A 57,671-nucleotide genomic window follows, 5' to 3' on the forward strand; every position below is an offset into this window, starting at 1 on the left:
GCCTTCCGTTCGACATACGAACGCGAAGCAGTTTCACATACAGGGGCGCGCGGGGCCAGAGTCGATCATGGCCGCCGCACCGAGAACCCACGCTCGGACCAGCGCCATCACCCACGGTCACCGGCATCAGCGCAGCACGGCCGCGCACCGCAGTGCGCCGAAGTCGTAGCGGGACGACCTACCAGCCTGCCCCGTACCCGCCGTAGCCATGTCCGCCGTACGCACCGTCCCGGTACTGGTTGACGTCGTGAGCGCCACTGCCGTAGGTGCCCTCGTCGTGCGCAGCGTCGACGCGGGGTTCGTAGGCCCGGTTCGTCTCCTCGTAGGCCCGGTGGCCGCCGTGGCCGCCTTGGCCGTCGTAGCGGTGGCCGCCGTGGCCATGGGCGCCCGCGTCGGCGCCGGGCAACCCGCCGCCGTGCCTCCAGCGCTCACCCACGGCGCGCGGCGACATGTCGCGATCACCGCGGTGGACCCGCGCATCACGGGAGGGGGCGTTCCCGCCACCGGAGTCCTCGGCCACGTCCGAGCCGGACTGGGCGGGCTCGTCGGCGCCGTGCTCGCTGCCGTACTGCTCCCGTTGAGCTTGCCGCTTCGGGGTGTGCTGCACCGGCCCGTGCCCGTGCATCGCATCCGCGACAGTGTTCAGGATCGCCTCGAAGCCGCGCACTCCCCCGCCGTCGTCGCGTCCCTCACGGCCGCGTGCGTCGGTGTGGCGTGCCGGGAAGTCGTAGTGGCGGGTGGCGTGGTTCTCGATGCCGCGGCGAAGCTCCTCACCGAACCGCTGCACCCGCCGTTCCACTGACGACCGGTCCCGCGCCGAGGGGTCCTGCCGCACCGTCCACGCCCCCTCGACCGGCGCTCCGGCCTTCCGTGGTCCTGCATCCCGCGCCGCTGTCCAGGCATCCTGCGCCGCCGCAACCTCGGAATCTGTGACGTTCGGACCTGCGGCCGCGGGGTCCGCCCGTGCCACTACGGGGACCGGAGCCTCCAAGCCACGAGCGAGCCCGTCATCCGCCGGGACGATCGCCGTGTCGTCGGAAACCCGCACCTCGTCGGAGTGCGCACCGGCGTCGGGCGAGACGGGCCCGGCCGGGACATCGGTCGCCTTGCGGCGCTGCGGAGCGTCGCCCGGCTTCTCGTCGGTGCCCGCGCCGGGAACGTCTCCGCCCTGCTCGTCCGATCCGGTGCCGTCCGGAACCTGCGGCGCCGCTTCCGTCGCCTCGTCCCCGGCGACCAATCTCGACCCGGCGCCGTCACCGTCCAGTCCGGACACGCCTGTGACGGCGGCGAGCACCATGACGACGAACGCCACGAAGCCGGCCGCGCCGGAGCGGTTCATGCCCGGGGTCGGCGGGGCCGCAGGGCCGTGCCCCGAGGCACAGATGATCCCGGTGCGGTCGAGCAGCGCATCCTCGTGCGGCGTGGGACGCGGGGCCGTCGGCGCCATCAGCCCTCCAGGAACGTGTCGGTCGAGCAATCACCGGGTACACACATCACCGCGGCGAGACGGCTTGCGGAGTGCCCCATTAACGCGCCGACTGGCCTCGATGTCACGGCAACGTCCCGAGTTCGCAACCAGAAGGGCTCGATGTGGTGAACCCTCGCATACGGGCGGTCACCAAATGCCCCAATCGGGGGAAGTGGGGAAGTTTTCGTCGTGTTGGCGCATCAGAGTGTGCCTCATGGGGAGTCTCACCCACGACAGCCGCCGAGGGGCGGCACCGGAGAGACGGGAGTGTGCAGTGCAAAGCGACGCCGTACACCAGAGCCAGTTCGTGTATCTCAACGGCTGCAGCACGCCGGTACTCGCTCGACTGATGTACCGCGCGGACGACCCGTTCACCGTGTCGCTCGCGTTCCGCGTTGATGCGCGCGATTGGGTGGAGTGGGACTTCTCCCGTGAGCTGCTGCTCGCAGGACTGACCGAACCCGCGGGAATCGGCGACATCCGCCTGCGTCCGGACCTGGCGACCCACGAGGAGTACCTCGTGCTCGAACTCGAATCGCCCGACGGCTACGCCGGGGTCGAGCTCGAGATCGCGGACGTGCGCCGCTTCGCCGACGCGACCACGGCGATCGTGCCGCCCGGCACGGAGGCCGAGCGGCTGGACCTGGACCGGCTGATCGACGAGCTCACGACCGCACGCCCCTGAGATCCGTCGGGCGTGCGGTCAGCCGCACGCGTCCTTGGAGCTCAGCACCCGATTCAACGACGCGTTGATGCGCTCGGCCGACAGCTCGCCGCTGTTCGCGGCCTGCTCGAGCCGGTCCAGCACGGGCCCCACGTCGCCGCCCGAGGACCACAGTGCCTTGTCGGCACCCGCCTTCAGGGCGAGCAGCACGGCGTCGGGCAGCGAATGCCGGTCGGTGATCGCCTTCATCGCGCCGAGGTCGTCGGTGACGACAGGGCCGTCGAAGTTGTAGTCCTGGCGCAGCAGACGGTACGCCGCGGGCGAGATCGAGGCGGGCTGCCCGTCGGTCAGCTGTGGCACCGTGAGGTGGCCGACCATGACGCCGACGTCGCCGTACTCGCCGACCCTCTCGAACGGTTTCAGATCGTGCTTACGCAGCTCGGGCAACGGCGGCGTGGTCACGTCGCCCACGTGGGAGTCACCGCTCGCGTTGCCGTGGCCGGGGAAGTGTTTGATCACCGGTTGGATGCCGGCCTCCTGCAGGCCGTCGCCGAACGCCTTCGCGTACCGGCGAGCCGTCGCGGGGTCTGTGCTGAACGAACGGTCGCCGATCGCCTCGCTCGCCGGTTCGTCGGTGAGGTCGAGATCGGGCGCGTAGTCGACCGTCACGCCACGCTTGGCCATCTCCTTGCCGCGTTCGAGGGCCAGCTGTCGTACTTCCTGTGGTGTCATCGACGCTGCCATCTCGCGGGCACTCGGCATGTCACCGACGAGCTCGTCGAGCCGCTGGACCCGGCCGCCCTCGTCGTCGATCGCGATCGACACCGGCACGTCCGCGGCGTCCTGCACCGACTTCAGCGCACCGCCGGTGAACAGGTCCGTGGCGTTGCCGCCGATGAACAGGCCGCCGACCTGGTGATCACGCACCAACTGGGTCGTCGCCTGCGCGCCGGATTCGACGCCGACCACGACGAGCTGCGCGACCTTCTCGCGGGTCGACATGTCGGCAACCGCGGGACAGCTGGGCGCGGAATCGGGTTTCGCCGCGGACGACGATGCCGGTGCCGACGGCTTCGCAGACGGCGTCTCCGACGCCGCCGAACCGGGACTCGGTGCACTCTGGGTCGTCGGAGCCTCGGACGAACCGCATCCGGCGACGAGCAGCCCTGTCATGGCCGCGAACAACAAACGCTTCCTCATCGTGTCTCCACAGTACGGCTCGACCCGCCCACGCGCGTCGAGGTGGCGACGCGCGTGCTGGCCATCCGGATGCCCCGCCTGCACGATCGTGACGCGTGGGCGGGCCGGTGACTTCGCCTGTTCGTTCGGGCCGTGACACGGGCGATAATCCCTCGTCCCGACCGTCCGGCGCTCCGACTCAGCGCGCGGGTCGGTGAGCCTACTCCGAGGCCGGACGAGACCTGGGAGGCGGAACCCGGCCGTGTTACGAGTGTCGAATTCTCACCGCTCCGAGGGACCACTACAGCCGGCACCGCCCGCGCACCGGATCGGGAATGTCGGTAATGCCGCCTAGCCTGTTCGCTGCCGTCCATACGCTCGACCACCAGAGAACTCGGACGACAGCCGCGGGCGTGTGCGGCGGCGAGCCGTTCGGCGTCGCGCTTGCGGACGTGGCGGGACAGCACGGTCCCGTCCCGGACGACCAGCCAGGTCAGCGAGTCCGGTGACAGCCGGAACCGGACCGCGAACGCCGTGTACCGCGCGGGTTCGTCGGCGTTGCTGCGGCCTCCTGCGTGGCCTGCGGGACGTTCGACGGTCATGTCCGGTTCCCCCTGTCGGTGTCCGTGGCGATCTTCGGCGCACGTACTCCCGGGCCCGTGCGCACACCGCCGCTTCGGCTGATCCTGCTCGGCCCATCCTGTGGCCGAACGGCCGTGGCCCGGGTCGATCGCGGTGCCGTGCCGAGCTTGCCTCACATGTTCCGATTGTGCAACCCTGTTGCTCAGTTGCAAGTTCAGGGTGGTCATCCGCCCTGCCACCTGCCAAGCTGTGCTGCGCCGATCCGCCGAAGGAGGTCACATGTCAGGTCGCATGGACCTGCGTCGACTGCACGACGCGCTCGATGCGCAGCGTCGCGCGCGGGATCTGTCGTGGCGCCAGCTCGCCGAGGAAGCCGGGGTGAGCCCGTCACTGCTCAGCCGTATGGGCAACGGCCAACGCCCAGACCTCGACGGGTTCATCGCGCTCGTGCAGTGGCTCGGCACCCCCGCGGAAGAATTCATGAGCCGTCCCGACGAGGACCACGCCGACGGCTCCGCGGACGGCGGCCCGACCCCGGAACTCGAGACCCAGCTCGCCATGCTGTTGCGGGCCCGTGACGACCTGCCGGAGGCCGACAAGGAGTATCTGCTCGAGATCGTCGGCGCGACGATGCGCCGCATCAAGCACCACACCGGCACGGGCGCGGCCGGCTCCGGCGGCACGCGTTCGGAAGGGTGACGGCCGTGTCGCAGCCACTCCGACGGGGTTTCAAGGCACACGCCGGACGGCTCGCACTGTCCGTCAGGAACGAGCTGGGGCTGGCCGTGTGCGACCCGCTCGACCCGTACTCCCTTGCCGAGCTGTACGGCATTCCGGTCCTCGATCTCGGAGATCCGGCGATGCCCCGAGACGCGGTCCGGCACTTCACCGGTCCCGCGGCGGACTCGTTCTCGGGCGCGCTCGTCGCGGTCGGCAGTGTGCGCGTGATCGTGGAGAACCATGTGCACGACACCCGCCGCAGGCGCGCGACCGTCGCCCACGAGATGGCGCACGTGCTACTCGAACACGACTTCGACCTACTGGTGACCAAAGCGGGCCTGTGCGGTACGACGGCCACGTCCGTGGAACGCGAGGCCGACGAACTCGCGGGCGAACTGTTGTTGCCGCGAGACGCGGCGCGCACCGCGGCACTGCGCGGGTGGACCGACGCCGCCGTGGCACACCGGTACGGGGTGAGTAGACGGCTGGCACGCTGGCGACTGAACGCCACGGGCGCGCGCACGATCGCCTGCCGCCACCGTGCGAAACGCCCCCGGTTCGCACCCGCCCGGGCCGCCGACGGCGGCGTCGCCGAGCCGGGCAGCGTCGGAGAGCCGGGCAGCGTCAGATAGCCCGGCAGCGTCGGAGAGCCGGGCGGCGTCGAAGCTCCCCGAAATGTCGGCACCAGCTGAGAGCATCGGCGTCATGGCTACCGAACGCCCGGCCGACGGGCACGTATCCGTGGAACGACAGCGGCCGCCGACGACCGCGGACGAAGCGACGACCCTCGCGGCGTGGCTCGACTTCTACCGCGACACCCTCGCGCTCAAGTGCGAAGGACTCGACGAGCCGCAGTTGCGCACCGCCTCGGCGCCGCCGTCGGAACTCACTCTGCTCGGGCTGGTTCAGCATCTGACCGAAGTGGAGCGTGCGTGGTTCCGCCGCACGCTCGCCGGCGAGGACGTCCCGTCGGTGTATCCGTCGACGGGTGGTGAACACGATGAGGGATTCGACCTGCTGGACGATGTGTCCGCCGAGCAGGCGATGACGGCGTGGCGCGAAGAGATCGCCGTGGCCAAACGCAACTGTGCGGGCCGCGTGCTGGACTCCACGGCACCGTTCCACGGCATGGAGGTCAGTCTGCGCTGGATCTACACCCACATGATCGCCGAGTACGCCCGCCACGCCGGTCACGCCGACCTGCTCCGCGAGCGCATCGACGGCGGCACCGGCGTGTGAGCACGATCCGCGCGGCGAACGGCACGGCGCGCACGGCTCAGAGGTCCGACATGTCGAGCACGAAGCGGTAGCGGACGTCTCCACGCTCGAGGCGATCCAGCGCCTCGTTGACCTTCGCCGAAGGTAGTACCTCGACGTCCGCGGTGATGCCGTGTTCGCCGCAGAAGTCGAGAAGTTCGGCAGTGGCACGTCTGCCGCCGCTGCCCGCCGAACTGAGACTCTTGCGGCCGATCAGGAGGTCCGTGGTGTTCACGGTGGCCGGGCCGAGATAACCGACCTGAGTGAGGGTGCCGTCCAGGGCGACCAGACGCAGGTACGGCGACAGGTCGTGGGCTACGGCGACCGTGTCGATGACGACGTCGAAACGTTCGCGCGCCGCGGCCAGCTGAGCCTCGTCGGTCGAGACGATGAGTTCGCGTGCACCGAGACGCCGAACATCGTCGCGTTTGGACGCTGACCGGCTGACGACCGCCACCTCCGCACCGAGCGCGACCGCGAGCTTCACGGCCAGGTGACCGAGCCCGCCGAGCCCCACCACGGCGACCCGCCGACCCGGGCCGACCTCGAGAGCACGCAGCGGTTCCCACACCGTGATCCCGGCGCACAGCAACGGTGCGGCACCGGCGGGGTCGAGCGCGGGCGGCAATACGTAGGCGAACCGGTCCCGCACGACGTACTCGCGAGCGAAGCCCCCCAAGGTGGGTGTGCCGTCGATCCGATCGGTACCGCCATAGGTGAGCGTCGGGAAGTCGTGGCAGAAGTTCTCCTGCCCTTTCCGGCACATCGCGCAGGTCCCGCACGAGTCGACGATGTTGCCGACCGCGACGCGGTCCCCGACACGGAACCGCGTGACACCGCTGCCGACCGCCGTGACCGCACCGGTGAACTCGTGGCCGGGGACGACGGTGGCACCGTCCGTGCGGTCACGCACCGAGTGCAGGTCGGTGTGGCAGACCCCGCAGTGGTCGACCCGGACGCCGAGGTCGTCAGGCCGCAGAGAACGCCGCTCGATGAGTGCGGGTTCGAGCTCACCCGAGTTCGCCGTTCGCCATGCCGTGGTGCTGCGCACGACACACCTCCATAAACAGACTGTTCGGTTTGTTCTCACGCTAGAGCGCGCGGCACGGAATGGCAAACCGACTAGTCTGTTGTTAGGGTCGCCGCATGGCCGACACGCCCCTGACCCCACGCGGTGCCGCGACCAAGGAACGCATCATCGAGGCCGCCACGGCAGAGTTCGCCGCCTACGGAGTCGCCGGGGCACGTGTCGACCGCATCGTGACGAACGCGCGCACCAACAAGGCCCAGCTCTACGGCTACTTCGGCAGCAAGGAGGGCCTGTTCGACGCGATCTTCTTCGGCTCACTCGAACGCATCCTGAACGTCGTGCCGATCGACGCGACCGACCTCGCCGACTGGGCGGTACGACTGTACGACGAGTACCTCCGCAGGCCCGATCTCATCCGGCTGGCGACATGGGCACGGCTCGAACGGCAGCCCGCCGGACATCTCGTCGAGGACGCCGACCGCCTCGACGGCGGCAAACTCCGCGCCATCACCCACGCGCAGGCACGCGGACTCGTACGACAGGGCGATCCGTTCGACCTGATGGCCATGGTCATCGCGATGTCGATGGCCTGGTCACCGGTCAGCAACGTGTACGCGGCGACTGCCGACGAGCCACCCGAGATCCACGAGCGCAGGCGATCGCTACTGCGCGACAGCGTCCACCGCGCCGTCTCACCGGAGTGACCTCACCGCGCGGACACCGCTTCCCGGCGACGGCACTGCCCGAGTGACCGCCGTCCGGACTCGGATCGTTCCGCCCGGTCCGCCGCCTGAAGCCGGTGCATCGCTCGCCGGCACGTGACACACACCCGAGAGGGAAACGGCGACTCGACGTCACGGCACCGGCCGAACAACACGAACGCCGGGCCGGAATGCCCGACCCGGCGTTCGCCGTACGACTGCGGAAGCGGGGGGATTTGAACCCCCGGTGGGTCGCCCCACGCTCGATTTCAAGTCGAGTGCATTCGGCCGCTCTGCCACGCTTCCCCTGCGCTCAGGGTAGCGTGCCGCGATCAGCAACCGGCCCGGCGGGCGGGACGCACTGCCCCACCGCAGGCCCGCCGCCGAGCCCTACTCGTCGAGGTCCTCCAGGTGGCTCAGCACGCGGGTGAACGCGGATCCCAGTGCCGCCTGTTCGTGATCGGTGAGCAGGTCGACCATGTGCGCGCGGACGCCCGCGACGTGGGTCGGCGCGGCCGCGCGCAGCACGGCGACACCGTTGTCGGTGAGCTCGGCCGTCACGCCACGCTTGTCCTCCGGGTCCTTGCCGCGGCGGATGTACCCGGCACTTTCCATCCGGCCGATCTGGTGCGACAGCCGGCTCTTCGTCGACCCGAGGAGCGCGGCGAGCTCACTCATGCGCATGCTTCCCGTCGACGTGGCCGACAGAGCCGCCAGCACCTCGTAGTCGATCAACGAGACGTCGTGGGCCTCCACCAGTTCCCGATGCAGCCGCTGCCGCAGGCGCAACGTCGAGACCATGTACGGCCGCCACGCGGTCATCTCCGTTTCGGTGAGCCACCGCGTGTCGCCAGGGTCAGCAGCGTCAACAGCCATGCCCGGAGACTAGAACCTTCCGGCTCGTCCGGCTTGTGCACCTCCGCCGACGGGAGCACGCTGGGGGGTACGGAGGGAGCCGGCAGGGCCGAACGCCTCCGCCCACCGGGCAGCTCGCCGGCTCCGCCCCGGGAAGGGTCAGGTGGTGCCATGGCAAGAAGATCAAGGCATAGCCGGCGGCCCACGGCGCCGAACCCGGTGCGACACCGGGCACAGGGCCCGCCCGCGCCGGAGACCGCGTTCCCCGCGACCGGGGCAGCGACAGCGGCCCGGTCGCGCGGCAGCGGGGCGCATGCACCTCGGTCGCCGGTGATTCGCCCATCGCAACCTCGGTAAGAGCCTGGGCGCGGCCGCGCGCCGCGCCCAGGCCCGACCAACGGCCTGCGGGGCGAAGCAGACAGTCAGAATCCTCCGTGAGATGCAGCAGTGCCCGTCCCCCGCCGAGGCGGGGAACGGGCACTGTCTCACTGCCGTCGTCCTACTCGCTCGGGGTCAGGACGTGACCTCGTGCGCGCGGTCGCTGGCTTGCGCGGCGACCTTCTTGTTCGCCGACCGCTGCTTGGCCACCTCGGCCTTGTTCTTCTTCTCGGCCGGGGCGATGTGGTTGACGTCCTCGGTGCTCAGCGCGTACTGCGCGGTCACCTCGGCCATCGCGTCGGCGTTGACGTCCAGGGCGTCGTAGTCGACGTTGCCCAGGTTGTCGCACGGCGTGTGGTAGCAGGGGTCGAACGCCTCACCGGCGGTTCCGCCCCACTTGGCGGCCTGGTCCTCGGTCTTGATGCCCTCGGCGCCGGTGAACAGACCACCGGCCGGGATGCCGTAGGCGATGAACTCGCCGTAGTCGGAGCGGCCGTCGAAGTCACGGTCCTCGGTCTCGATGCCGCGGGAGGCGAGCGAGTCCTCGAACGCCTTCTCGATCTGCGCCGAGCCGTACGGTCCGGGGCCCGCACCCTCACCGGCGGAGTCGTCGCCGTCGAGGGTGAAGTAACCGGCGTTCGGCGAGCCGATCATGTCGAAGTTCAGGTACATCGCGACGTCGAGCTGCTGGTCCTGGCTCAGCGAGTTGACGTAGTGCGTCGAGCCGACCAGGCCGAACTCCTCGGCGCTCCACCAGGCGAACCGGACCTTGTTGTTGACGTCCGGGGAGCCGCCGAGCTGCAGCGCGGTCTCGAGCAGCGCGGCCGAACCGGTGCCGTTGTCGTTGATGCCCGCACCGTCGGTGACGCCGTCGAGGTGAGCACCGGCCATCACGACGTTGTCGTCGCGGCCGGTGGTCGTCTCGGCGATGAGGTTGTAGGTGGTCCGCTCCTCCTGCAGTTGCCGCAGCTCGAGCGTGATGTCCTGTCCGTCGGCGTCGATCAGCGTCTGGGCGTCCTCCTGGCTGATGCCGCCGGTCGGGATCTCGGCGCTGTCGGCGTCGCCCAGCGTGCCGTTGAGCGGACCGGGCTCGTTGTTGTAGACGATCGCTGCGGCGGCGCCCGCCTCGGCGGCGGCGGCCTGCTTGTCGGCGAACGAGCAGCTACCGCGCTGCACGAGGGCGATCTGGCCGGTGACGTCACCGAAATCGGACGCCTCGCAACCCGGGGTGTCGTCCGGTTCGATGGCCGCGACCGGAGCGGTCAGGCCGCCCTCCTCGGTGTTCTTGCTGTACTCCATGACGACGACGGGCACGTCCTCGCCACCGACCGTGAGCTTCTCGGCGAGCGTCTCGGTGTAGGTGAACGGGAACTGCTGGCGCGTGATGTCGTAACCGGCGTCCTCGAGACGCTGCGCCATGTACTCGGCGGACGTCTCGTGTCCCGGCGAACCGGCGACCCGGTTGCCGTCGTGAACGTCGGCGATGCGCTGCATCGCGATCAGGTGGCGCTGCATCGCACCGAGCTCGACCTTGTCCGGCAGCTCGTCGGGCAGTGACTTCGGCGCGGCCTGGGCCGCGGCGGTGCCGGTGAGCACCAGGCCCGCACACGCCGCAATGGCGGTGACGGACCGCAACTTCCCTCTACTGAATGACATCTGAGCCCCTTCTGACTTTGCGGCGTCACTTTTGTGCGAGTTCTCCGAATCGTCAAGGTCCGTTCGTAGGAAAAACACGTGGTCACAAGGGAATGACAGTCACCGGAGCCGCCCGGCGAGGTTCGGACCGGTGCCACCGGCCGTGGTTCCGTGCCACCGGGCCACGTTCTGTCGAGTGACATACAGTCGCGGTATGCGCGCGATCATGCTCCGAGAACCCGGACCTCCCGAGAACCTCGAGCTGACCGAGGTGCCCGACCCCGAACCCGCACCCGGCGAGGTGCTTGTCGACGTCGCGGCCACGGCCGTGAACCGCGCCGATGTGATGCAGCGGCAGGGGAACTACCCGCCGCCGCCCGGGGCCAGCGAGATCCTCGGCCTGGAGTGCTCGGGCACCATCTCCGCACTCGGTGAGGGCGTCACGGGCTGGCAGGTCGGCGACGAGGTGTGCGCACTGCTGGCCGGCGGCGGCTACGCCGAGAAGGTCGCCGTGCCCGCGAGCCAGTTGCTGCCCCTGCCGAACGAGGTGGAGCTGCACTCGGCCGCCGGGCTGCCCGAGGTGGGCTGCACCGTGTGGTCCAACCTCGTCATGCACGCGGGACTGTCCGAAGGGGACGTTCTACTCGTACACGGTGGAGCAGGCGGCATCGGCACCCACGCCATCCAGGTGGCGAAAGCGCTCGGCGCGACGGTCGCCGTCACCGCCGGTTCGGACGACCGCCTCGACCGGTGCAGGCAACTCGGCGCGGACATCACCATCAACTACCGCGAGCAGGATTTCGTCGAGGAGATGAAGGCGGCGACCGGGGGCGCCGACGTCGTGTTCGACAACATCGGCGCGAAGTACCTCGATCGCAACATCGACGTGCTGCGCGACAGCGGCCACCTGGTGATCATCGGAATGCAGGGGGGCGTGAAGGGTGAGCTGAACATCGGCAAGCTGCTGCGCAAACGCGGCACCGTGTCGGCGACGGCCCTGCGGTCGCGGTCGCTCGAGAGCAAGGCGGCGATCGTGGCCGACGTGCGCGCGCATCTGTGGCCGCTGCTGGATCAGGGCACGGTGCTGCCCGTCATCGACCAGGTGCTGCCGCTCGGCAGTGCCGCGCAGGCCCACCGCGCACTCGACGAGGGCGGCGTGTTCGGCAAGATCGTCCTGACCGCGAAGTGACCGCGGCGCGGTCCCCGGCTCAGGGCAGTTCGGCGAGCACGCGCGCCAGCTGGCCGATCTCGAAGCCGTTCGAGTAGTGAGCCAGGCCGATGCGCACGGCCCCGCCGACCTCGCCGATGCCCAGTGCCTCGAACAGGCCGCAGCTGCCCGGGTCCGCGAACGCGCAGAGCCCCTGGCGGGCCAGGTAGTCGGCGACGTCGGAGGCCTTGCGCCCGTCGACGTAGAACGCCAGCGCGGGGATCCGCCGCATCGGGTCGCCGAGCACGGTGACGTCCGGCAGCGAGCGCAGCTCGGCGGCGAGCCGGTCGAGCAGGCTCTCCTGGTAGGCCTTCGCCGAACCGAGCGAGGTGAGCAGCCGCTCACGGCGCGTGCCGGTGGCGGAGTCGTCGAGACCCGCGAGGTAGTCCACCGACGCGATGAGTCCGGCGAGCAGCGGATACGGGTGGGGGCCCAGTTCGAGCCGTTCCGGGCCGTTCGCCTCCGGTGACAGCGCCGCGGGCGGCAGCTGCGCCAGCAGGTCGGGGTCGCGGAACACGAGTGCCCCGATCGCCGGTCCGCCCCAGGACTGCGCGGACAGCACGACGACGTCGGCGCCGAGTATCGACATATCGAGCGGGACGAACGGCGCGGCGTACGTCGCGTCGACGACCATCAGCGCGCCCGCCTGCTGAGCTGCCGACGTGATCGGCGCCAGGTCGGGACGGGTACCGACGGCCCCGGAGGCCGCGGTCACGGCGACGGCCTTGGTGCGATCACCCATCAGGTCGGCGTACTGCCATTCCGGCAGCTCGCAGTTCTCGATGTCGATCTCACCCCAGCGGACCTTGCCGCCGACGCGGTTCATCGCGCGCAGCCACGGCGCGATGTTGGCCTCCTCGTCAAGCCGCGAGACCACGACCTCGTCGCCGATCGTCCACCGCATGGACAGCGTGTCCGCGAGGCGCGCGATCAGCACGGAGGCACTGGGCCCGAGGACAACGCCGTCGGGCTCGCCTCCCACGAGGTCCGCCACGGCACGCCGTGCCGCGGCGACGATGCTTTCCGCCCGCTGTGAGGCCGGGAACGCTCCGCCCGGACCGGAGACCGGAGCCCGCATCGCCGTCGAGACGGCCGACGCGACCTGTTCAGGGACGAGCATTCCGGTTCCACCGTCGAAGTGAATCCAGCCGTCACCCAGAGCGGGGAACAACCCACGGATCCGAGCGACGTCAAACGCCATGCGACAACGGTACGGAGGCGAGTTTTCGCCGCGCAGCCGGGGTATGGAGTCCGGATCGACCGTCACCATCGACGATGGTCGAATTGCCCGGATGCCCTTCCTCGGCCGAGCATCCCCTACTCCGACCGGCGCACCCGCCGCGCACGGACGTGTTGAGTACCCTCGATACCTGCCACACCCTCCCGGAACGAGCCAGGATGGAGCTATGACGGAGCCGAACACCCCGTACGCCACGCCCTCGGAGGACCAGCACGTCATGGTGGTCGGACCCGACGGGTCCCCTGTCGGCGCCGCGCGGATCAACCCCGAGGCCGCCGACGGTGAGGCCGAGCACACGGGCGAGTCCGTCGGTGACATGGTCGAAGAGCCCGCGAAGGTCATGCGTATCGGCACGATGATCAAGCAGCTCCTCGAAGAGGTGAAGGCCGCGCCGCTGGACGAGGCGAGCAGGCAGCGGCTGCGTGAGATCCACCAGACCTCCATGAAGGAACTCGAGGAGGCGCTCGCGCCGGACCTGCGGACAGAGCTGGAACGCCTCGTCGAGCCGTTCACCGAGGACCGCACACCGTCCGACGCCGAGCTGCGGATCGCGCAGGCCCAGCTCGTCGGCTGGCTCGAGGGGCTGTTCCACGGCATCCAGACGGCTCTGTTCGCCCAGCAGATGGCCGCCCGTGCCCAGCTCGAGCAGATGCGCCGCGGCCTGCCGCAGGGCTCCGCCGAAGGCGCCCCGACCGGCATCGGCAACCCGGGTCAGTACCTGTAGTCACCGGCGCCGGCCCGGCACCCCCTCACACAGCCCGGGGCGTCGGGCATCGGTGTCGTCAGCGCTGGAGTGCATCAGCGCGGGAGACCGCCAGTGCTGCGGCCGTCAGCCCTGCGGTCGTCAGTCTTTGAGGCTGTTCAGCCAGCGGTTGATCGTCACGGAGTAGTCGTTGCCGTACTGCTGTTCGCCGCGGGCGACGGCCGCGCGGACCTTCACCTCGACCTGCTGCTCAAACTCCGGCTTGACGAACACGAACTGCCAGCTGCCACTGCGCGCCTGGAACGGCCCGACCTGCGAATACCCCGCCACGGCGATGGGCACGTCGAGTCCGTGCACCTTGTCGGGAATGTTCTGGCCGGGCGACGGTACGACGATCACCGCGGGGTCGTGGGTGCGCACGACGGAGTCGGGCCGCGCCCCGTCGGCGATGAGCCCGTTGTTGCGGCCGCTGTAATCGACGGCGTTCCAGCCGCTGTAGTAGGGGATCACACCCGGGTCGGCGACCGCGACGGTGCGCGCGCCCGCGGGCACGTCGGCATCGGCGAGCCCCCTGCCGATGGCGGCGTGGGTACGTTCGAGGTCGATGCCGGTGTTCGCCACGGCCGGGAGTCCCGGCGACGCGACGCCCGCGACGGCCACCCAGCCGACCACGACGACGCCGACGCCCGCCTGCACGAACCGCACACCGGCCATCGCCGCCACGGCCACACCCGCCCCCAGGCACAGCACGGGGAACACCGCGAAGGCGTAGCGGTGCAGCGCATCGGCCTCCGGCGGGCCGAACAGCACGAGCGGCAACCCTGCGGCGAGCACTGTCACACAGAAGAACGCGCCGACCCGCCGCAGTTCGGGCCACGTCAGCAGCGCGACCGTGAGCAGCAGCAACGGCGCGAGAACGACGACCGTCGACCAGAGCCACTCCCCGTCGAATCCGAGCGGGCCGATCGCGTCGCTCCACGGCTTCGGCACGAGGTGGCTGTACTGCACGACCGTCCACACGATGCAGCCCACGCCGAGCACCGCGGCGGTCGTCAGCCCCGCGCGCGCCTGCCCGGAGAATCGCCGTGACCGGAACCAGACGACGAACCCGGGCAGCACCGCGATCAGCGCCTCGGGCCGCAACGTCGCGGCGAGGATCAGCAGCAGCGGTGGTTCGAGGTCGACGACGTGGCGCTCCTCGACGACCCGCATGCCCAGCACGGCCATGCGCAGCACGACGAGCGCGACCAGGCCCGTCTCGAGTCCGCCCGCGAGGTGGAAGTAGGTCGGGAGGAACAGCACGTAGGCGCAGCCGGCCACGACGGCCGCGGCGCCGTCGACCGCGCGCATCAGCAGCACGAGCGTCGCCACACCGGCCGCGACGCCGGTCACCTGCGCGACGAGCACCGGGTCGGCGCCGAACAGCGAGAAGAGCGACTGCCACAACGTCCACAGGAGGCTGGTGAACCCTTCGACCGGGTTGTGGTCCCCGACGTTGTAGACGAGACCGTGCCCTTCGGCGAGGTTCTGGGCATAGCGGGCGTCCACGAATGCCGCGTCGGTGACGTACGACCACGCCATCCAGGTGCCGAACGCGAACACCACCAGCAGGCCCGCCGCGGTCACGGCCAATCGACTCACGGCCGCAAACTACCAGCGCGCCCACCGGCCTCCGACCCCTCCCACCACACCCGCAACGGGCAGCAGGTCAGCGTCTTGACCTGGCATTTCGTACCTGTTTACACCCACATGGGCGATCTGCTGACCACAGAAGGCGACGCGCGCGTTCGCACTTTCGGCGCGGCAGTACCCTCATATCTCGTGCATGCCACAAGCACCTCGACGGCCACTGATTCCCGCGACGGCGGATCAGGCGACAGCCCAGGGACGAAGTCACCGATGAACGCCGACACGACCGACACCGCACCCGTTCCCGGCAGCCGGTCCTTCAAGCGCGCCTTCGACGACATCCGCTCGGGCCTGCGGCAGACGGAACTGTGGGGCCACCTCGGGTGGCAGGACATCAAGCAGCGATACCGCCGTTCGGTGATCGGCCCGTTCTGGCTGACGATCACCCAGGGTGTCATCGCGCTCGGCCTCGGCCTGCTGTACTCGCAGCTGTTCGGCCTGCCGATCGAGACGTTCCTGCCCTACATCGTCACCGGCTTCATCGTCTGGGGCTTCATCAGCGGCTGCATCACCGAGGGCATGCAGACCTTCATCTCCAACGAGGGTCTGATCAAGCAGATGCCCGCGCCACTGACGATCTACGCGCTGCGGACGGTGTGGCGGCAGACGTTGATGGCTGCGCACAACGTGATCGTCTACGTGATCATCGTGGCGATCTTCTTCCCCGCGCTGTCGCAGCAGTACGGCATCCAGGACGACGCGTGCACCACGGGTAACGGCCTGTGCCACCCCGGTATCGACTGGTCGATCCTGTCGGCCGCGCCCGGTTTCGCGATCCTGGCGCTGAACGCCGGCTGGGTCACGCTGATGCTCGGCGTCATCTCGACGCGCTACCGCGACATTCCGCAGCTCATCAACTCGCTGATCCAGCTGCTGTTCTACCTGACGCCGATCGTGTGGCCGATCGACCAGCTGTACGCCGGTAACGGCCGCGATGGCGTGTCCTGGGCGCTGCCCATCATCGAACTGAACCCGCTCTATCATTTCGTACAGATCGTGCGTGCACCGCTGATCGGCCAGCACATCGACGGCAAGAGCTGGCTCGTCGCCATCGGCATCACGATCGTCGGATGGGCACTCGCGCTCGTGGTGATGCGCAACTACCGTGCCCGTGTCTCGTATTGGGTGTGACACCAGATGGTCAGCATTGACGTCCGCAACGCCTACGTGGACTTCCCGATCTTCGACGCCAAGACGCGGTCGATGAAGAAGCGGGTCCTCGGCAAGGTCGGCGGCAAGATCGGTTCGGACTCGAAGGTCCCCATCATCGAAGCGCTGCAGGACGTGAACCTGCAGCTCTCCGACGGCGACCGGCTCGCCCTCGTCGGCCACAACGGCGCGGGCAAGTCCACGCTGCTGCGGCTGCTGTCGGGCATCTACGAGCCCACCCGCGGGTCGGCGAAGGTCACGGGCAAGGTCGCGCCGGTGTTCGACCTCGGCGTCGGCATGGACCCGGAGACCTCCGGTTTCGAGAACATCATCGTCCGCGGCCTGTTCCTCGGGAAGAGCCGCAAGGAGATGGAGAAGCGCATCGACGACATCGCCGAGTTCACCGAGCTCGGCGACTACCTCGCGATGCCGCTGCGCACCTACTCCACGGGTATGCGCGTGCGCCTCGCGCTGGGCGTGGTCACCTCGATCGACCCCGAGATCCTCATCCTCGACGAGGGCCTCGGCGCGGTCGACGCGTCCTTCATGAACAAGGCCCGCGACCGGCTCAAGGACCTCGTCAAGCGCTCGGGAATCCTGGTGTTCGCCAGCCACTCCGACGAGCTGCTGCTCGAGCTGTGCGACCAGGCCATGTGGATGGACGAGGGCCGGGTGCGCCAGCACGGCCGCCTACGCGAGGTCCTCACCGGCTACAAGGGCCGGGACCCGTTCCAGAACGTCAGCCGCGAGGTACTGGAACGCCTCGGCCAGGCCAACCCCGACGACCTCGCCAAGCCCTCCGACGGCACGGCGAACGGGCAGGCCACCGACACGTCCGCCGCCACGGCTCCGGCGAACGGCGGCTGACATGGGCGCCCTCCCCGAAGGCGCGGTCGCCGCCGTCGTCGTCACTCGCAACCGCCGCGAGCTGCTGGCGGAGTCGCTGAAGGTCGTCGAATCGCAGACGCGGCCCGTCGACCACCTGATCGTCGTCGACAACGGCCCCGATGAGGAGTCGGCGCGCGACGTCGTGGAGGCGTACTCGCGGCCCGTCACGTACCTGCCGTCGTATCGCAACCTCGGCGGCGCCGGCGGGTTCGCGCTGGGCATGCTGCACGCGCTGGCGCTCGGCGCCGAGTGGGTGTGGCTCGCCGACGACGACGGCAGGCCCGCCGACGAGCACGTCCTGGAGACGCTGCTCGGCGAGGCGGAGCGGCGAGAGCTCGCCGAGGTGTCGCCGATGGTCGTCAACATCGACGAGCCCGAGAAGCTGGCGTTCCCGTTGCGGCGCGGGCTGACGTGGAAACGCACGTCAGCCGAGCTCGGCGAGGACTTCCTGCCCGGTATCGCTTCGCTGATGAACGGTGCACTGTTCCGCGCTTCGACGCTCGAGGTGACCGGGGTGCCCGACCTGCGGTTGTTCTTCCGCGGTGACGAGGTGGAGCTGCACCGGCGGCTCGCGCGGTCGGGGCTGCCGTTCGGCACCTCGCTGCGTGCGGCGTACCTGCATCCGAACGGGTCGGACGAGTTCAAGCCCATGCTCGGGGGCCGGTTCCACGCCCAGGACCCCGAGAACGAGGTCAAGCGCTACTACACGTACCGCAACCGGGGGTTCCTGCTGTCGCAGCCGGGGATGCGCAAGATCGGCGCCCTGGAGATCGCCCGGTTCGGCCTGTACTTCGTGGGTGTGAAACGCGATCCGAAGGCGTTCGTCGAGTGGCTACGCCTCGTCCGCCAGGGCCGCAGGGAACACTTCTACCGCTACTGACCCGCGCACCCTCTCGCCGGGGCAATCCTCCGCGCGTAGCACCGTCGGTCACCACTCGGCGAAACCGCCGTCCTCGTGGCGCCAGATCGGGGAGCGCCACCGATGCCCGGTCTCCGCGGCCTTCGCGACGGCGGCCTCGTCGATCTCAACACCCAGGCCCGGCGCGGTCGGCCGCTGGACGTAGCCGTCGGCGAACGCGAACACCGCTGGGTCGGCCAGGTAGTCCAACAGGTCCGAACCTTGGTTGTAGTGAATACCCAGGCTCGTCTCCTGGATGAGCGCGTTCGGGCTGGCGAAGTCGACTTGCAGGCTGGCCGCGAGTGACACCGGGCCGAGCGGGCAATGCGGTGCGAGCGCGACGCCGTAGGCCTCGGCGAACGCCGCGATCCGCCGGCATTCGGAGATGCCGCCCGCGTGCGACAGGTCCGGCTGAACCACGGCGACGCCCTGCGGCAGAACGTCACGGAAGTCCCACCGCGAGAACAGCCGCTCACCCGTGGCGATGGGGATGGTCGTCGACGCGCAGATCTTTCCGATGTCCGCCGACAGCTCCGGCACCACCGGTTCCTCGACGAACATGGGCTGCAACGGTTCCAGTTCACGGCACAGTACCCGCGCCACGGCCGGCGAGATCCGGCCGTGGAAGTCGACGGCGACGTCGCGGTCCGGGCCCATGACCTCGCGCACCGCTGCGACGCGGTCGACGGCTGCCTGGATCTGCGCGGTCGTCTCCAGCGGCCGCATCCGCCCGGTGGCGTTCATCTTCACCGCGGTCAGACCGGCCTCGACCTGCCTGGCGGCCTCCTCACCGACCTCGGTGGGCTCGTCGCCGCCGATCCAGCAGTAGATCCGCATCGTGTCCCGCACCGCCCCGCCCAGCAGCTCGTGCACCGGCACACCGAGCGACTTGCCGCGGATGTCCCACAACGCCTGGTCGATGCCGGCCACCGCGCTGGACAGGATCGGTCCGCCCCGGTAGAAGCCGCCCTTCGTCAGCACCTGCCAGTGATCCTCGATGCGCGTGGGGTCGGCGCCGATCAGGTAGTCCGACATCTCGTCGACCGCTGCCGCGACGGTGTGCGCGCGGCCCTCGACGACCGGTTCTCCCCAGCCGACGATGCCGTCATCGGTCTCCACTCGGAGGAACAGCCAGCGAGGCTCGATCAGGTACGTCTTGATGCTGGTGATCTTCACGGGCGACTTCTCCTGTTCGGTACTGGGTAAGGGCGGCCGGGTCAGCCGCGGTGGCCGAGGTCCGCGGCGATGGCCGTCGCCGCGGTGGCGAGCCGGGGAACCAGCCCGCGGAGCGCGTCGACGTCGGGGGACGCCTGGATCGTGGTAACCGAGACGGCCGCGTCGACGCCGGACGACTGGGGCACGGGGATACCGATGCAGTGCACGAGAGGTTCGAACTCGCCCAGGTCGGTGGCGTAGCCGCGGTCGGCGGTCACGCGCAGCTCGGCGAGGAGCGCCTCGCGGGTGGTGATGGTCTCGTCGGTGTGCTGTTCGAACCCGCACCGGGCGATCAGCCGGTCCCGCAGCTCGGGCTCGAGGCGGGCGAGGATCGCCTTGCTCACCGACGACGTGTGCAGCGGCACGGCACGCCCGACGCGCGACCACATCCGCATCGTCGCCGGGTGTTCGATCTTGTCGACGTAGACGATCGCATCGTCGATGAGCTGCGCCAGGTGCACCGTCGCGCCGACGTCCTCGGCCAGTTCCAGCAGGTGGCCGTGCGCCGCGCCGTGCAGATCCACGTTGTCGAGCGCCTGCTGGCCGAGCTCGGCGAGCCGCAGGCCGAGGCGGTACTTCCCGTCACCGCCGCGTGCGATCAGCCCGTCGGCGAGCAGCGGCTGAATCATGCGCAACGCCGTGGACGAGTGCACACCCACGGCATCGGCGAGCGCTGACAGCGACCGCGGACCGTCGGCCAGCTGGTGCAGCACGAGCACTGCCTTGGCAACGGTTGTCGACATCTCACTCCTTGACCTTCGACGGCGCAGCGTACAGACTGATGCAGAATTTACAAAGGGTTTGCAAATATTGCAACTTACCCACGGACTCACCGAAGGTATGACGATGCGCTCGACGAACACTCCGCAGGACGGGGCCTCCGAAAGCAGTGCTGCCGGCAGCACGCCCGAAAGCGGGACTCTGCTCGGCGAGGCCCTGCGGAGCACGCGGGTCGTCGCGATCCTCCGCGGACGCTCCGGTGACCACATCGACGCGGTCGTGGACACGCTCGTCGACGCCGGCGTGCGCTGTCTGGAGATCACGATGAACACCCCCGGCGCGCTCGACGCCGTCCGCGGCGCCGCGCAGCGACACGGCACGTCCGCCACGGTGGGCGTGGGCACGGTGCGCACGCCCGAGCAAGTGGATCGTGCCGCCGAGGCAGGCGCGCGGTTCGTCGTCGCACCCGACACCGACTCCGACGTGGCGGCCCGGGTGCACGCACGCGGCCTCGGCTACTTTCCCGGTGCGTTCACCGCAAGCGAGGTCACCACCGCCGCGAAACTCGGCGCGACGGCCGTCAAGATCTTCCCCGCGAGCCTGGGCGGTCCCGGCTACATCCGCGAACTCCGTGCCCCGCTCGACGACATCGACCTGCTGCCCACCGGCGGGGTGACGCTGGATCTCGTGCGCCCGTACCTCGACGCCGGGGCGTGCGGACTCGGCATCGGCAGTCCGCTGCTGGGCGACGCCCTCGACGGCGGCGACCTGGGCGAGCTGCGCAGGCGCGCCCACGCATTCCTGGCCGAAACCGGGGCCGCCGCATGAGCGGGCTCGTCACCCTCGGCGAGGCGATGGCCGTGCTCACGTCGCCCATCGTCGGACCGCTGCGGCATGCGCCGAACCTGACCCTCGGCGTCGCCGGCGCCGAAGCGACCGTCGCGATCGGCGTGGCCCGCCTCGGAGGCCAGGCCACGTGGATCGGGCGCGTCGGCGACGACGAGTTCGGCAGGCTCATCCGGATGACCCTCGCCGGTCAGCAACTGCCCGCCGAGCACGTGCTGACCGACGAACACGCGCCGACCGCGCTCATGGTCAAGGAGCGGCGGACCGGAACGCGGACTCGCGTCTCCTACTACCGCACCGGCTCCGCAGGGTCCCGACTGCGACCGGCCGACGTCGACGAGACCGCGGTCCAGCGGGCCGGCGCACTCCACCTGACCGGCATCACGCCCGCACTGAGCGAGTCCGCCCGCGACGCCGCGTTCGCCGCGACCGAGTCGGCCCGCGCCGCCGGCGTGCCGATCTCCTTCGACCTCAACTACCGCCGCGCACTGTGGACCCCCGACGAGGCCACCGCGGCACTGCACCCGCTGGCATCGGCAGCCACCGTATTGTTCGCCACCGAGGACGAGGCGCGACTGCTCGTCGACGGTTCCGACCCGGCACAGCTCGCCCACGCCCTGGCCGCACTCGGACCGCGCGAGGTCGTCATCAAACGCGGCGGGGACGGGGCGGTGGCCCTGACCGATGGGGAGATCGTCACGGTTCCGCCGCGGCCCACCACCGTCGTCGACCCGGTGGGCGCGGGCGATTCCTTCGCCGCCGCATACCTGGCCGCCCGGCTCCGCGGCGATCCCGTACGGCAGCGACTGGACGACGCGGCCGCGGCCGGAGCACTGACCGTCGCGGTCAGAGGCGATTGGGAAGGCCTCCCCGACCGCAGTGAGCTCGCCGCCGACACCAGCGACGTCACCCGCTGACAGACCGCGCCGACCTGCGCGCCCGAGTCCGGGCAGCACAGCCGAACGGGGCCACCGAACCCGTTACCACCCACAGCGCAATCACCGAACCCCGGGCACAAGAATTCACTCAGTGTTGAGAAAAGGAAACCGATGGAAGAGATAACGCCGGCCTACGGAGTGGGCCCGCTGCTGGCGATCGCAGCCGGTGCCGTCGCACTGCTGCTGTTGCTGATCATCAAGTTCCGGGTGCACGCACTCATCGCACTCGTACTGGTCAGCGTGCTGACCGCGGTAAGCACGCGGATCCCACTCGACGAGCTCGTCGACACGTTGATGGGCGGTTTCGGTACCACCCTTGCCGAAGTCGGCCTGCTCGTCGGCCTCGGCGCGATGATCGGCCGCCTGCTGGAAGTCACGGGAGGCGCGGACGTCCTGGCCAATTCGCTGGTCAACCGGTTCGGCGCGAAACGGGCCCCGCTGGCTCTCGGCGTCGCCGCCCTGTTCTTCGGGTTCCCGATCTTCCTCGATGCCGCGTTCGTGGTGTTCGTCCCGATCATCTTCAGCGTCGCCACGCGCTTCGGCGGTTCGGTGCTGCTCTACGCGCTGCCGCCGCTCGGTGCGTTCGCCGTGATGCACGCCTTCGTCCCGCCGCATCCCGGCCCGGTCTCGGCCGCCGAGTTCCTCGATGCCGACATGGGCCTCGTGCTGCTCGTCGGCCTGGCGATCGCGGTGCCGACCTGGTACCTCGCGGGCTACGTCGGCGGCAAGATGATCGGACGCCGCGTGGACCTGGCCGTGCCGGCCCTCTCCCTCGCCGGTGCGTCAGGAACCAACTCCGGCACCGGCGACTCGGCTGATGGAGACACAGCGACCGGGGATTTGCCCTACCCCAGGTTCCGCACGGTCATCGCGATCCTCCTGCTGCCGATGGTGTTGATCTTCCTCGACACCGGCCTGAACACCCTCGGCACCGCAGGCGTCGTCGACGCCGACGCGACCTGGGTGCAGGCACTGCGGGTACTCGGCGCAACCCCGATCGCACTGCTCGTCACGGCCCTCGTCAGCCTGGTGGTGCTCGGCCGCGGCCGTTCCCGCGCCTCGGTGGAAAACATCGTCAACGGAGCGCTGGCGCCTGTCTGCGCGATCATCCTGATCACCGGCGCGGGTGGCATGTTCGGTGAGGTGCTCTACGTCAGCGGCATCGGCCAGGCGCTGGCCGAAACCCTGAAGGACCTCGGCATTCCCCTCATCCTCGCGGCGTTCCTGATCTCCACCGGACTGCGCGTGGCCCAGGGTTCAGCCACGGTCGCACTCACCACCACAGCCGGCCTCATCGCGCCGACCCTCGCCGCGACCGAAGGCGTGACACCGTTGTACCGCGCCCTGCTGGTGATCACGCTCGCCTGTGGCGCCACCGTGCTCTCGCACGTCAACGACTCCGGGTTCTGGCTCGTCGGCCGCTACCTGGGCATGGACGTCAAGACCACACTCAAGACGTGGACGGTGCTGGAGACATTGATCGGCGTCATCGGATTCGGTTTCGTGCTGGTGCTGAGCATCTTCGCTTAGCACCGCCGCGCAGCCGGACCGCGACGCGTAGCCCGGCGGTGCGACCCGCACCGCCGGGCTACGCCGCTACAAATACGGTTCGAGCTGGGTGTAGAGCTGGGAGACGATGCGGGCGTTGTCGGCAGGTGCGTACGTGGCCCATTTCTGGCCGTCCTCGGCGGCGCGTTGGGTGCCGAGATGCCTGCCGTCCTCGTTGTCGAACCACATGACGGGGTCGAGCTTGACCGGCCTGCCGCCGTCGCCGGGGACGAAGGCGGTGATGAACCCGACGCGGTCCATCGTCTTCTCGAACATGCGGGCCACGGCGCGTTCCTGTGACGCCGTCTGCGACGACCGGGGCGCCTGGACTCCGCCGAACGGATCGTATCCGTCCGCGGACCGTGGTTTGCGCGCGGCGGGCACCGGCACGGTGATCGACTGGCCGGGCGCAGGTTTCGTCAGCGGCAACAGGTCCACCAGCTCCGCGACGAAGTTCGTGGGCCGCACTTCGGTGAACGTCAGCATGTTGCCGTCCTGGCGCACCAGGACGGCGAACTGGCCGTCGGAGACCGCACGCGCATAGATCTCCTGGTCGTCGGCGAGTCGACCCGCCAACGCCACGATCAGCGGTGCGCGCATGAACGCCTCGAACGCGGTCTCGGCGTCCGGTTCGAACCTGCCGCCACGAGCCAGGCCGCGGGTTTCGAGGTCGCGGTACACGGCCTCACGCACCTGGTTGCGCTGGGTGTGCGTCGTGCCCATGTGCGGGATCTCGAACGGGAACGGCGACCTTCCGAGCTTGTACTGCTCGAGCAGGATGTCCACTGCCACCAGCGACAGTGAGAACGATCGCGCCATCTCTCCCCCGGTTCTGCTCCGCCTGCGGCCAGCACGTTAGCAGCCCGCCGCGCCGGGCGGAGCCACTCCTGAGGAAGCGGTGACCCGCGCCGATCCGCTGTGGGCGAACCGTCTTGCCGATACGGGTCGGAGGTGGCCAGGGTGGGGTATGGCCGAAACCAAGCCCGCGCTCGTGCTGCACCTCGTCAGCGGCGGCGAACCACTGGTTTTCCCGCTGCACGCCGACGTCGTCGACGAGGTGGCAAGCCAGGTGAACCTGTACCTCGATCACGGGTCGGTGCAGAGCATCCGCGACGCCGACGACCGCACCGTGCACGTCAACTTCGCCCACGTGGCCGCCGCGTACGTCGACGACCTTCAGCGTTCCGGCAAGGTGTTCGGCATGCGGTGACGGCGAGCCCGCGGTGACCCCGCGGATACCGGACGGCGCATGCCGAACACCCGCGGGGATCAGAGCTCGTAGAGGCGCTTCCAGTTCTCGCGGCTGGTCAGCTCCGGCATGGCGCGCTTGTACTGCGCCTGCACGGCCTGCCCCTCCTTGCGGAGACGGCTGACTACCTGGACGGCCCGCTTGCCGAGGTCGACCATGCGGTCCTTGTCGTAGGACCGCACGCGCACGCCCTCCTGCGAGGCGTCGGTGACGACGGCCGTCTTGAACAGCGCGACGTGCCACCAGTGGGCCTCGTCGGCCGGGATGGCGCCCATGGCGAACCGGTGCTTGCCGAGTGCACGGTTGAGGATGCGCTTGACCAGCACCGCACGCTGCATGCTCGGCCGCGGCGCGGTGTTGTTGATGACGATGTCGTTCGACGGGATGCCGGGCACGTTCGTCGGGTCGTGCCGCTTCGTCTCCGGGTACTGGGCGCGGATCTCCCGGATCTCCTTCATCGCGGCGACCCCGCCGTCGTGCAGGATCTCCGGGCCTTCGAGGAAGTCCTCGACGGCCTTGATCAACGTTGCCGTGAGGCCGTACTGCATGCCGAGCAGGTAACGCATCACCTGCGCCATCAGCACCCGCGAGAGCAGGTTGAGGTCGAACGGACTGTGCAGCGCCGCCGTGATGATGGAGTTACGCAGGTTGAAGTAGCGGTGCCACTCGTCCCAGTCCTTCCAGTGGAAGTCGGCGTGCCACACGCCCGCACCGGGCAACGTCACCGTGGGGAACCCGGCGGCGCGGGCACGGTAGCTGTACTCGGCGTCGTCCCACTGGAAGAAGAACGGCATCGGGTAGCCGATCTTCTGCACGATCTCGGACGGGATCAGGCACGACCACCAACCGTTGTAGCCCGCGTCGAGCCGGCGTTCCTGACGGGTCGCCTTGCCCGTCTTCGGGTTGACGCCGAGCAGGTCGGCGGTCTCCGGGCTGTGCGGCACCGGCACACCGGGCTGCAGGGCGTTCAGCTGCGCGTACTCAGCGCCGACGTGCAGCTGGTTGGGGTGCAGCAGATTCAGCATCTGGCCGCCGACGATCATCGGATTGGCGGCCTTGTTGGAGAACGCGGTCAGCCGGATCACGATGTCCGGCTCGAGCAGCACGTCGTCGTCCATGAACAGTACGTTGGCGTGGTCGCCGGCGGCCTGCCCCGCCACTTCGTACAGGCCGCGGGTGAAACCGCCTGCACCACCGAGGTTGGGCTGCTTGACGTACCTGAGCTTGTCGCCCAGCGCGCCGGCGACCTCGGCGAACCCGTCCCGCGAGTCGACCGTGTCGGTGCCCTGGTCTGCGACGTAGATCGCGTCGAGCGTCTCCAGCGCGGGCAGCGAGTCGGCGAGGGTGCGCAGGTTCGACAGGCAGTCGTCCGCGCGGTTCATCGTGCAGATCGTGACCGCGGTCGGACGAACCGTCTCGGGGGCGTCGACGGTCCAGCGCACCGCCGAGACGGTGAGCCGCTCCATGGCGTCCGTCTCCAGGTCGAGCCACAGCCCGCCGCCGTCGACGAACTTGTCGAGCTTCGCCTCGAGCGTCACCGTGCGCTGCACGACGTCGGTCATGGACTCGGCGGCGACGGTGCGGGAGTCGCCCGCGACGTCCGAGGCACGCACCATCAGCGTTCCGGAGCCGCTCACGACGGCCTCGACGAACACCGACCGCACCGTCGTCCAGCGCTGCCAGTACGACGCGGGGAACCGGCCGAAGTACGTGTTGCCCGTGGCCTTGGCCGACGGCTCCAGCGTCACGGTCTCGCGGTCACGCGACGCGACACCCTCGACCACATCCAGGTACAGGTCCTTGCTGACGATCGCCGACGGGCCCTCGAACAGGCCGCGCTGAGCGAGCAGGCGCCCCGACGCCGGGGTGTGGGCCGTGAACAGCGCGCCGGCCGTCGACTCGGTCGTCACTGTTGCTTCACCGGACATGAGGGGCGTCCTCCAAGTAGTACAGGGCCACCGGATTTGCAGTTCGACGTGTTCACATTGCGGAATCGACACCTCACCGGTGTCACTCCAACGCGCGAACGCCAGTAAGGTACAGGCCGTCGCGCACCGGTCCGCACCAGGCTTCGTCAGCCGCGGGATTCACGGAACACGACCCATTTCAACATCACGAAATTGATCACCGTGGCGGTGCCCTGCGCGATGACCCACGCAGCCGCGACCCGCCACCGGAAGTCGTCGGACAGCATCGCGAGCATCAGGGCGTTCGTTCCGACGTTGACGAAGAACGTCGTGGTGTAGAGCGCAGCGAACCCGCCGATCTGACCGGCCCCGCCCTTTTGGGCGGCGGTAAACGTGAAGCGGCGGTTAAGGAAATAAGCGGTCGTGGTGCCCGCGATGAAACTGATCGCCTTCGCCAAATGCACCCACGTGCCGCCCTGCAGCAACAACCAGTACAGACCGGAGTCGACCAGCGCACAGAACCCGCCGATGAGAACGAACCGGGCGATCTGCGACACCAGTCCGGGCGATGCGGACTTCGCCACCTCGCCGGCGGGAGATTCCATCGTTGTCACCGCTGCACCTTTGTTCTGCGGACCTCTGCGGACCTGCTGTTCTGCCGACCCACTGTTCTACCGGCATGCGTTCTGCCTGCCTGCGTTCCGGCCGTGAGTTCTTACGGCCGCGCACCGTTTTCGGGCGCGTGGTTATCGAGTGTAGGGATCGGACATTGTGGCACCGGAGACAGGCTATATCTCGAGATGGTTACCCTGGCTCGAGTGAGCACACCCACTCCCGAACGGCACATCGAACGGCGCACCCTGGCCGGGTGGGGCAGGACGGCCCCGACCACGGCGAACGTGCTCGCCACGCCCGACGTCGAGGTGATCGCACGCGCGGTCGCGCAGGCGGGTGAGCGCGGAGTCATCGCGCGCGGCCTCGGCAGGTCGTACGGCGACCCGGCGCAGAACGCGGGCGGCCTCGTCGTCGACATGACCTCCCTGGACCGCATCCATTCGATCGACCCCGACAGCGCGATCGTCGACGTCGACGCGGGCGTCAGCCTCGACTCGCTGATGAAGGCCGCCCTGCCGTACGGCCTGTGGGTGCCGGTCCTGCCGGGCACGCGGCAGGTGACGATCGGCGGCGCGATCGCCAACGACATCCACGGCAAGAACCACCACAGCGCGGGCAGCTTCGGCAACCACGTCGTGTCGCTGGACCTGGTGACCGCCGACGGCCGCGTGCGCAGTCTCACCCCGGACGGTCCCGAGGCGGACCTGTTCTGGGCCACCGTCGCAGGCATCGGCCTGACCGGCATCATCGTGCGTGCCCGGATCAGGATGACGCGCACGGAGACGGCGTACTTCATCGTCGACAACGACCGCACCGACGACCTCGACGGCACGCTCGAGCTGATCAGCGACGGTTCCGACGAGAACTACACGTACTCGTCGGTCTGGTTCGACACGATCTCGAAGGGCCGCAAGCTCGGCCGGGGCGCGTTCGCGCGCGGGTCGCTGGCCACGCTGGACGACCTCCCGCCGAAGCTGCGCAGCGAACCGTTGAAGTTCTCGGCGCCGCAGCTGCTGACCGTGCCGGACGTCTTCCCGAACGGCCTGATGAACAAGCTGTCGCTGAGCGCGATCGGCGAGTTCTACTACCGGTCCACGCCGAAGGGGGGCCGCGGCGCGATCCAGAACATCACGGCCTTTTACCACATGCTCGACCTGGTCGGAGAGTGGAACCGCGGCTACGGCAGCAACGGTTTCCTGCAGTACCAGTTCAGCACGCCGCTCGGCGCGAACGAGGGCCTGCGTCGGATCGTCGAGAAGGTCGCGCACTCCGGGCACTACTCGGCGTTGAACGTGTTCAAGCGCATGGGCGAGGGCAACCCGGCGCCGTTGTCGTTCCCGCACCCGGGCTGGATGGTGTGCCTGGACTTCCCGATCAAGCCGGGCCTGGCGCAGCTGTGCAACGAGCTCGACCGGATGGTCCTCGAGCTGGGCGGACGTCTGTACACGGCGAAGGACTCGCGGACCACCGCCGAGACGTTCCACCGCATGTACCCGCGTATCGACGAGTGGAAGAAGATCCGCCACTCCGTCGACCCCTACGGCATCTTCATCTCCGACATGGCCAGGAGGCTGGAACTGTGATCGACGCGGTGGGAAACCCCCAGTCGCTGCTGCTTCTCGGCGGCACCTCGGACATCGCGCTGGCGATCGCCGAGAAGTACCTGGCCCAGCGGCCGCTGCGGGTCGTGCTGGCGGCCCGGCCGTCGCCCCGCCTCGAGGAGGCCGCCCAGCGCCTGCGCGGCGCGGGCGCCGAGGTCGAGACCGTCGACTTCGACGCCGCCGACACCGATTCGCATCCTCTGGTGATCGACAAGGCGTTCTCGAGCGGCGACATCGACGTGACCGTCGTGGCGTTCGGCCTGCTCGGCGACGCCGAGGAGGCGTGGCAGGACCACGCCCAGGCCGTCGAGATGGCGACCGTCAACTACACGGCTCCTGTGTCGGTCGGCGTGGCCCTGGCCGAGCGGCTCAAACAGCAGGGCCACGGCTCGGTGATCGCGCTGTCGTCGGTCGCCGGCGAACGGGTGCGCCGGTCCAACTTCGTCTACGGCTCCACGAAGGCCGGCTTCGACGGCTTCTACCTGGGCCTCGGTGAGGCGCTCGCGCCGTACGGCGTGCGGGTGACCGTGGTGCGCCCCGGCCAGGTGCGCACGAAGATGACCGAGGGCATGGACAAGGCCCCGCTGGAGCAGACGGCGGCATCGGTGGCCGACATCGCCGTCGACGCCGCACGCCGCGGCAAGGACCTCGTGTGGGCCCCGGGCACGTTCCGCTGGGTCATGTCGGCGCTGCGGCACGTGCCGCGCCCGATCTTCCGCAAACTTCCGATCTGACGACGGATCGCAGCGCTCGGCCGGACCGCAGCGCCTGACCGATCGCAGCGCTTGCAGCAGCGGCTCCGCCACCCGACCGGGGTGGCGGAGCCGCTGCTCTTCGTGGGGTGCGGTTATGTCGGGTGGGGCTTCTGGTCGGCGGGGGCGTGTCGCCTACTGCGTGACCCAGTAGCCGTAGCTGGTGTACTCCGGGTACGGGCTGAGCAGCGGTCGGACGGGTTCGAGGGTGATCTCGGCGTCCGGCCTCGTCACGAATTCGCCGGGGATGTCGAACGAGCGGGTGCGCCAGGCATCGCGGTTCGGGCCGAGGTCCCAGACGCCGACCGCGCGCCCGTCGACGCGCACGCGCACGAACTGTTCGATGCCGTTGACCATCACCCGGCTGGTCAGCTTCGTGTCCTCGCCGGGTTTCAGGTTGCCGATGCGGAACGTTTCGCCGCCGAGGATGTACCGGCTGCTGTCGATGATGCCTTCCTGCCGCCGCAGGTCCGTGTAGGGCTGCACGCCGGGCTGTTCCATCTGCGGCGCGTAGCCGTGGGCTTCTTCGGAGTCGAGCGATCCGATGTTCACGTGGTCCCGCACGTCCCCGCGGACCGGGGCGGCGTCGCCCGTGCCCGCGAGGCTCCAGTTGGCCTTGCGCACCTTCAGCTCGTCGAACGGGACGATGCTCCAGCCGGAGCTGTCGCGCGGCACGTTCAGTTCGAACGTCATCTCCGGGTCCGGTGCGAACACTCCGGTGTCGACGAACGAGTGCATCGCCGCGCCGGGCCACTGTTCGTACACGGCGAAGTAGTCGGGCCGCTCGCCCTCGGGCATGGTGCGCAGTTTCTCGTACAGCGCGCCGGGCCCGTGGTTGCTGGCTTCGGCGAACCCGTTCGTGGTCAGGCCGATCGTGTCGACGACCTTGCGGTCGCTGTAGTACGCGACCGCGCCGACGTCCTTGACGCCGACGACGGCGTCGGGCGGCAGGTTGCCGCGCAGCCACGCGGCGACGGATACGTTCGTGTCCCGGATCGTCGCGGACTCCCAGCCGAACCGCCACGCCCACTGCGGCAGCGCCATCAGCGAGAACAGCAGCGCGACCGCAGGCAGCAGGTGCAGTGCCGCCTGCCGGAACCGGCCGCGCGCGACGAGGCGTGACACGGCGTACAGACCGATGACCGTGCCGACGATGTAGATGGGCAGGAACGGCTGAAAGTACCGCAGCTCGTGGATCAGCGCCGTCGACAGCGTCGACACCGACAGCACGATGCCCGCGAACGCCACCGCCAGCGCCACGGCCAACGAGCGCCAACGGCGGTGTTTGACCAGCAGGTACGCCAGGCCGAGCACGAAAACGATCAGCATGCCGGGGAAGGCGTAGTTCTGGCCGGTCATGCCGTTGAAGAAGCCGACGGCGCCGCGCAGGTTCTCGGTGGCGCGCTGGACGAAGTCCCCGATGTAGAACGTGGGCCGGTCCGACATCAGCGACTTCGACTGCACGCCGTTGGCCGAGAACGTGCCGGTGGCGATCCAGTAGAACAGGTACTGGCCGATCGGGGCGACCAACGGCAGCAGCGCCCACAACGCCGCTCGGGGACGTCGCGTCTCTCCTGCGCGCCTGCCACCCAGCGTCGTCCACAGCATCGCGCCGGTCAGCGCGATCGCCAGCACCATGCCCTCCGGGCGCACGAGCGCGAGCAGCACTGCCACGACCGGGGTCCAGCGGAACCGGCCTTCGGGACGTTCCAGCACGAACAGGTACGTCGTGCCGACGGCGAGCAGGGCGGTGAGGCCGACCTCCATCCCGCTGGCAGCACCCCACATCAGCGGGCCGGACGCGGCCGTGAGCACGCCTGCCCACACACCGACCGCGCGTCCCACGAGCCGCCGGCCCAGGTGGTAGGTCAAGCCCGTGGCGAACGCGGTGCAGACGATGCCCGTGGTGACGGCGTAACCGAGCAGTCCGTTGGCGCTGAAACCGAGCAGCCATCCGACGGCCAGCACGAACGAGTACAGGATGCTGCTGGCGCCCGTGCTGATCGGGTCACCCGGGTTGAATCGGAACAGCTCACCGCTGCCGAGCTGCTTGCCGTACTGCAGGTGGATGTAGACGTCGTCGAGCGGGGCGATGAAGGTGCCCTGGTTCCATGCCAGGTCGACCACGACGAACACCACGGCGACGAGCGCCGCGACGGCGCCGAGCAACCACGCGAGCGGGTCCCGCCGGGACAGCACCCGCCGGAGCCGTCCCGCCCCGTTGCCCGCCGAGGCGCGGTCGGTCGAGGCCTCGACCTCCGTGTCGTCGCTGGTCGGGCCGCCGTCACTCTGCGCGGTCATGGATGCGTCCGCCTCGTGTGTCGTCGTCATCGCTCCTACCCGTTCGGCCAGGGACAAGCTACCGGGTCTGCGCGAAAACGAAACGCCTGCGTCAACGGATGCGCACCAGTGTGAAGTGGCCGACGCCTCTGGCGTCGGAATGCACGGTCCAGGTGTCCGGGTCCCGGTCCGGTGGCGTACAGCAGGCGGTACTCCGGTGTGCGCGGTTCGCGATCACGGTCGAACCACAGACAGTTCGCTTCGAGGAGCGCCGAACCGATGGGGCCTGACCCGGACACCGCAACGACCACCGCTGTGCGCTTGCGACCAGTCATGACTTACTTCCACTGTTCGGCGTAATCAACTCGTAAGTCTGCAGCACACAGGCATTACTCCGTGGAGTGGCACGAGTCTTTACAGTGCGGGTTGTGACCGCCTCCACGACCGCGCCCGGCCGCCCCGCTCCGAACGGCAACCTTCGCCGCTTCTCCGCGACGCTGCTGGGTCTGCTGTCGGCGATCGCCTCTCTCGCGTTCGTCCTGGCGCCTGTGGACCACGCGACGACCACATACACGTGGCCGTCCGGCGCTCCCGAGGACACGACACTCCCGCTGCTGCCCTATGCGCCGCAACGGATGGACGTGACCTTCTCGTGCGCCGACGCGGTCTCACTCGGCAGCGGCGTTCTCCTGTCGACGACGGGATCCGACGGCGTCCAGCCCGCCCCGCGCGGGCTTTCCGTGCGGGTGTCGGACGGGCGGGTCACCGCCACGCTCGGCCAGACCCGATTGGCCACTGCGCCGCTGACCGATACCTGCCGATGGCAGGTTGTCTCGGGTCCGTCGGGAACCACCGTGCACGTCGACGGTCACGAACAGGGCCGGACATCGGAACGTCCCGCGGTCAACGGCCTGTTCACCGACATCACGACCACGACCGGGTTGGCGGTGGAGGTCACCCCGGACATGCGATACGCGTCGAATCCGAGCGTCCTGAAGATTGCCGCCGGGTTCATCGCGATCGGTGCGCTCGTCGGAATGCTGCTCGCTCTTCGGCGTCGTGAACCGCGTCGACCCCGGTTGCTTCCTCACGGGTGGGTCCGCCCTCGACCGCTGGACGGAGTGGTTGCGGGAACGCTCGTCGTCTGGGCCATGATCGGCGCCGCCACAGTGGACGACGGATACATCGTCTCGATGATCCTGTCGTCGGCCGACACCGGCTTCGTAGGCAACTACATGCGGTGGTTCAACGCCCCTGAAGCACCGTTCAGCTGGTTCTACGAGCTGTACCGGCCGTGGGTGGAGATCAGCACGACCACGCTGTGGCTTCGCCTTCCGTCACTTGTCGTGTGCCTTGTTTCTTGGTTGCTGATCGACCGCGTGCTGGTTCCGCGCTTCGCCAAGGGAAGAATCACGGTGGCCCGCTGGGCCGCGGGCGGAGTGTTCCTCCTGTGGACCGTGCAGTTCGGCATCGGCCTGCGCCCCGAACCATGGGTGATGCTCGGTTCGCTGGCCACGCTGGCGCTCGTCGAACGGGGCATCGCGACGCGCAGGCTGTCACTCCTCGCCTGCTCCGTCGTCACCGCGGGTGCGACGACAGCCGTCACGCCGACCGGCCTCGCCGTCTTCCTGCAGCTACTCGTTGCGTTTCCTGCTGCCTGGCCGACGGTGCGTGCACACGGATTGCGCGCGATCGCCGTACTGCTCGCGGCGGGGGCCTCGGTGCTGCTGCTGATGTTCCACGACCAATCAATCGATGCAGTCCTGCATGCCGTCGACGTACGTACCGAGATCGGCCCTAGTTACGGCATCACTGGTGAAGGACAGCGCTACGAGTGGCTGTTCGATCCACTCCAGGGCGGACTGAACCGGCGACTGCCCGTGCTCTTGCTGTGGTTTGGCATGGCCGTTCTGGCGATACTGGTCGTCCTGCGGCGGACGCCGAAAGTGGCCGCGGCACCGACGCGGCGCCTCCTGATCACGTCGGTCCTCTACTTCGCCGCACTCGCACTTACCCCCACGAAGTACACCCATCACTTCGGCGTCCTCACCGGAGTGGCGACCTTGCTCGTCGCCGTGGTCGTGCACGCGATCGCGCACAAAGCCTTGCAGCGCAACTGGCAGTTGTCATTGGCGTGCGCCGGCCTGGCGGTCGCCGTGTGGGTGGGCATCGGGGCTCCGTTGCGGTGGTGGTTCCTCGGTGCATTGAACGTCAAGTGGTCGGACGTTCCGCCCGGGGTGGCCGGCATCGACGCAGCCGACCTGGCCTTGGGCGCCGGGTTGGTACTGGCCGTCGCCGGACTCGCGGGAGCGTGGCGTTGGCTGACCCCCGCATGGTTCGTGCCTGTCGTCGCCTTCGGCGTGGTCGTGGTCGAGGTCGGCACGATGACGTATGCGATGGTGCCGCGAGCCGCTACCTATACGACCGGCGCGGCCAATGTCGCCGCGTTGGGCGGAGATCCATGCGGCATCGAAGAATGGCTTCAAGTCGAACCGGATGTCTCGGCAGGCATGCTTCCCAGCTCCGGATTCCCTACGGTGAACGGCTTCACCACGAACGGCTCATTTCCGCGACATGGGCTACTCGAGCCGTACGGCAGTACGGAGGCCCCCGTGTGGCACAGCAATGGGCGCCCCGGCGAGGTCACGACATCCTGGTATCGACTGCCCGACGGCAGTGACTCCCCCGCCGCACCACCGGTAGTCATTCCTGCACGAGGCACCGGGGCCGTATCGGCAACAGTGGAATTCGCCGACAGTGCCGGCAAACTCCTCGACTCTCAGTCCGTTCTTCTGACTCCGGAATGGACGGAAGCACGGTTCGACCCGCGCAACGCAACGATGGTCCGGTTGAGGATGGTCGACGAACGTCCCGGCGACGGATGGGTCGCGGCCGGTGCACCACGGTTGCCGAAGACCGTTCCTTCGACCGAGCTCGTGCCCGCATCCGAACCCGTCATGCTCGACTGGGTGGGAGCCTTCACGATGCCATGCCGTCGCCCACCGTCCGTCGCCGACGGCACTGTCGAGCCGGTCCGCTATCGCTTCGCATCCGGACCGGCGATCCGCGACATCGGCAGCGTGTCCTACATATCGAGCCAGGGCGGTCCTTATGCTCCGTTGATGCAACTCGCAACACAGAAACCGGTTCCCACATACCTTCGCGGCGACAAGCTCTCCGAGCCGATCAGCGTGTTCCGACTCGACTATCCCGCCCCGATGCGTGATCTCCGGATGACGCGCGTGCACCGCTAAAGCCGTTGCCGGAACCGCACCGGTTCGCGCGCCGCCTCCGCTTCCGCGCCCGACGGCCACGTGTGGGTCCCGTGTTCGATCCGTCCTCGCCACCGACTGTCACGCCCGTACGTTCGCCTGCTGCGACGCTGTCGCACAACTCCACAGGGGGACGACTGGTATGGCATGCACCGCGCGGTGTCGTGATATGGAGGGTTCCGTCGGGTTCGACCTCGAACCACCATCCGGCGGTGTGTTTGACGACATGGTGGTGTCGGCACAGTCCGATGAGGTTCGCCGCGCAGGTCGGCCCGTCACAACCGTGTGGCGTGACGTGGTCGAGGTCGACGTACGCGGCAGGGCGGTGACAACCGGGAAACCGGCATTCCTTGTCACGTACCTTCACGTAGTCGGCCACCGCCTTCGTCGGCCGGTACCGCTTACGATCGACCTCGAGGGGCGCACCGTTGAGCGGGTCGGTCACCACCCTCCTCCACGTGGACGTGGGATCCTCCGCGATCCGGCGGGCGACCGTCGCCGGTACCGGGCCGTGTCCGGCGAGATGCGCCGGATTCTCGGCAAGCCCCATCAGCGTCGGCAGGTCGACATGTACATAGATCTCCGCCCTTGCAGAGCCCGGCCGGCCACCTGAACGGCCTATGACGCACTCGGCAAGTTTGTCGGCCCGCAGCTGATCCATGGTTCGGGCGTCGCCATGGTTGCGCGCCGACCTGGCCATCCGGTCGAGAGATGCGTACGTCGCCGACGCCGCGTCTGCAGGCAGAGTGGCCGAAATCGAGGCCATCGCATCATCGCGATGCACGATCTCGACCTTCCGGCGTTCGCGCCGTTGAGCTGCCCGTAGGGCCGCGCCCTCCGGGTCGACCTTGTGCACGGCTCGATAGGCGATACGCCGAATCGAACCGGCATCACGTCCCACAAGCTTTCCGGTGATCATCTCGTCGACCCTGGCGGCCCGGTCGGCGGACAACACTTCGGTCTGATCGACCACCTTCGCCGCCTTCGGCAAGTCGATATCACCGTCGGATAATGCCTGCAGCGTTCGAGGTAGTCGCGTGGTCAATTGTTTCGCCCGCGCGAGTTCTCGACGTATGACATGTTCGGACTCCGCCAAGGCCACAGCCAACTCGGCAGCGACCGGTTCGCCGCAGGCCCCACCCGGACCATCGGCGACGAGAGCACGGAGTTCGCGGACATAATCAGCCTGCGCCTGTGCGATTCGTCTTCGTGCGCGGACAACGGCATCGAGATCCATGAGTCACCCTTCGTTCGCAGCTGCTCACGAAAGTACACATAAAATCAATGAACGGTCAAACTCACGTTCGATAACACGATCGGGTTATCGACTGATCGCGGCCGGCCCGGTTGAATCGCATGGAGAGAGGTCGGCCATCGACATGAGACCGACCGGCCCGAAGACCCGGTGGACCACCTATACAACGAACCACCGACATCCTTACGACACGAACGACCCCGGGGGGCCAGCCCGACGCGTCGGCCGCGCCGACGACACAGCCGACCCTGCAGAGGAGAAATCATGACGCTCGGCAGCGATGCCGCCCTGCGAAGATCACAACCGTCGGCCCAGGTGCCGGTCAGTGACGGGAATCCCACCACCGACCGAGGACCCGGACGACCAGCACCGGTCGCACACGACGCCGTCGACACCGGCTGCTTCCACGCCCGGGAACCGGCGCAAGCACGGACTCCCGGCAACTCGAAGGACGTAGGACCACACGATGCCGGCCGTTGTTGTCCGTCAGCGTACGGCGATCACCACATACGGCCCTACATCGCGCGTCTCGAACCGCTGTGAATCGAACAACGACGGCTCGAACGTGACCTTGCGGCCGAGGGCGGCGGTTTTTCTCGGGAAGGTGTCGTACTTGACGGTGTAGAAGTAGTTGCCTTCCTCGCCCTTCTTGAGTACGACCATGGTCGGCGCAGTGAAGGGGCCGTCGTGCATCCGCTTGTACAGCTCCTGCGGGCCGCTCGAATCGGCCCAGCTGTCGATCTCCGTCGCGCGTTCGTCGTGCCGCGACAGCGGGTTCGTGTAGTGGGGCCGATGGTCGTGGAACAACCAGAACGGGCGGAAGACGAGCATGTGGTGCTGTTCCGACAGGACCGTCTCCCGTTCCGGCGTGCCCGTACCCAGCTCGTCGACGGCGGCCAGCAGCTTGCCGCTCCAGATCCCCTCACCCTCTTCCTCCGAGGGAATGTGGTGCCGGCTCTCCGGTGTCCTGCCATTCGGGTAGTAGTCGGACAACGCGAGTTCGAACCCTTCCTGCATCGGACCGCGCAAACTGTCCTGCAGAACGCCGACGCCAAGCCCGATCGCCACGACGGCGACGACCGCGGTGATCTGAGTTCGCCATTCGCGCCACCGGCCCAGGCCCCAGTTCAGTACGTCCGTCGCTGCGAACACACCGGCGACCGCCAGCGTGACCTTCAGCGTCACGTTGAACCTGAACGCCAACAGCGTGGTGTCGAACGCCAACGCCAACATGGACAGAACGAACCACAGGTAGACGGCACCGGCCGTCACCAGCACAACGAGGGCAACCCGATGAGCACGCACTCGCACGACCGCCCATGCCAGCCCGGCCAGACACAACAGACCGATCGGCCCATTGGGTTTGAAGGGCGTCGGGAAATAGGCACTCGCCTCCGGGAGGTAGCGCGCGGCGACGTTCTCCGCCCCGAGACCACCCCCGAACAGGTAGGGCGCCCACACGACGAGCATCAGAACGGCCGACAGCACGGCGACGAGCGCGACCCTGCCGACCAGACTGCGGACGACCTCGCCGCGGGATGTCCCGGTGCGCGCGCGCAACACCCCGGCGACGACGGCCAGCAACACGACCAACATCGCGCCGAACGCCAGATGCAACGTGTACGTCATCGCGCACACGCCCAGGTAGAAGCCGGTGAGCACCAACGGCCAGCGCGGTGTCCGCGGACTGCGCAACGCGTTCCACGTCAGCACCAACACCGGCAGGAGCCAGGCCGTGGTCGGCCACGCGTACGGCTCCCCGACGCCCGGCACGTGCAAGCCCATGAGAAGCGTGGCCAGGCTCGCGAGCACGGCCATCCGCCGACGCACCACGAATCGCCACAACACGAACGTCACGGCCGCGACGACGGCGACCGTCGTGATCGAGAAAGGCTTGTAGGCCTCCCAGCCCTGCAGATCGAACAGGTTGGCGAAGCGTCCACCGAGCCAGAACCAGCCGGCCGGGTAGAACGGCGGGAGGCCCTCGTAGTTGAAGTCGGCGAGCCCCAACCCAGAGGCCATCCGCTCCATGTACCGGAGCCGGAACTCGTTGTCGCCGCTCGTCCCGCCCAAGTAGTAGCGGGTCGACAACAACGGCAGCGCGAGCGTCAACGTCGCCAGCGTCGCCAACCCGCCGGTCGCACCTGCGAACTTGACCCACCACGGCGCTGTGATGACACGCCGCACGGCGAGTCCGCCGACCAGGCAGACGATGAGCCCCGCGCCGACCAACGACAGTGCGGCGTTGGGAACGTATGTGTCCGGAACCAGGTTCGGCGCACGGCTCACGACGAACTGCAGGAACAGGCTGACCACGGTCGCCCCGGCGATGGCGATCAGCAGTTCCGCGGCGACGCGGGCAGGGCCGGGCAATGGCACGGGTGGTACGTGGCTCCAGCGTCCCCGGGATTCGTCCCGGGCGACGTGGGTGTCCGCGTTCGAGGCGGCGTGCTCTGGCTGCGTCACGGTGGCGTCATCCGTCGCGGAAGTCGGGGTGGCCCGGAATTACAGGTAGTACCAGAGGATGAGCATGACCACCCATGTGCCACCGAGGACCTGGAGCACGCGGTCATGGAGGGCGATCTCCTCGGGTTCGCCCGCATTGCCACTGTCGACGTCCACGGCATACCGCAGCACGGCGACGACGAACGGCACCAGGGAAATGACGCTCCAGATCGAGCCCGGCGCTGCCTGTTGCTGCTCGAACGCCCACAGCGAGTACGACATGATCAGGATCGCTGCCGACGTCGCCCACACGAACCGCAGATAGCTCGCCGAGTACTTCTTCAACGAGGAACGGATCTTGGCGCCGGTGCGCTCGTAGAGTTTGATCTCGGCGTAGCGCTTACCCGCCACCATGAACAACGAACCGAACGCCGTCACCAACAGGAACCACTGCGACAAGGCGATCCCGGTACCGACACCACCCGCGATCACGCGCATGAGGAAGCCCGAACCGACGATCGCGAGGTCGACGACCGGCTGGTGTTTCAGCCCGAAGCAGTATCCCAACTGCACGGCCATATAGACGGCCAACACCACGAGCAACTGCCACGAAGCGAGCAGGCTCAACGCACATCCCGCGGCGAAGAACCCGACCGACGCGACGTACGCCGCGGGAACGGGCACGATCCCCGCGGCGATGGGGCGCTTGCACTTCGTCGGGTGTGCCCGGTCTGCCTCGACGTCGATGGCGTCGTTGACCAGATACACGGCCGATGCGACGAAGGAGAACGCGACGAACGCGATCAGCGCGTCCAGCAGGACGCCACCGGTGACGATTTCACCGGCCGTGAACGGCGCGGCCAGAACGAGGACGTTCTTGACCCATTGCCGTGGCCGCGCGGTTTTCAGCAATCCGGTGACGATGTTCCCGGAAGCGCCGGCCTCCTGGCCGGTCGTCTGTTCACTCGACACGGTCGCCTCCGCCTGGCCTGCCTCGGCCTGTCGGGTCGTCTCACTCATCGTGAGCTCCGGTTGCGATTCAGCTTGCGGCGCACGAACCCGCCGACGACGCCGCCGAGCGCAGCCCCGGCAAGGACGTCGGTCGGATAATGCACGCCGAGTACGAGCCGCGACGCCAACATCGGCGGCACGATCGCGGGCACGACGTTGCGTCCGACGAGCCCCGAATAGAGAACGGCCGCGGCGGTCGTCGACGTCGCGTGCGACGACGGGAAACTAAGCCGGCTGGGCGTGCCGACGCCCACCCGCACGCTCGGGTGGGCGGGCCGCGGGCGGCGCACAACCCGCTTGACGGCGATCGATGCCGCGTGCGCACCCACGATCCCCGCTGCCGCGCCTACCCAGTCCTTGCGACGCCGCTTGTCGACCGCCGCGCCCACCAGCGCCAACGCGGACCACCCGGCACTGTGCTCACCGAAGTGGGACATGCCGCGAGCGATCTTGACGGTCGTCGGGTTGACGATGCGGTCCTGCACGGCCGCGAGGACGGCCACCTCGCCGTCCGGCGGAGTCATGGCCGTCGCGCCGGCGGTATGGGCAGTGGTGTCGCTGTTGTCGTCAGCGGTGCTGCCCGCCAACACGGGATCCTTCTCAAGCATCGATGGAACCGTCCAGTGGCGCACCATCGGCGAGATGGGGGGCGATCTTGTTGTCGAACACCGACAGTGCCGACCCGATCGCCATGTGCATGTCGAGGTACTTGTAGGTGCCGAGACGGCCCCCGAAGAGCACGTTGCGCTCGGCCGCTTCCTTCTTGGCGAGTTCGCGGTACCGCTCGAGCTTGCCCCGGTCCTCCGAGGTGTTGATCGGGTAGTACGGCTCGTCGTCGTCATTGGCGGCCCGGGAGTACTCCCGCACGATGACCGTCTTGTCCTTCGGGTGCCGGTCCTCGCGCTCGGGGTGGAAGTGCCGGAACTCGTGGATCCGGGTGTAGGGCACTTCCTCGTCGTTGTAGTTCATCACCGACGTGCCCTGGTAGTCACCCGTGGGAACGACCTCCTGCTCGAAGTCGAGCGTTCGCCAGCCGAGGCGTCCCTCGGAGTAACCGAAGTAGAGGTCGAGCGGGCCCGTGTACACGGTGGGCGTGCCTTCGGGGATCTGGTCGCGCACGTCGAAGTAGTCGACGTTCAGACGCACCTCGATGTTGGGGTGATCGGCCATCTTCTCGAGCCACGCGGTGTAGCCCTCAACGGGTAGGCCCTCGTAGGTGTCGCTGAAGTACCGGTTGTTGAAGTTGTAGCGCACCGGCAGCCGGCTGATGATGTCGGCGCTGAGCTCCTTCGGGTCCGTCTGCCACTGCTTGGCGGTGTACCCGCGGATGAACGCGTCGTAGAGGGGACGCCCGATAAGCGAGATGCCCTTCTCTTCGTGATTCTTCGCGTCCTTGGTGTCGATCTCGCTTGCCTGTTCGGCGATGAGTGCGCGCGCCTCGTCCGGCGAATGGGACTTCCCGAAGAACTGGTTGATGAGACCGAGGTTCATCGGCAACGGGTACACCTGGCCCTGGTACTTGCCGAAAACCCGGTGCTGATAGTCGGTGAAGTCGGTGAATTGGTTCACGTAGTCCCACACACGCTTGTTAGAAGTGTGGAAAAGGTGCGCACCGTAGCGGTGCACCTCGATGCCGGTCTCCGGCTCGGGTTCGGAGTACGCGTTGCCGCCGATGTGGTGCCGGCGCTCGAGGACAAGGACCCGCTTGTCGAGCTGGCTGGCCACACGCTCGGCCACGGTCAGGCCGAAGAATCCGGAGCCGACAACGACCAGGTCGTATCCGTCGAAACCGGCATTTCCGTTGCTGGGAGTTTCGGTAAGCGCGCTCACGGTGCAAAAGGCTACCGACGCGCTGCGACCCTCGTGCGGCGAGGCTCCCCCGTCCCCGTTCGGGGTGTCCCCATTGCGGCTCTCACCTGGCCGCCTGCCCGCCGCACGAGGGTTCGCGCTCCGACACCCCCGGATGACCACGTGTGATTCATGTGTGGTCAGCGCCGTACGTCAGAACCGACGGAAGATCGTCGGGCCCGGTTCCACGGGGCCGACAATTCACACGGTTCTCACTCCGTCGAGCGACACCGAGGAGAAAAGCCCGGAAAAACGGACCGGCGGTTCATTCGGCCGCGGGCGGTTCCTGCAGCCCGGGCAGCACGTCGTCGGCGATTTCCTCCAGCACGACTTCGCGTCCCTGATACGGACTGGAGCTGCGCGGCCAGTGCGCCACGACGTCCGTGAAGCCCAGCTCGGCGGCCCGGCCCGCGGCGTCGACGAACGCCTCCTTGCTCGTCAACGAGTACACCGGCGCGGCGTCGAGACTCAGATGACGCTCCAGCGTCGCCGGGTCGCGTTCCGCCGCGGCGAGCTCGTCGTCCAGGCGCGCGGACAGGTCGGCGACGCCGTTCCACCACGACTCGAGTTCGTCGGAGTTTCGTCCCGTGGTCAGCCAGGCGTCACCCGTCGTGGCCGCGAACCGGATCGTGCGCGGGCCGTTCGCGGCGATCACGAGCGGCGGACGCGGATGCTGAACCGCGCCGGGCAGGTTCCGCGCACCCTTCACGGTGTAGTACTCGCCCGAGTGGTCGAAGCCGTCGACCCGGAGCAGGCCGTCGAGCGCGGTCGTGAACTCGATGAACCGGTCGGCTCGTTGGCCTGCCGTCAACTCCGGCTCGTCGAACACGGTCGCGTCGTAGCCGAGGCCGCCCGCGCCGACGCCGACGATGAACCGACCGTCCGACAGGTCGTCGAGCGTGATCACCTCCCGCATCAGGGGCAGCGGGTGCCGGAAGTTCGGCGAGGTGACGAACGTGCCCAGCCGGATGTGCGAGGTCACCATCGCGGCGGCGGTCAACGTCGGAACAGCGCCGAACCACGGCCCGTCCACGAGGTTCCGCCACCCGAGGTGGTCGTAGGTCCAGGCGTGGTCGAAGCCGTACTCCTCCGCGGCCCGCCACTTCGGCTCGGCCGCCCACCAGCGGTCCTCGGGAAGGATCACAATGCCAACGCGCACGGCGCCACACGCTATCGGCCTACGGCCTCGCTGTCGTGGGTGCCCGCTCCCCGCGTCGACCCGGGCGTGTCGTGCCCGCTCACAGCGCTACGACGACACCGAGCGACGCGCCCACTTCCGGTCGATGTGTCCGAAAGGGTGTCGCATGGAACACGACGGCCCTTACGAAAGCTCTGGGAGACTGGAATCGTGGAGAAACCGAGCCTCATCGCATCCGACGTCGACGGCACCCTGCTGTCGACGGCCACGCACCTCAGCCCGCGCACGGTCGACGTGGTCACCAGCGCGGTCGACGCGGGCGTGCCGGTGGTGCTCGTGTCGGGCCGCCCACCGCGGTGGATCCCGGAGGTCGCCGAACAGGCCGGCCTCGACGGCTACGCCGTGTGCGCCAACGGCGCCGTGCTGTACGACATCGGCGCCGACCGGGTGGTCGACGTCCACGGGCTGATGGATCCCGCCCAGCTCGCCACCGTCGCCGACTCCCTCGAACACGCGCTGCCAGGCTGCACGCTCGGCGCGGAACGCGTCGGCACCCACGCCGTCGACCACGACATGCGCAACTTCGTGATCGAAGCCGGCTACCACAACCCGTGGCGCGACGGCGAGGGATCGCAGGCCTCACGCGCCGAGGTGCTCGGCCACGCAGCTGTGAAGCTGCTGGTCAGCCACCCGAAGATGACGTCGGACGCGATGGCCAGAGCCGCACGCGAAGTCCTCGATGCCCATGTCGACATCACGTTCTCGTCCGGAGCCGGGCTCATCGAACTGGCCGCACACGGCGTCACGAAGGCCACCGGGATCGCCGCGGTCGCACGACGCGCCGGACTGGACGCGGACGGCACCATCGCATTCGGCGACATGCCCAACGACGTCGAGATGCTGCGCTGGGCGGGGCACGGTGTCGCGGTCGCGAACGCGCACCCGGACGTGCTCGACGTCGCCGACGAGGTCACCGCACCACACGACGAGGACGGCGTCGCCCAGGCCCTCGAACGCTGGTTCTGAGACCCGCGCGCCGGTCTCAGCAGGGCTCGGCCGTGAACCGCGGATCGGCCGTGAGCCGGTCGGTGAGCAGGTCCGCCTGCGGCCGGTGCAGGTACAGCTCCACCCATCGGCCGCCCGTCGTGTCCCCGCCGGCCCGGCGGAACGGCACGACCTCGTAGGGACCGGCGTAGTCGGTGCGAATGCTGCACGTCCGGCTCGGCAGGTATCCCCCGGCCGCATCGACGACGACGGCAGGCATGCGGTCACGCACGACGTAGGCGTGGTCCTCGGGATGGCGCGCCAGGTGGGTGTCCGTGGTGCCGCTCGGGTCGACGACGTACAGCCGCGGGCCCGCCGCGGCGGCCAGCGCGCCCGCGGGCACGGCGCTGACGACGGTTCCCGGGGTGAGGCGTTCGCCCAGCCACTCGCCGATCTCGTCCAGCTGGTTCTCGACGGCCCGCAATTCCTGCATCGCAGGCAGTGCCCTGGTCATACCGAACGTCACCGACAGCCCGGCCAGCACCACCGCGACGACGGCGACGCCACGCCCGGTCGGCATCACTCCCGTGACGCCGCCCGAGACCGTCTCGGACGACGGACTCGGCGACGTGCCCGAGGCCGACCCCGATGCGGTGGCCGACGTCCGTGAACCGGCCGTGCCCGCCGGTATGGCCGTGTCCGTGGCAGACGCCGTGCCCGTGGCGGCGGCCGTCGGCATGCCGGCCAGCGCGAACCCGCTCGCCGCGGCGACGGCGAGCAGCACCGGCACGGCTGCGAGCCGCTCCCACGCGGGCAGCGAGCCCCCGCCGATGGCGACGACGTATCCGGCCTCGGCGAGAGCCAGAGCCAGCAGCAGCCACACGTACGTCGCGCCGGGCAACCGGCGCCGATAGCTCAGCACGCCGATCGTCACCGCCGCGATCAGCAGGAACGCCTGATAGGTGAGCGCGAAGTCGGTGACGTACGTCCACCCGGCCTCGAAGCGGCCGACGAGCGAGTCACTGGCGCGGACGAGGCGAGCCACGACAGCCGTGGGCACGCTGTCGCCGTAGTAGGTCAAGCGCCACGCCACCCACGGCACGAGCGGCACCGCGGCACCCGCCACATACACGGCGGGCGAGGGCCTCGGTACTCGCCTCCGGAGCGCGGCGACCACAAGCCAGCACCCTGTGACCACGGCGACGACCACGCCGTCGAGACGCGTCATCACCGCCAGCGCGGCGACCACACCCGCCAGCACGATATGGCCGGTGACCAGCGTGTACACCAGCGTCAGGACGAGCAGTACGAACAGCGGCGTGGACAGTCCGGACGGTCCGTAGGCGGCGAGCGCCCCCGTCGCGGCTGTGACCACGGCGGCCGCGACCGCGAATGCCGGCGCCCGGCCGGACCAGCGCAGGATCCGCCCCGTCAGCGTGTACGCGACGAGCACACAGCCGAGCGCGCATACGATGCCGAGGGTCACGGCAACCGGTTCGACGCCCCACCCTGTGAGCGCACGGACCAGAGCCAGGAGCACGATCCACGCGAAATCGGTGTAGCCCTCGACCGGTTCGCCCGGATTGAACACCGGCCCGTAGCCCTCTGCGATGTTGCGTGCGTAGCGGAAGCCGATGTGGGCCTGGTCGGGCACGGTGCCGTAGGCGAGCTGGTGCACCAGCGAGGCGGCCACGGTGACGGCGAGTGTGACGAGCCGCCACCCGCGGTGAACGCTCAACCGCGGCCACACCACGACGAGCAGCACCGCGAGGCACACCCACAGCGCCACCACCACGGCTGTGGCGATCATGGCGACCACCCCATCCCCGCCTTGACCGATCGACCGGCCGAGCAGACAACGTACCGAGGCCGGACGACCTGCCGGACGGGTACCCGCCCGGCAACGCATGTCGGCGGCCGACCACCGTTACAACTCGAGGTTCGCGAGCATTCCGAACGTTTCGTCGACGAGGTCCTCGAGCGGTTCTCGATATCCGGTGTCGTGCCAGTACTCGATCAGCGCGATGAGGCCATGCACCATCGAGGACACGAACACCCGCAGGCGTAGCGAGTCGAGGCCGAGGCCGGTGTGGATCGCGAGGATGTCCCGCAGCAGCGCCTCCACCTGGTCGATCTCCGCTCCCAGGGCCTTGCGCACCGACGGTTCCGACAGCATGAGGTGGATCCGCGTCCGCAGCAGCGATTCGTCCGCCGGCAGGTGGTCCTCGAGTTCGCCCAGCACTCGGCGCAGCGCCTCGACGGGACCGTGGTCGTTGAGCAGGCCATCGAAGCGCCGCAGCAGGTCGGGATCGGTCTCGTCGTAGAGGACGAGCTGTTCCTTGGTGCCGAAATAGCGGTACACGGTGCTGGGCGAGACCTCGGCCTCGTCGGCGACCCGCTCGATCGTCACGGACGTGAAGCCGTGCTCGGCGAACAGCCGCAGTGCCGTGTCCTGAATGTGCCGCATCGCCTTGCGCTTCTTGCGCTCACGCAGTCCCGGTTCACGCCGATACCGGTCCCGGAGCGGCTCGACTCCGTCCACCACGCCGCGAGCTTAGCAGTGGCTTTCTTCTGATAGTGACTCCCGCATTTCGGTCTCAATGACCCACAGGGTCGACCACCCACGAGCACCTACGAGGAGGCCGACCTTGCAGGTGCCAAGTGCCCACAGTCGACCTCTCGCAGTCCGGAGCGACCGGCAATTGCTGGACACTGTCGACAGAAAGTCACTTTCAATACGAAGCCACTTGCAGAAGCATCCCCCGAATCCGTACTGTCACTCTCAACTGAAAGTCACTGTCACATGCGAGGAGCTCCGGGGGTAACGGATGCGCGGAACCGGCACGACCACGACCGTCGACGTCGCGGGGCTGATCAAGGAGTTCGGCCGATTCCGCGCTCTGGACGGACTCGACCTGACGGTCGAACCCGGAGAGGTCCACGGCTTCCTCGGCCCCAACGGAGCGGGTAAGTCGACGACGATCCGCGTACTGCTCGGCCTGTTGCGGGCCGACGGCGGCCGCGTCCGCCTGTTCGGGGGCGACCCGTGGCACGACGCCGTCACGCTTCATCGCAGGCTCGCCTACGTCCCCGGCGACGTGCACCTCTGGCCGAGCCTCACCGGCGGCCAAGTCATCGACGTGCTGGCCGCCGCCCGTGGCGGCGTCGACGGGCGAAAGCGCGCCACGCTCCTCGAACGATTCGAACTCGACCCGACCAAGAAGGCACGCACCTACTCGAAAGGGAATCGGCAGAAGGTCGCCCTGGTGGCGGCACTGGCCTCCGACGCCGAACTGCTCGTGCTCGACGAACCGACGTCCGGTCTCGACCCACTGATGGAAGCCGTGTTCCAGGAGTGCGTCACGGAAGTCGCGGCGGAAGGCCGCACCGTACTGCTCTCGAGTCACATCCTCGCCGAGGTCGAAGCACTGTGCGACCGCGTCAGCATCATCCGCGCAGGCCGTACCGTCCAGACCGGCACACTCGACGACCTGCGGCACCTCACGCGCACCACTGTCGACGCCCGCACCCGCACGCCCGCAACCGCGATCCACGACCTGCCCGGCGTGCACAACGCGACCACGGACAACGCGACCACGGACACCTCGGCCCCAGACACCACGTCGCCGGCCGGCCCGGGCATCGCGACTCCTCGGGACACCGGAGGCGCCGGACACCACGTGCGGTTCGACGTCGACGGTGATCACCTCGACCAGGCCATGCGCACCCTCGCCGAATTCGGCATCACCGCGTTGACCAGCTCGCCGCCGTCGCTCGAGGAACTGTTCCTCCGCCACTACGGCTCCCCCAAAGGCGGCTCTCCCAAAGACGACGCACGCAAAAACGGCTCCCCAGAACACGACACCCACGACGGCATCCGCGACCACGACCCGGACGGCGCCGACCCGCACGACCACGACACCGCCACCACCCCCGCCCGGCCCACCGCAGCGCAAGCCCCCCACGGCACCGCCGCGGCGGACCGCTCCTGGGAAGGAACGGCCCGGTGACTCCGCGCACGCTTACCGCGACGGCGCTCCTCACCCGGTTGACGCTGCGCCGTGACCGCGTGCGGCTCGCGATCTGGTTCGCCGCGCTGCTGGCGTTGCCCCTGGCGGCGGTCGCCGCTTTCGAGTCGCTCTATCCGACACAGGCCTCCCTCGACGGCTACGCCCGCGCGGCCGCCAACCCCGCGGCGATCGCGATCGGCGGCCCCGGGCACGGTCTGCACACGCTCGGCGGCGTGATCGTGTTCGAGGTCGGCGGATTCGCCGCGATCGGCATCGCCCTCTGCAACGTCTTCCTCGTGGGCCGCCACACGCGCGCCGAGGAGGAACTCGGCCGTGTCGAGTTGTTGCGGGCGGCGGTCGTCGGACGGCACGCGGCGCTCACGGCGGCACTGCTGGTGGCGGCCGGGTTCAACGCGGCCGTCGGCGGTGCCGTCGCCGTCGCACTGGGCGCGCAGGGGCTCCCGTGGCCGGGCAGCGTGACGTTCGGGGCGGCGCTCGCTGCGATCGGGCTCGCGTTCGCGGCGGTCACGGCGGTGGCCGCGCAGGTGGCCGATCATGCGCGCGGGGCGCAGGCGCGCGCGGGCGCGGTGTTCGGTGCCGCCTACCTCGCGCGGGCTGCGGGCGACCTCGGCGACGGCACGCTGTCGTGGTCCACTCCCGTCGGCTGGGCGCAGGCGACGCGGCCGTTCGCGGACGAGCAGTGGTGGCCGTTACTGCTCGTCGCAGGCCTGGTGGTGGCGTGTGTGATCGGCGCGTTCACGCTGGAGTCGCACCGGGACCTGGGCGAGGGTTTGGCTTCCCGTAAGCCGGGACCGGCGCATGCGAGCACCGGGCTGACGACGAGGCTGGGCCTGGTGTGGCGGCTGCAACGGAGCGGAATCGCGGGCTGGATGGCCGGCGTGCTCGTCGCCGGTGCGGCCATGGGTGCGGCCGCCGACCAGACCGGGGACATGCTCGCCGACAACCCGGATCTGCTGGCGGCGGTCGGCGGTTCGGCCGCCGAGGAGCTGACCGACGTCTTCTTCCGTATGACCGCACTACTGCTCGCGGTGGCGGTCAGCGGATACCTCGTCGCGGCGATGCTGCGCAGCCGTTCCGAGGAGCGGGCCGGACACGTCGAGCCGCTGCTGGCCGGCGCGGTGAGCCGCACCGGGTGGACGTCGGCGCAGCTCGCCGTTCCGGCGGTGGCGAGCGCGGCACTGTTGGCGCTCGGCGGCGCGAGCGCGGGTGCGGTGTACGCCGTCGCCGCGGGGGACGCCGCCCAGTTGCCGCGGATCCTGGGTTCCGGGGTCGCGTACCTACCCGCGGTGTGGCTGTTCGGCGGGCTCGCGGTGGCGCTGTTCGGCGTGGCGCCGCGGTCGACTTCGGTGGCGTGGGGCGCGCTCGCGGTGGCTGCGGTCGCGTCGCTGCTCGGACCCGCGTTCCGGCTGCCCGCGTGGGCGGTCGACCTGTCACCGTTCGAACTGACGCCGCAACTGCCCGGGGGTGAGGCGATGCTGACGGCGCCGGTGGTGATGCTGCTGCTCGCGTCGGCCCTGACCGTCGCGGGAACCGCGGGGTTCGCCCGACGTGACCTCTCCACCACCGCGTGAGGACGCAGGCCCGGGGGGCACTACCGTCGTCGGCCATGCGACGGGTTGTGGTGATCGGCGGTGGGATTCTCGGGCTCGCCGTCGCGCGCGAGCTGACCGAGCGCGGCGACGAGGTGACGCTCCTCGAGAAGGAGGACCGCTGGGCGGCGCACCAGACGGGCAACAATTCGAACGTCGTCCACGCGGGCCTGTACTACAAGCCGGGGTCGCACAAAGCGCGGATGTCGGTGGCGGGCAACCGCTCGATCCTCGCGTTCGCCCGCGAACACGGGATTCCGGCCGAGGTCTGCGGCAAGCTCGTCGTCGCCACACAGCCGTCGGAACGGGCCGCGCTGCATGTCCTCGCCGAGCGGGCGCAGGCCAACGGCGTACCGGCGCGGCTGGTCGGTCCCGTCGAGGCGCGCGAGTACGAACCCGAGGTGTCGTGCGTCGAGGCGCTGCGCGTCGAGACCACCGGGATCATCGACTTCCCGGCCGTCTGCGAGACCCTCGCCCGGCTGTCCACGTCGGCGGGTGCCGACCTGCGGCTCGGCACCCGCGCGGTGGCGATCCGGCCGCGGCAGGGCGGAGGCGTCGACGTCGCCACGGAGACGTCCGCCGGCGACTCCGGGTCCGGGACGCTCCGCGCAGACGTGCTGGTCAACTGTGCGGGTCTGCACGCCGACCGGGTCGCCGAGCTCGCCGGGGTGCGGCCGCGGGCTCGGATCGTGCCGTTCCGCGGCGAGTACTACGAGCTGCGCCCCGAGAAGCGACACCTCGTGCGCGGGCTGATCTACCCGGTGCCCGATCCGTCACTGCCGTTCCTCGGCGTGCACCTGACGCGGATGCTCGACGGCAGTGTCCACGCCGGACCCAACGCGGTACTGGCGCTGCGTCGTGAGGGCTACCGGTGGCGGGACGTCTCGCCGCGCGACGTCGCCGACGTGGCACGGTTCTCGGGATCGTGGCGACTGGCCCGCCGGTTCGCGTTCCCGGTGGGGTGGGACGAGGTTCGGCGCTCGCTGTCCCGCAGGCGGTTCGCCCGGAGCCTGGCGCGGCTCGTGCCCGCCGTCGAGCCCGGCGACATCGTGCACCACGGCGCGGGCGTGCGCGCGCAGGCGGTACTGCCGGACGGCGGCCTCGCCGAGGACTTCCTCATCGACCGCGCGGCGGGGCAGGTACACGTTCTCAACGCGCCGTCCCCGGCCGCCACCAGCGCCCTCGAGATCGCGCGCCACGTCGCCGACAGCACGGAGACCTGAGTCCGCGGCCGCGGGTGCCGATCGGCGAGGTCGGGGCGGGAAAAGTCGTGGGAGAATTTTCCGCGTTGTAACTCACATGCGCCCCGGCGGCCCTACCGTGAATCCGTGTCCGAAGACTTCATGATCCGCCCGGTCGAGCCCGCCCCCACGGGCATCGGCCTCGTGGCCCCGTTCGACTTCGCCCTCGACCGCGAACTGTGGCGATGGCTGCCCGCCCACGTCGACCTGTACACCACGCGCCTGCCGTACCTGTCCGATCCAGTGTCGGTACAGCTCGCCACCGCGCTCAGCGATCCCCGCGGCGTCCGCAACGCCACGCGCGACGTCCTCGCGCCGGAACCGAGTGCGGTCGCGTATTCGTGCAGTTCCGGAAGTTTCGTCGACGGTGCCGCGGGCGAGGCCGCGATCGTCGCCGCGATGCTCGACGCGGGCGCGCCCGCCGCTGTCACGACGTCGGGCGCCATGGTCGCCGCGCTCACCGAGATCGGCGCACAACGCGTCGCACTGGTGACGCCGTACGTCGACGCCGTCACCGACAAGCTCGTCGACTTCCTCGCCGCGTTCGGTATCACCGCGACCGCCCGGTTCGACCTCGGCCTCAGCGGCGGGATCTGGAAGACGTCCTACACCGACGTCCGAAATGCAGTGTCCACTGTCGACATCAATGGAGCGGACGCGCTGTTCATCGCGTGCACCAACGTGCCGACGTACGACCTCGTCGCGCCCCTCGAAGCGCAACTCGAGGTGCCCGTGCTCACCGCGAACCAGGTCACGATGTGGGCCGCGATGCGCGACGCCGGCGTGATCGGCGTCGACGCACCCGGATCGCTATTCGCCGACCGGGGAGAGGACCTCACGGCCGCCTAGGAACGGGCGCATCGCCTCCGGCACCCGGACGGAACCGTCGGCGAGCTGGTGGTTCTCCAGGATCGCCACCAGCCACCGCGTCGTCGCGAGGGTGCCGTTGAGCGTGGCCGCGGTCTGCGGCTTGCCGCCTGCGTCGCGGTAGCGGACGCCGAGTCTGCGCGCCTGGAACGTCGTGCAGTTCGACGTCGACGTCAGCTCGCGGTACGTCTCCTGCGTCGGAATCCACGCCTCGCAGTCGTACTTGCGGGCGGCGCTCGTGCCGAGGTCGCCCGCCGCGGTGTCGATCACGCGGTACGGCACCTCGATCTTGGCGAGCATGTCCTCCTCGAACGCCAGCAGCTTCTCGTGCTCGGCCTCGGCGTCCTCGGGCCTGCAGTAGGCGAACATCTCGATCTTGTCGAACTGGTGCACCCGGAGGATGCCGCGGGTGTCCTTGCCGTACGAACCCGCCTCGCGGCGGAAGCACGTGGACCAGCCCGCGTACCGCTTCGCGCCCGCACGCAGGTCGATGATCTCGTCGGCGTGGTACCCCGCCAGCGGCACCTCGGAGGTGCCGACGAGGTACAGGTCGTCGTCTCCGAGGTTGTACACCTCGTCGGCGTGCGCCCCGAGGAAGCCGGTGCCGCCCATGATCTCCGGGCGCACCAGCACGGGCGGCACCATGAGCTCGAAACCGGTGGCGCCCGCCTGCGCGGCGGCCATGTTCAGCAACGCGAGCTGCAGCTGCGCGCCGACACCGGTCAGGAAGTAGAACCGGGCGCCCGACACCTTCGCGCCCCGCTCCATGTCGATCGCACCGAGGCGCTCACCGAGGTCGAGATGGTCCCGCGGGCTGAAGTCGAACTCGCGCGGCGTGCCGACGTGCTTGAGCACCTCGAAGTCGTCCTCGCCGCCCGCGGGGACGCCGTCGATGATCAGGTTCGGGACCACGCGGTGCAGTTGCTCGAACTCGTCGCTCGCGCGCGACTGCTCGGCCTCGGCCTCCTTGACCTGGGCGGCGAGCTCCTTGCCCTTGGCCAGCAGCGCCTCCCGTTCGTCACCGGAGGCCTTGCCGATCTGCTTACCGAGAGCCTTGTGTTCGCCGCGCAACCGGTCGGCGGCCGCGATCGCGGACCTGCGCCGGCCGTCCAGGGACAGCAGCCGGTCGACGACGCCCTGGTCCTCGCCGCGGGCTCGCTGCGAGGCGCGTACCTGGTCCGGGTCTTCGCGCAGAATCCTGAGGTCGATCACGTCCCTGAGGGTAGACGGCCCGGCCGACGGCACTCCGCCGAGGCACGACCGCGACGACCGATCGCGTCACCTGGCCGGAACAACCCGCCCCCGCAACCCGCGACACAGCTCCCCGAAGCCGCACCACGAGCCCCTGAGGCCGCAACACGGTCCCCGCGATGCGCAACACGGCCCCCTGAAGTCGCAACACGGGCCCCGCGATGCGCAACACGAGTGCAGGGCACGCGGGGCCGGGTTAGAGGGAGCGGACGAAACTCGCGATCTCGACGGCCAACCGGGGTCCGCCGTCCTCCTGGAGGAAGTGGCCCGCGTCGTTGATGACCGGGTGCTCGCGGCCCTCGGCTCCCGGGAGGCGTTCCAGGACGGGCCGCATGCCCGCGGTGATCGGGTCACTGTCGGAGAACGCGACCAGCATCGGGATCGACAGCTTGCCGAGCGCGGCGCGCGCCGCGCGATTGGCCTCCGTCGCCGGGTCGTCCGGCGTGGTCGGCACGAGCGACGGCATGGCCCGCGGCCCCGCCTTGTACATCTCGTTCGGGAACGGCGCGTCGTAGGCGGCCCGCTCCTCCTCGGTCAGCTTCGTGACGCAGCCGGACTGCACGAACCGGCCGATGTCGAGCACCTGCGCCTTCTCGACGGCGTCGTGGAACGACCACCAGACGTCGGGCATGCCCTCGTCGCCCGTCGGCAGTCCCGTGTTGGCGGGCACGACGCCCGCGAACCGCTCGGGATGCTCGGCGACGAGGCGCAGGCCGATCAGCCCGCCCCAGTCCTGGCCGACGAGCGTGACGTCGCGCAGGTCCAGCGCATCGAACGCGAACGCGCGCATCCATTCGACGTGTGCGGCGTAGGTGTGGTCGGCGACGTCGGCCGGCTTGTCCGAACGGCCGAAGCCGACGAGGTCCGGTGCGATCGCGCGGATCCCGGCGTCGGCGAGCACCGGCAGCATCTTCCGGTACAGATACGACCAGCTGGGCTCGCCGTGCAGCAGCAGCACGACCGGACCGTCGGCGGGGCCCGCCTCGACGTATCCGATGCGGACTATGCCGGTCTCCTGGCTGTCGATCTCGGCGTAACGCTCGGGGAAATCGAAGCCGGGGAGATTCTCGAAACGATCGTCTGGAGTCCGCAATAGCCGCACGCCGCCACCGTAGCGCGTCAGAGGCACCTGACAACCCCGCGAAACGATCACGAGACGGTCGCCTCACACCGAGCGCATCCACGGCGCCGCCGACGGCGTGCGGCCGGGCGGAACGACTAGGAGATCGCGACGGCCACCACGAGACCGAGCGCCAGGTGGGCGGCCGCGACGACGAGGCTCGCGGGGGCGAAGCGGTCGCTCTCGATCGTCGAACGGACGTCGATGCGGGTGGCGAACTCGAGCACGCGCACCGCGGCGACCTGCACGACGATGCCGACGAACCCGAACACCAGGGACATGATCAGGCCCTCGGCGAGGTCACCGGTGGAGGCCCAGATCGCGACGACGACGATGAACGCCATCGACAGCAGTCCGGACGAGGTGACGATCACGGCGTTCGGCAGACCGCGGCGCACGAGCTCCGAGAGCTTGCCGGGCGTGGTGAAGTCGATCGCGTAGAAGCCGATGAACATCAGCAGCAGGCCGACGATCGCGTACAGCGCGATGGCGCCGATGCCCCAGGCGATGTCTCCGAAGAAGCCTTCGGACAGTGCGACGTTCACGTGGAACTCTCCCTTGGTCGAGTATCGGAAAGGTCGGCTCCGGCCGGTGCGGCCCTCCCGGCGCTCGGCCCGTCGGAGACGTGCACCCGCCGGAGGCGGTGTCGATCGATGACGGTCACTCGGGGATGCGGTGCGGGACGAACGCGGCGCCGTCGTCGGTGACGAGCCCCGCGGTCTCGCGAATCCCCAGCCCCGCCGCGTTGTCGCCGACGATCCAGGCGCCCAACGCGGGCCGGAAACCGTCGAACTCGGGCAGCGGGTCGAACGCCTGGAAGGTGTAACCCTCGGCGCCGTAGACGCCCGCTGTCTCGGTCTCGTAGCCGGGCGCGACGATCTGCACGTTCGCGCCCTCCCTGCCGAGTTTGGGCTTGCGCACGTACTCGGTGAGCAGGCCCGGCTGGTCGTTGAACGCGGGCAGCAGGTTGGGATGCCCGGGATAGTTCTCCCAGAGGATGCCGAGCAGCGCCTTGTTGGACAGCAGGGTCTTCCACAGCGGTTCGACCCACAGCGTCTGCGGCAACGATTCGGCGGCGTACCGGCCGAACTCCTCCTCGACGATCCATTCCCACGGGTAGTTCTTCACGACCGTGCCCATGGGCGCCTCTTCGAGGTCGACGAACCGCTTCAGCAGCGGATCCCAGCCGATCTCCTCGATGGCGAGCGCGACCGTGTCGAGACCGGCCTCGGCGGCCGTCTCCTGCAGGTAGGTCGTGGTGATGTGATCCTCACCGCTGGTGTCGGCGCTCGACCACGTGAAGTGGACCTCCTTCGACGGCAACAGCCCGCCGATGTGCTGCCAGCGCTCGACGAGCTGTTCGTGCAGCGAGTTCCACTGGTCGGAGTCGGGAAAGACCTCGGTCTTCCAGTGCCACTGCAGGATGGCCGCCTCGAGCAGCGAGCTCGGGGTGTCGGCGTTGTACTCCAGCAGCTTGGCGGGGCCGCGGCCGTCGTAGCGCAGGTCGAACCGGCCGTAGAGGTGCGGGTCCTGCCGCTTCCACGACTCGGCGACATGCGGCCACAGCCATTCGGGCAGCCCGAACTCGCGGTACCGCTCGGTGGTCACCACGTGGTCCACGGCGTCCAGGCACATCGAGTGGAGCAGCTCGACGTCCGCCTCGAGCGCGAGCACCTCGTCCATCGGGATGACGTAGTGCACCGACTCGTCCCAGTAGGGCCGGGCCTTGCCGTCGCCGTAACGCGCCGGGGTACCGAAGACGAGTCCCTGCTGTTCGACGGTCCGCTGCCAGTCGGCGCGGGGTACGGAAGTGGATCGCTGCACCGGGTCAGGCTCCGCTCTTGCCGAAGCTGCCGCCGCTGACGCCGAAACCGCCTCGCTGGACGGTCTTGCCCGACCGCGTGGAGATGTTCGCCCCGTCGGGCTTGGTGTACGACCCGCCCTGCACCTGGGTCCCGGGGGTGCCGCTGCCGCCGTAGTTGTAGCGATACTGCTGGTAGCCGCCGCCCGGCATCGGCAGGAACATGAACCCGCCGCTGGTGTAGCCGCCCTGATTCTCGACGTAGTCCTCGTCGCAGTAGTTGTCGTCGGCGACGACCGTGCCGTCGGATTCGGTGCAGACCGCGGTGACCTCTTCGGGCTTGACGAGGTACCAGCCCGCGACCAGGCCGACCAGGCCCAGCCCGACGCCACTGCCGATGAACAGCTTGCGCCGCGTGTCGGACTTCTGTTCCGCCGCGATCCGCGCCTGCTCGGCCTGGGCCGCCCGTTCCTGCTCGGCGATCGCCGCCTGCCGGCGTGCCCGCTGCTCGGCAAGCGTCGGCTCACGCGGCTCCGTGCTCGACGGGTCCTGGAACCGCATCTGCCCCGGCGGTGGCCCCTGCGACTCCGGGCCGCCCTGCGACCCCCCAGCCGTGTTGTTCTCGTCGCTCATTCTCGAAGGCTCCACATGTCGGCACCTTGTCCTTTAGCGGCCTTTGTCCTTCAGCGGCCCTGTCCCTCTTGCGGCCCTGTCCTCTTGCGGCCCTGTCTCGTGAGCAGCCCTGTCTCGTGAGCAGCCTCGTCGTCACCCGGCGGGCGTTCCCTTGCCCGACGGTGTTCCCCGTCCGAGCCGCCCGCCGCGGTCCCCCACGCAGGCCGTTTCGTCCGCCGGATTCTCGCCGCCCCGAGCCACGGCCCAGGCCGGCCGCCGACTCGGATCGCCCGACCGCCGGACCATCACCCGTCCGAGGTCGGCTCCAACCCTAGCGACCCGCGCGCAACCGTTGTCACGAGCAGGCATCATGGGATGGATGTCCGAAGAGCCCCGCCGGTTCCATCCGGAGAAGCCAGCGCGCACGAAATCGGCGCGCCGCACCCGTGTCCTGGTCGCGGGCGTGTTCGTGGGCGCCATCGCCGCGATGTCGCTCTCGTGGCTGCTGGGCTGGGGTTTCGAGACCGACGAGGAGCGCACCGAGGCGCGAGCGGAGAAGGCCGCGCAGGCCCGCTACGAGGCGTTCAGTTCCCCTGCAGGCACCTGTCTGACCTGGCAGGCCTCCGACGCGGCCGACATCCACGAGGTCGACTGCTCCCAGCCGCACCTGTTCGAGGTCATCGGCACGGTCGACATCTCCGATCAGTACGGGCGCAACGCCAAGGCGCCCGATGCGGCGACGTGGCGCACGCTCACGACCCAGCGCTGCGGCCAGAAGGCCCGCGACTACCTCGACGGGCCGCTGGACCCCGAGGGCAAGCTCAGCCTCGGACTGCTGCAACCCGACGAGCGCCAGTGGAACTCCGGCGACCGGCGGATGCACTGCGGCCTCCAGCGCACCGCGCCGGGCGGGTCCCTGCAGCCCCTCGAGGCGCCCGCCACCGAGATCGACCAGTCGGACGTGTGGGAGAAGGGCACCTGCCTCGGCATCGAGGACAAGTCGCCGGGCGATCCCGTCGACTGCACCGAGCCGCACTCGTACGAGATGGTCGCGGTCGTCGACCTGGGTGAGGAGTTCGAGACGTTCCCGCCTCGCAAGGAGCAGAACGAGTTCCTGGACAAGCGGTGCAACAAGCTCGCCGACGACTACTCCGGCGACGCCGACCTGCGCAAACAGGGCTTGATCACCGCGTGGGACACCCGCACGGAGGAAAGCTGGCAGGCGGGCTCGAAGCTCGTGAACTGCAAGGTCGGAGCGCTCCTCGAGGACAAGAGCGGCCTGGCACCGGTCC

Annotated in this window: 48 protein-coding genes, 1 tRNA gene and 1 pseudogene (1 of these 50 cut by a window edge); 23 read left to right on the top strand and 27 right to left on the bottom strand. The window is 69.2% G+C overall.

From position 1 onward, the window contains the following. Nucleotides 1-178: 178 nt before the first annotated feature. Complete coding sequence (locus tag FHS23_RS02165; protein ID WP_183646925.1) at nucleotides 179-1,447, bottom strand: hypothetical protein; 1,269 nt, start codon at nucleotides 1,445-1,447, stop codon at nucleotides 179-181. A 295-nt stretch (nucleotides 1,448-1,742) separates the two neighbouring features. Between FHS23_RS02165 and FHS23_RS02170 the strand changes: the two genes are divergently transcribed. Beyond that, nucleotides 1,743-2,153 carry an SsgA family sporulation/cell division regulator gene (locus FHS23_RS02170; protein ID WP_183646928.1) on the top strand — a complete coding sequence of 137 codons (411 nt, stop codon included), beginning with the start codon at nucleotides 1,743-1,745 and terminating at the stop codon, nucleotides 2,151-2,153. 18 nt (nucleotides 2,154-2,171) lie between these two features. Here FHS23_RS02170 and FHS23_RS02175 read toward each other — a convergent pair whose 3' ends face one another. Then, on the bottom strand, nucleotides 2,172-3,332 hold the full coding sequence (locus FHS23_RS02175) for a glycoside hydrolase family 3 N-terminal domain-containing protein (protein ID WP_183646931.1): 1,161 nt from the start codon (nucleotides 3,330-3,332) through the stop codon (nucleotides 2,172-2,174). A gap of 840 nt (nucleotides 3,333-4,172) precedes the next feature. Here FHS23_RS02175 and FHS23_RS02180 point away from each other — a divergent pair. The 3 genes from FHS23_RS02180 (at nucleotide 4,173) to FHS23_RS02190 (ending at nucleotide 5,852) form a co-directional block, all read left to right on the top strand. Continuing rightward, nucleotides 4,173-4,592, top strand: coding sequence for a helix-turn-helix domain-containing protein (locus FHS23_RS02180; RefSeq protein WP_183646934.1), 420 nt, complete (start codon nucleotides 4,173-4,175; stop codon nucleotides 4,590-4,592). Nucleotides 4,593-4,597: 5 nt separating this feature from the next. Further along, nucleotides 4,598-5,245: an ImmA/IrrE family metallo-endopeptidase gene (locus FHS23_RS02185; RefSeq protein WP_183646937.1), complete on the top strand. Its 648-nt coding sequence runs from the start codon at nucleotides 4,598-4,600 to the stop codon at nucleotides 5,243-5,245. 73 nt (nucleotides 5,246-5,318) lie between these two features. Beyond that, nucleotides 5,319-5,852: a DinB family protein gene (locus FHS23_RS02190; RefSeq protein ID WP_221218929.1), complete on the top strand. Its 534-nt coding sequence runs from the start codon at nucleotides 5,319-5,321 to the stop codon at nucleotides 5,850-5,852. 37 nt (nucleotides 5,853-5,889) lie between these two features. Here the strand turns inward: FHS23_RS02190 and FHS23_RS02195 are convergent, their stop codons facing one another. Continuing rightward, nucleotides 5,890-6,921 carry an alcohol dehydrogenase catalytic domain-containing protein gene (locus FHS23_RS02195; protein ID WP_183646943.1) on the bottom strand — a complete coding sequence of 344 codons (1,032 nt, stop codon included), beginning with the start codon at nucleotides 6,919-6,921 and terminating at the stop codon, nucleotides 5,890-5,892. A 95-nt stretch (nucleotides 6,922-7,016) separates the two neighbouring features. On the opposite strand from FHS23_RS02195, the gene FHS23_RS02200 reads away from it, so the two are divergent. Continuing rightward, nucleotides 7,017-7,604, top strand: a complete 588-nt coding sequence (locus FHS23_RS02200; protein WP_183646946.1) for a TetR/AcrR family transcriptional regulator — start codon at nucleotides 7,017-7,019, stop codon at nucleotides 7,602-7,604. Between the two features lie 218 nt (nucleotides 7,605-7,822). Here the strand turns inward: FHS23_RS02200 and FHS23_RS02205 are convergent. The 3 genes from FHS23_RS02205 to FHS23_RS02215 all read right to left on the bottom strand — a co-directional run bounded on the left by FHS23_RS02205 (nucleotide 7,823) and on the right by FHS23_RS02215 (nucleotide 10,490). After that, nucleotides 7,823-7,907 (bottom strand) — tRNA-Ser (locus tag FHS23_RS02205). Between the two features lie 84 nt (nucleotides 7,908-7,991). Beyond that, nucleotides 7,992-8,477 carry a MarR family winged helix-turn-helix transcriptional regulator gene (locus tag FHS23_RS02210; RefSeq protein WP_183646949.1) on the bottom strand — a complete coding sequence of 162 codons (486 nt, stop codon included), beginning with the start codon at nucleotides 8,475-8,477 and terminating at the stop codon, nucleotides 7,992-7,994. A 492-nt stretch (nucleotides 8,478-8,969) separates the two neighbouring features. Next, a complete protein-coding gene (locus tag FHS23_RS02215; protein ID WP_183646952.1) occupies nucleotides 8,970-10,490 on the bottom strand; it encodes a M28 family metallopeptidase in 1,521 nt (506 codons plus the stop codon). Nucleotides 10,491-10,683: 193 nt separating this feature from the next. Here FHS23_RS02215 and FHS23_RS02220 point away from each other — a divergent pair, with 193 nt between their 5' ends. Continuing rightward, nucleotides 10,684-11,658, top strand: coding sequence for an NAD(P)H-quinone oxidoreductase (locus FHS23_RS02220; RefSeq protein WP_183646955.1), 975 nt, complete (start codon nucleotides 10,684-10,686; stop codon nucleotides 11,656-11,658). Nucleotides 11,659-11,677: 19 nt separating this feature from the next. On the opposite strand, the gene FHS23_RS02225 is transcribed toward FHS23_RS02220, so the two are convergent. After that, nucleotides 11,678-12,877 carry a cysteine desulfurase-like protein gene (locus FHS23_RS02225; protein ID WP_183646959.1) on the bottom strand — a complete coding sequence of 400 codons (1,200 nt, stop codon included), beginning with the start codon at nucleotides 12,875-12,877 and terminating at the stop codon, nucleotides 11,678-11,680. A gap of 205 nt (nucleotides 12,878-13,082) precedes the next feature. Between FHS23_RS02225 and FHS23_RS02230 the strand changes: the two genes are divergently transcribed. Beyond that, nucleotides 13,083-13,640 carry a bacterial proteasome activator family protein gene (locus tag FHS23_RS02230; protein ID WP_183646962.1) on the top strand — a complete coding sequence of 186 codons (558 nt, stop codon included), beginning with the start codon at nucleotides 13,083-13,085 and terminating at the stop codon, nucleotides 13,638-13,640. A gap of 120 nt (nucleotides 13,641-13,760) precedes the next feature. Here the strand turns inward: FHS23_RS02230 and FHS23_RS02235 are convergent, their stop codons facing one another. Further along, nucleotides 13,761-15,260 (bottom strand): hypothetical protein, encoded by a 1,500-nt coding sequence (locus FHS23_RS02235; RefSeq protein ID WP_183646965.1) that lies wholly within the window; start codon nucleotides 15,258-15,260, stop codon nucleotides 13,761-13,763. A gap of 180 nt (nucleotides 15,261-15,440) precedes the next feature. Between FHS23_RS02235 and wzm the strand changes: the two genes are divergently transcribed. Genes wzm through glfT1 form a run of 3 tightly spaced genes read left to right on the top strand, consistent with a single transcriptional unit; the run spans nucleotide 15,441 to nucleotide 18,225 of the window. Then, nucleotides 15,441-16,439, top strand: a complete 999-nt coding sequence (gene wzm / locus FHS23_RS02240; RefSeq protein WP_425501068.1) for a galactan export ABC transporter permease subunit Wzm/RfbD — start codon at nucleotides 15,441-15,443, stop codon at nucleotides 16,437-16,439. A 6-nt stretch (nucleotides 16,440-16,445) separates the two neighbouring features. Continuing rightward, nucleotides 16,446-17,324, top strand: a complete 879-nt coding sequence (wzt, locus tag FHS23_RS02245) for a galactan export ABC transporter ATP-binding subunit Wzt/RfbE (RefSeq protein WP_183646971.1) — start codon at nucleotides 16,446-16,448, stop codon at nucleotides 17,322-17,324. Nucleotide 17,325: 1 nt separating this feature from the next. Beyond that, the gene (glfT1, locus tag FHS23_RS02250) at nucleotides 17,326-18,225 is read left to right on the top strand and encodes a galactofuranosyltransferase GlfT1 (RefSeq protein ID WP_183646973.1); all 900 of its coding nucleotides are present in this window, start codon (nucleotides 17,326-17,328) and stop codon (nucleotides 18,223-18,225) included. Nucleotides 18,226-18,273: 48 nt separating this feature from the next. Here glfT1 and dgoD read toward each other — a convergent pair whose 3' ends face one another. Beyond that, entirely contained in the window at nucleotides 18,274-19,419 is a 1,146-nt protein-coding gene (gene dgoD, locus FHS23_RS02255; protein WP_183646976.1) for a galactonate dehydratase, read from the bottom strand. Nucleotides 19,420-19,460: 41 nt separating this feature from the next. Next, nucleotides 19,461-20,201, bottom strand: a complete 741-nt coding sequence (locus tag FHS23_RS02260; protein WP_183646979.1) for an IclR family transcriptional regulator — start codon at nucleotides 20,199-20,201, stop codon at nucleotides 19,461-19,463. A 103-nt stretch (nucleotides 20,202-20,304) separates the two neighbouring features. On the opposite strand from FHS23_RS02260, the gene FHS23_RS02265 reads away from it, so the two are divergent. From FHS23_RS02265 to FHS23_RS02275, 3 genes are all read left to right on the top strand, one after another. Continuing rightward, on the top strand, nucleotides 20,305-21,006 hold the full coding sequence (locus FHS23_RS02265) for a bifunctional 4-hydroxy-2-oxoglutarate aldolase/2-dehydro-3-deoxy-phosphogluconate aldolase (protein ID WP_183646983.1): 702 nt from the start codon (nucleotides 20,305-20,307) through the stop codon (nucleotides 21,004-21,006). Beyond that, nucleotides 21,003-21,941, top strand: a complete 939-nt coding sequence (locus FHS23_RS02270; protein ID WP_183646987.1) for a sugar kinase — start codon at nucleotides 21,003-21,005, stop codon at nucleotides 21,939-21,941. Before FHS23_RS02265 ends, FHS23_RS02270 begins: the two co-directional genes overlap by 4 nt. Nucleotides 21,942-22,073: 132 nt before the next feature. Then, nucleotides 22,074-23,492, top strand: coding sequence for a GntP family permease (locus tag FHS23_RS02275; protein ID WP_183646990.1), 1,419 nt, complete (start codon nucleotides 22,074-22,076; stop codon nucleotides 23,490-23,492). Between the two features lie 66 nt (nucleotides 23,493-23,558). Here FHS23_RS02275 and FHS23_RS02280 read toward each other — a convergent pair whose 3' ends face one another. Then, entirely contained in the window at nucleotides 23,559-24,329 is a 771-nt protein-coding gene (locus FHS23_RS02280) for an ESX secretion-associated protein EspG (protein WP_183646993.1), read from the bottom strand. 148 nt (nucleotides 24,330-24,477) lie between these two features. Between FHS23_RS02280 and FHS23_RS02285 the strand changes: the two genes are divergently transcribed. Next, nucleotides 24,478-24,720: a hypothetical protein gene (locus FHS23_RS02285; protein WP_183646996.1), complete on the top strand. Its 243-nt coding sequence runs from the start codon at nucleotides 24,478-24,480 to the stop codon at nucleotides 24,718-24,720. Between the two features lie 59 nt (nucleotides 24,721-24,779). Here the strand turns inward: FHS23_RS02285 and FHS23_RS02290 are convergent, their stop codons facing one another. Both FHS23_RS02290 and FHS23_RS02295 read right to left on the bottom strand, forming a co-directional pair. Then, nucleotides 24,780-26,687: a glycosyltransferase gene (locus FHS23_RS02290; protein ID WP_183646999.1), complete on the bottom strand. Its 1,908-nt coding sequence runs from the start codon at nucleotides 26,685-26,687 to the stop codon at nucleotides 24,780-24,782. A 146-nt stretch (nucleotides 26,688-26,833) separates the two neighbouring features. After that, nucleotides 26,834-27,271 (bottom strand): GtrA family protein, encoded by a 438-nt coding sequence (locus FHS23_RS02295; RefSeq protein ID WP_183650636.1) that lies wholly within the window; start codon nucleotides 27,269-27,271, stop codon nucleotides 26,834-26,836. A gap of 195 nt (nucleotides 27,272-27,466) precedes the next feature. Here FHS23_RS02295 and dprE1 point away from each other — a divergent pair, with 195 nt between their 5' ends. Beyond that, nucleotides 27,467-28,864 carry a decaprenylphosphoryl-beta-D-ribose oxidase gene (gene dprE1, locus FHS23_RS02300; protein WP_183647002.1) on the top strand — a complete coding sequence of 466 codons (1,398 nt, stop codon included), beginning with the start codon at nucleotides 27,467-27,469 and terminating at the stop codon, nucleotides 28,862-28,864. Further along, nucleotides 28,861-29,616, top strand: coding sequence for a decaprenylphospho-beta-D-erythro-pentofuranosid-2-ulose 2-reductase (gene dprE2, locus FHS23_RS02305; RefSeq protein ID WP_183647006.1), 756 nt, complete (start codon nucleotides 28,861-28,863; stop codon nucleotides 29,614-29,616). The genes dprE1 and dprE2 overlap by 4 nt, the downstream gene beginning before the upstream one ends. A gap of 153 nt (nucleotides 29,617-29,769) precedes the next feature. Here dprE2 and FHS23_RS02310 read toward each other — a convergent pair whose 3' ends face one another. Beyond that, nucleotides 29,770-31,935: an ArnT family glycosyltransferase gene (locus FHS23_RS02310; RefSeq protein ID WP_183647009.1), complete on the bottom strand. Its 2,166-nt coding sequence runs from the start codon at nucleotides 31,933-31,935 to the stop codon at nucleotides 29,770-29,772. A 527-nt stretch (nucleotides 31,936-32,462) separates the two neighbouring features. Between FHS23_RS02310 and FHS23_RS02315 the strand changes: the two genes are divergently transcribed. Continuing rightward, entirely contained in the window at nucleotides 32,463-35,168 is a 2,706-nt protein-coding gene (locus tag FHS23_RS02315; protein ID WP_343053740.1) for an arabinosyltransferase domain-containing protein, read from the top strand. On the opposite strand, the gene FHS23_RS02320 is transcribed toward FHS23_RS02315, so the two are convergent. The 6 genes from FHS23_RS02320 to FHS23_RS02345 all read right to left on the bottom strand — a co-directional run bounded on the left by FHS23_RS02320 (nucleotide 35,101) and on the right by FHS23_RS02345 (nucleotide 42,889). Beyond that, nucleotides 35,101-36,423, bottom strand: coding sequence for an HNH endonuclease signature motif containing protein (locus FHS23_RS02320; RefSeq protein WP_183647015.1), 1,323 nt, complete (start codon nucleotides 36,421-36,423; stop codon nucleotides 35,101-35,103). The genes FHS23_RS02315 and FHS23_RS02320 overlap by 68 nt on opposite strands. A gap of 504 nt (nucleotides 36,424-36,927) precedes the next feature. After that, nucleotides 36,928-38,907 carry an arabinofuranosyltransferase gene (locus FHS23_RS02325; RefSeq protein WP_183647018.1) on the bottom strand — a complete coding sequence of 660 codons (1,980 nt, stop codon included), beginning with the start codon at nucleotides 38,905-38,907 and terminating at the stop codon, nucleotides 36,928-36,930. 39 nt (nucleotides 38,908-38,946) lie between these two features. Next, nucleotides 38,947-39,906, bottom strand: coding sequence for a decaprenyl-phosphate phosphoribosyltransferase (locus tag FHS23_RS02330; protein ID WP_183647021.1), 960 nt, complete (start codon nucleotides 39,904-39,906; stop codon nucleotides 38,947-38,949). After that, nucleotides 39,903-40,421 carry a phosphatase PAP2 family protein gene (locus FHS23_RS02335; protein WP_183650639.1) on the bottom strand — a complete coding sequence of 173 codons (519 nt, stop codon included), beginning with the start codon at nucleotides 40,419-40,421 and terminating at the stop codon, nucleotides 39,903-39,905. The genes FHS23_RS02330 and FHS23_RS02335 overlap by 4 nt, the downstream gene beginning before the upstream one ends. 76 nt (nucleotides 40,422-40,497) lie before the next feature. Then, nucleotides 40,498-41,727: a UDP-galactopyranose mutase gene (gene glf, locus FHS23_RS02340; protein WP_183647024.1), complete on the bottom strand. Its 1,230-nt coding sequence runs from the start codon at nucleotides 41,725-41,727 to the stop codon at nucleotides 40,498-40,500. A gap of 283 nt (nucleotides 41,728-42,010) precedes the next feature. After that, the gene (locus FHS23_RS02345) at nucleotides 42,011-42,889 is read right to left on the bottom strand and encodes an LLM class flavin-dependent oxidoreductase (RefSeq protein WP_183650643.1); all 879 of its coding nucleotides are present in this window, start codon (nucleotides 42,887-42,889) and stop codon (nucleotides 42,011-42,013) included. 204 nt (nucleotides 42,890-43,093) lie between these two features. On the opposite strand from FHS23_RS02345, the gene FHS23_RS02350 reads away from it, so the two are divergent. Further along, complete coding sequence (locus FHS23_RS02350; RefSeq protein ID WP_183647027.1) at nucleotides 43,094-43,909, top strand: Cof-type HAD-IIB family hydrolase; 816 nt, start codon at nucleotides 43,094-43,096, stop codon at nucleotides 43,907-43,909. 16 nt (nucleotides 43,910-43,925) lie between these two features. On the opposite strand, the gene FHS23_RS02355 is transcribed toward FHS23_RS02350, so the two are convergent. Both FHS23_RS02355 and FHS23_RS02360 read right to left on the bottom strand, forming a co-directional pair. Further along, complete coding sequence (locus FHS23_RS02355; protein WP_183647031.1) at nucleotides 43,926-45,677, bottom strand: hypothetical protein; 1,752 nt, start codon at nucleotides 45,675-45,677, stop codon at nucleotides 43,926-43,928. A gap of 117 nt (nucleotides 45,678-45,794) precedes the next feature. Further along, complete coding sequence (locus tag FHS23_RS02360; protein ID WP_183647034.1) at nucleotides 45,795-46,412, bottom strand: TetR family transcriptional regulator; 618 nt, start codon at nucleotides 46,410-46,412, stop codon at nucleotides 45,795-45,797. Nucleotides 46,413-46,695: 283 nt separating this feature from the next. Here FHS23_RS02360 and FHS23_RS02365 point away from each other — a divergent pair. The 4 genes and pseudogenes from FHS23_RS02365 to FHS23_RS02380 form a co-directional block, all read left to right on the top strand. After that, a pseudogene (locus FHS23_RS02365) lies at nucleotides 46,696-47,688 on the top strand (ABC transporter ATP-binding protein); the annotation flags it as partial. Nucleotides 47,689-47,873: 185 nt separating this feature from the next. Next, nucleotides 47,874-49,469 carry an ABC transporter permease gene (locus FHS23_RS02370; protein ID WP_183647040.1) on the top strand — a complete coding sequence of 532 codons (1,596 nt, stop codon included), beginning with the start codon at nucleotides 47,874-47,876 and terminating at the stop codon, nucleotides 49,467-49,469. A gap of 35 nt (nucleotides 49,470-49,504) precedes the next feature. Continuing rightward, on the top strand, nucleotides 49,505-50,710 hold the full coding sequence (gene lhgO / locus FHS23_RS02375) for an L-2-hydroxyglutarate oxidase (protein WP_183647043.1): 1,206 nt from the start codon (nucleotides 49,505-49,507) through the stop codon (nucleotides 50,708-50,710). 120 nt (nucleotides 50,711-50,830) lie between these two features. Beyond that, a complete protein-coding gene (locus FHS23_RS02380; RefSeq protein WP_183650646.1) occupies nucleotides 50,831-51,577 on the top strand; it encodes a maleate cis-trans isomerase family protein in 747 nt (248 codons plus the stop codon). Here the strand turns inward: FHS23_RS02380 and serS are convergent. The 5 genes from serS to FHS23_RS02405 all read right to left on the bottom strand — a co-directional run bounded on the left by serS (nucleotide 51,539) and on the right by FHS23_RS02405 (nucleotide 56,400). Then, entirely contained in the window at nucleotides 51,539-52,807 is a 1,269-nt protein-coding gene (gene serS, locus FHS23_RS02385; protein WP_183647046.1) for a serine--tRNA ligase, read from the bottom strand. The genes FHS23_RS02380 and serS overlap by 39 nt on opposite strands. Before the next feature lie 235 nt (nucleotides 52,808-53,042). Then, nucleotides 53,043-53,948 carry a haloalkane dehalogenase gene (locus FHS23_RS02390; RefSeq protein WP_183650649.1) on the bottom strand — a complete coding sequence of 302 codons (906 nt, stop codon included), beginning with the start codon at nucleotides 53,946-53,948 and terminating at the stop codon, nucleotides 53,043-53,045. A gap of 116 nt (nucleotides 53,949-54,064) precedes the next feature. After that, nucleotides 54,065-54,511, bottom strand: a complete 447-nt coding sequence (locus tag FHS23_RS02395) for a DUF350 domain-containing protein (RefSeq protein ID WP_183647049.1) — start codon at nucleotides 54,509-54,511, stop codon at nucleotides 54,065-54,067. Nucleotides 54,512-54,626: 115 nt separating this feature from the next. Then, nucleotides 54,627-55,790 carry a glutathionylspermidine synthase family protein gene (locus tag FHS23_RS02400; protein ID WP_183647052.1) on the bottom strand — a complete coding sequence of 388 codons (1,164 nt, stop codon included), beginning with the start codon at nucleotides 55,788-55,790 and terminating at the stop codon, nucleotides 54,627-54,629. A gap of 4 nt (nucleotides 55,791-55,794) precedes the next feature. Continuing rightward, nucleotides 55,795-56,400, bottom strand: a complete 606-nt coding sequence (locus tag FHS23_RS02405; protein WP_246381274.1) for a hypothetical protein — start codon at nucleotides 56,398-56,400, stop codon at nucleotides 55,795-55,797. Between the two features lie 358 nt (nucleotides 56,401-56,758). Between FHS23_RS02405 and FHS23_RS02410 the strand changes: the two genes are divergently transcribed. After that, nucleotides 56,759-57,671: the 5' portion of a septum formation family protein gene (locus tag FHS23_RS02410; RefSeq protein ID WP_183647054.1), read on the top strand. The gene runs 275 nt beyond the window's last position; only the first 913 of its 1,188 coding nucleotides appear in the window; its start codon is at nucleotides 56,759-56,761; its stop codon lies beyond the right edge, outside the window.

Origin of the sequence: Prauserella isguenensis, assembly GCF_014191605.1 — a bacterium.
In the GTDB taxonomy this organism is placed as follows: domain Bacteria; phylum Actinomycetota; class Actinomycetes; order Mycobacteriales; family Pseudonocardiaceae; genus Prauserella; species Prauserella isguenensis.

Excerpts from the sequence above, each read along its gene's own strand:
- FHS23_RS02165 (WP_183646925.1), bottom strand. The coding sequence starts at position 1,447 with ATGGCGCCGACGGCCCCGCGTCCCACGCCGCACGAGGATGCGCTGCTC.
- FHS23_RS02175 (WP_183646931.1), bottom strand. The coding sequence starts at position 3,332 with ATGAGGAAGCGTTTGTTGTTCGCGGCCATGACAGGGCTGCTCGTCGCC.
- FHS23_RS02180 (WP_183646934.1), top strand. The coding sequence starts at position 4,173 with ATGTCAGGTCGCATGGACCTGCGTCGACTGCACGACGCGCTCGATGCG.
- FHS23_RS02190 (WP_221218929.1), top strand. The coding sequence starts at position 5,319 with ATGGCTACCGAACGCCCGGCCGACGGGCACGTATCCGTGGAACGACAG.
- FHS23_RS02200 (WP_183646946.1), top strand. The coding sequence starts at position 7,017 with ATGGCCGACACGCCCCTGACCCCACGCGGTGCCGCGACCAAGGAACGC.
- FHS23_RS02210 (WP_183646949.1), bottom strand. The coding sequence starts at position 8,477 with ATGGCTGTTGACGCTGCTGACCCTGGCGACACGCGGTGGCTCACCGAA.
- FHS23_RS02215 (WP_183646952.1), bottom strand. The coding sequence starts at position 10,490 with ATGTCATTCAGTAGAGGGAAGTTGCGGTCCGTCACCGCCATTGCGGCG.
- FHS23_RS02220 (WP_183646955.1), top strand. The coding sequence starts at position 10,684 with ATGCGCGCGATCATGCTCCGAGAACCCGGACCTCCCGAGAACCTCGAG.
- FHS23_RS02225 (WP_183646959.1), bottom strand. The coding sequence starts at position 12,877 with ATGGCGTTTGACGTCGCTCGGATCCGTGGGTTGTTCCCCGCTCTGGGT.
- FHS23_RS02230 (WP_183646962.1), top strand. The coding sequence starts at position 13,083 with ATGACGGAGCCGAACACCCCGTACGCCACGCCCTCGGAGGACCAGCAC.
- wzt (WP_183646971.1), top strand. The coding sequence starts at position 16,446 with ATGGTCAGCATTGACGTCCGCAACGCCTACGTGGACTTCCCGATCTTC.
- glfT1 (WP_183646973.1), top strand. The coding sequence starts at position 17,326 with ATGGGCGCCCTCCCCGAAGGCGCGGTCGCCGCCGTCGTCGTCACTCGC.
- FHS23_RS02260 (WP_183646979.1), bottom strand. The coding sequence starts at position 20,201 with ATGTCGACAACCGTTGCCAAGGCAGTGCTCGTGCTGCACCAGCTGGCC.
- FHS23_RS02265 (WP_183646983.1), top strand. The coding sequence starts at position 20,305 with ATGCGCTCGACGAACACTCCGCAGGACGGGGCCTCCGAAAGCAGTGCT.
- FHS23_RS02270 (WP_183646987.1), top strand. The coding sequence starts at position 21,003 with ATGAGCGGGCTCGTCACCCTCGGCGAGGCGATGGCCGTGCTCACGTCG.
- FHS23_RS02275 (WP_183646990.1), top strand. The coding sequence starts at position 22,074 with ATGGAAGAGATAACGCCGGCCTACGGAGTGGGCCCGCTGCTGGCGATC.
- FHS23_RS02280 (WP_183646993.1), bottom strand. The coding sequence starts at position 24,329 with ATGGCGCGATCGTTCTCACTGTCGCTGGTGGCAGTGGACATCCTGCTC.
- FHS23_RS02285 (WP_183646996.1), top strand. The coding sequence starts at position 24,478 with ATGGCCGAAACCAAGCCCGCGCTCGTGCTGCACCTCGTCAGCGGCGGC.
- FHS23_RS02290 (WP_183646999.1), bottom strand. The coding sequence starts at position 26,687 with ATGTCCGGTGAAGCAACAGTGACGACCGAGTCGACGGCCGGCGCGCTG.
- FHS23_RS02295 (WP_183650636.1), bottom strand. The coding sequence starts at position 27,271 with ATGGAATCTCCCGCCGGCGAGGTGGCGAAGTCCGCATCGCCCGGACTG.
- dprE1 (WP_183647002.1), top strand. The coding sequence starts at position 27,467 with ATGGTTACCCTGGCTCGAGTGAGCACACCCACTCCCGAACGGCACATC.
- FHS23_RS02310 (WP_183647009.1), bottom strand. The coding sequence starts at position 31,935 with ATGACCGCGCAGAGTGACGGCGGCCCGACCAGCGACGACACGGAGGTC.
- FHS23_RS02320 (WP_183647015.1), bottom strand. The coding sequence starts at position 36,423 with ATGGATCTCGATGCCGTTGTCCGCGCACGAAGACGAATCGCACAGGCG.
- FHS23_RS02330 (WP_183647021.1), bottom strand. The coding sequence starts at position 39,906 with ATGAGTGAGACGACCCGACAGGCCGAGGCAGGCCAGGCGGAGGCGACC.
- FHS23_RS02335 (WP_183650639.1), bottom strand. The coding sequence starts at position 40,421 with ATGACTCCGCCGGACGGCGAGGTGGCCGTCCTCGCGGCCGTGCAGGAC.
- FHS23_RS02355 (WP_183647031.1), bottom strand. The coding sequence starts at position 45,677 with ATGATCGCCACAGCCGTGGTGGTGGCGCTGTGGGTGTGCCTCGCGGTG.
- lhgO (WP_183647043.1), top strand. The coding sequence starts at position 49,505 with ATGCGACGGGTTGTGGTGATCGGCGGTGGGATTCTCGGGCTCGCCGTC.
- FHS23_RS02380 (WP_183650646.1), top strand. The coding sequence starts at position 50,831 with ATGATCCGCCCGGTCGAGCCCGCCCCCACGGGCATCGGCCTCGTGGCC.
- FHS23_RS02405 (WP_246381274.1), bottom strand. The coding sequence starts at position 56,400 with ATGAGCGACGAGAACAACACGGCTGGGGGGTCGCAGGGCGGCCCGGAG.